Annotated in this window: 37 protein-coding genes and 3 pseudogenes; 23 read left to right on the top strand and 17 right to left on the bottom strand. The window is 62.3% G+C overall.

Going from position 1 to position 43,622, the window contains the following annotated elements:
* From FJW08_RS32600 to FJW08_RS30475, 5 genes are all read left to right on the top strand, one after another.
* Positions 1–2,368 (top strand): Ig-like domain-containing protein (locus FJW08_RS32600; RefSeq protein WP_246682665.1); only part of this gene is annotated, 2,368 nt, incomplete at its 5' end.
* A 206-nt stretch (positions 2,369–2,574) separates the two neighbouring features.
* A complete protein-coding gene (locus tag FJW08_RS30490) occupies positions 2,575–4,251 on the top strand; it encodes a type I secretion system permease/ATPase (RefSeq protein ID WP_246682664.1) in 1,677 nt (558 codons plus the stop codon).
* Between the two features lie 19 nt (positions 4,252–4,270).
* Positions 4,271–5,608, top strand: coding sequence for an HlyD family type I secretion periplasmic adaptor subunit (locus FJW08_RS30485; RefSeq protein ID WP_140813525.1), 1,338 nt, complete (start codon positions 4,271–4,273; stop codon positions 5,606–5,608).
* Between the two features lie 1,351 nt (positions 5,609–6,959).
* Positions 6,960–7,082: a hypothetical protein gene (locus FJW08_RS33325; protein WP_281408472.1), complete on the top strand. Its 123-nt coding sequence runs from the start codon at positions 6,960–6,962 to the stop codon at positions 7,080–7,082.
* A gap of 196 nt (positions 7,083–7,278) precedes the next feature.
* Positions 7,279–8,460: an abortive infection family protein gene (locus tag FJW08_RS30475; RefSeq protein WP_140813524.1), complete on the top strand. Its 1,182-nt coding sequence runs from the start codon at positions 7,279–7,281 to the stop codon at positions 8,458–8,460.
* A gap of 491 nt (positions 8,461–8,951) precedes the next feature.
* Here the strand turns inward: FJW08_RS30475 and FJW08_RS30470 are convergent, their stop codons facing one another.
* Both FJW08_RS30470 and FJW08_RS33425 read right to left on the bottom strand, forming a co-directional pair.
* On the bottom strand, positions 8,952–9,599 hold the full coding sequence (locus FJW08_RS30470) for a uracil-DNA glycosylase family protein (protein ID WP_181183094.1): 648 nt from the start codon (positions 9,597–9,599) through the stop codon (positions 8,952–8,954).
* Positions 9,600–9,682: 83 nt separating this feature from the next.
* A pseudogene (locus tag FJW08_RS33425) lies at positions 9,683–9,832 on the bottom strand (recombinase family protein); the annotation flags it as partial.
* Positions 9,833–10,033: 201 nt separating this feature from the next.
* On the opposite strand from FJW08_RS33425, the gene FJW08_RS30460 reads away from it, so the two are divergent.
* Entirely contained in the window at positions 10,034–11,827 is a 1,794-nt protein-coding gene (locus FJW08_RS30460; protein ID WP_140813522.1) for an AAA family ATPase, read from the top strand.
* A gap of 240 nt (positions 11,828–12,067) precedes the next feature.
* Here the strand turns inward: FJW08_RS30460 and FJW08_RS30455 are convergent, their stop codons facing one another.
* The 3 genes from FJW08_RS30455 to FJW08_RS30445 all read right to left on the bottom strand — a co-directional run bounded on the left by FJW08_RS30455 (position 12,068) and on the right by FJW08_RS30445 (position 13,485).
* Positions 12,068–12,400, bottom strand: a complete 333-nt coding sequence (locus tag FJW08_RS30455; protein ID WP_140813521.1) for a hypothetical protein — start codon at positions 12,398–12,400, stop codon at positions 12,068–12,070.
* Between the two features lie 430 nt (positions 12,401–12,830).
* Positions 12,831–13,157 carry a conjugal transfer protein TraD gene (locus FJW08_RS30450; RefSeq protein ID WP_140813520.1) on the bottom strand — a complete coding sequence of 109 codons (327 nt, stop codon included), beginning with the start codon at positions 13,155–13,157 and terminating at the stop codon, positions 12,831–12,833.
* Between the two features lies 1 nt (position 13,158).
* Entirely contained in the window at positions 13,159–13,485 is a 327-nt protein-coding gene (locus FJW08_RS30445) for a conjugal transfer protein TraD (protein ID WP_140813519.1), read from the bottom strand.
* A 172-nt stretch (positions 13,486–13,657) separates the two neighbouring features.
* Between FJW08_RS30445 and traA the strand changes: the two are divergent.
* Together traA and FJW08_RS30435 are read left to right on the top strand one after the other, a co-directional pair.
* Positions 13,658–16,653: pseudogene (gene traA, locus FJW08_RS30440) on the top strand (Ti-type conjugative transfer relaxase TraA).
* 128 nt (positions 16,654–16,781) lie between these two features.
* The gene (locus FJW08_RS30435; protein WP_140813518.1) at positions 16,782–16,994 is read left to right on the top strand and encodes an AlpA family phage regulatory protein; all 213 of its coding nucleotides are present in this window, start codon (positions 16,782–16,784) and stop codon (positions 16,992–16,994) included.
* Between the two features lie 241 nt (positions 16,995–17,235).
* On the opposite strand, the gene FJW08_RS30430 is transcribed toward FJW08_RS30435, so the two are convergent.
* Positions 17,236–17,922 (bottom strand): hypothetical protein, encoded by a 687-nt coding sequence (locus FJW08_RS30430; RefSeq protein WP_140813517.1) that lies wholly within the window; start codon positions 17,920–17,922, stop codon positions 17,236–17,238.
* A gap of 181 nt (positions 17,923–18,103) precedes the next feature.
* On the opposite strand from FJW08_RS30430, the gene FJW08_RS30425 reads away from it, so the two are divergent.
* The gene (locus tag FJW08_RS30425; protein WP_140813527.1) at positions 18,104–18,310 is read left to right on the top strand and encodes a helix-turn-helix transcriptional regulator; all 207 of its coding nucleotides are present in this window, start codon (positions 18,104–18,106) and stop codon (positions 18,308–18,310) included.
* A gap of 110 nt (positions 18,311–18,420) precedes the next feature.
* On the opposite strand, the gene FJW08_RS30420 is transcribed toward FJW08_RS30425, so the two are convergent.
* A complete protein-coding gene (locus FJW08_RS30420; protein ID WP_140813516.1) occupies positions 18,421–19,707 on the bottom strand; it encodes a tyrosine-type recombinase/integrase in 1,287 nt (428 codons plus the stop codon).
* 533 nt (positions 19,708–20,240) lie between these two features.
* Here FJW08_RS30420 and kdpF point away from each other — a divergent pair.
* Genes kdpF through FJW08_RS30385 form a run of 7 tightly spaced genes read left to right on the top strand, consistent with a single transcriptional unit; the run spans position 20,241 to position 28,421 of the window.
* Complete coding sequence (gene kdpF / locus FJW08_RS30415) at positions 20,241–20,330, top strand: K(+)-transporting ATPase subunit F (RefSeq protein WP_032919213.1); 90 nt, start codon at positions 20,241–20,243, stop codon at positions 20,328–20,330.
* Between the two features lie 20 nt (positions 20,331–20,350).
* Positions 20,351–22,054: a potassium-transporting ATPase subunit KdpA gene (gene kdpA / locus FJW08_RS30410; protein ID WP_140813515.1), complete on the top strand. Its 1,704-nt coding sequence runs from the start codon at positions 20,351–20,353 to the stop codon at positions 22,052–22,054.
* A 7-nt stretch (positions 22,055–22,061) separates the two neighbouring features.
* Positions 22,062–22,277: a hypothetical protein gene (locus tag FJW08_RS30405; RefSeq protein WP_140813514.1), complete on the top strand. Its 216-nt coding sequence runs from the start codon at positions 22,062–22,064 to the stop codon at positions 22,275–22,277.
* A complete protein-coding gene (kdpB, locus tag FJW08_RS30400; protein WP_140813513.1) occupies positions 22,274–24,367 on the top strand; it encodes a potassium-transporting ATPase subunit KdpB in 2,094 nt (697 codons plus the stop codon). The genes FJW08_RS30405 and kdpB overlap by 4 nt, the downstream gene beginning before the upstream one ends.
* Positions 24,368–24,378: 11 nt before the next feature.
* A complete protein-coding gene (gene kdpC / locus FJW08_RS30395) occupies positions 24,379–24,942 on the top strand; it encodes a potassium-transporting ATPase subunit KdpC (protein ID WP_140813512.1) in 564 nt (187 codons plus the stop codon).
* A gap of 57 nt (positions 24,943–24,999) precedes the next feature.
* Positions 25,000–27,735, top strand: a complete 2,736-nt coding sequence (locus tag FJW08_RS30390; RefSeq protein ID WP_140813511.1) for a sensor histidine kinase KdpD — start codon at positions 25,000–25,002, stop codon at positions 27,733–27,735.
* Complete coding sequence (locus tag FJW08_RS30385) at positions 27,732–28,421, top strand: response regulator transcription factor (RefSeq protein WP_140813510.1); 690 nt, start codon at positions 27,732–27,734, stop codon at positions 28,419–28,421. The genes FJW08_RS30390 and FJW08_RS30385 overlap by 4 nt, the downstream gene beginning before the upstream one ends.
* 26 nt (positions 28,422–28,447) lie before the next feature.
* On the opposite strand, the gene FJW08_RS30380 is transcribed toward FJW08_RS30385, so the two are convergent.
* The 7 genes and pseudogenes from FJW08_RS30380 to FJW08_RS30350 form a co-directional block, all read right to left on the bottom strand.
* Entirely contained in the window at positions 28,448–29,884 is a 1,437-nt protein-coding gene (locus tag FJW08_RS30380; RefSeq protein WP_140813509.1) for an MFS transporter, read from the bottom strand.
* A 324-nt stretch (positions 29,885–30,208) separates the two neighbouring features.
* Positions 30,209–30,685 carry a DUF992 domain-containing protein gene (locus FJW08_RS30375; RefSeq protein WP_140756154.1) on the bottom strand — a complete coding sequence of 159 codons (477 nt, stop codon included), beginning with the start codon at positions 30,683–30,685 and terminating at the stop codon, positions 30,209–30,211.
* 213 nt (positions 30,686–30,898) lie between these two features.
* Positions 30,899–31,741 carry a tetratricopeptide repeat protein gene (locus FJW08_RS30370; protein WP_140756152.1) on the bottom strand — a complete coding sequence of 281 codons (843 nt, stop codon included), beginning with the start codon at positions 31,739–31,741 and terminating at the stop codon, positions 30,899–30,901.
* 141 nt (positions 31,742–31,882) lie between these two features.
* Entirely contained in the window at positions 31,883–32,149 is a 267-nt protein-coding gene (rpsU, locus tag FJW08_RS30365) for a 30S ribosomal protein S21 (RefSeq protein ID WP_010911429.1), read from the bottom strand.
* A gap of 176 nt (positions 32,150–32,325) precedes the next feature.
* Positions 32,326–32,712: an SET domain-containing protein-lysine N-methyltransferase gene (locus FJW08_RS30360; RefSeq protein ID WP_140813508.1), complete on the bottom strand. Its 387-nt coding sequence runs from the start codon at positions 32,710–32,712 to the stop codon at positions 32,326–32,328.
* Positions 32,713–32,840: 128 nt separating this feature from the next.
* Positions 32,841–32,966: pseudogene (locus FJW08_RS30355) on the bottom strand (SDR family oxidoreductase); the annotation flags it as partial.
* 36 nt (positions 32,967–33,002) lie between these two features.
* Positions 33,003–33,374 carry a YrdB family protein gene (locus FJW08_RS30350; protein ID WP_224597182.1) on the bottom strand — a complete coding sequence of 124 codons (372 nt, stop codon included), beginning with the start codon at positions 33,372–33,374 and terminating at the stop codon, positions 33,003–33,005.
* Between the two features lie 201 nt (positions 33,375–33,575).
* Here FJW08_RS30350 and FJW08_RS30345 point away from each other — a divergent pair, with 201 nt between their 5' ends.
* The 7 genes from FJW08_RS30345 to FJW08_RS30315 all read left to right on the top strand — a co-directional run bounded on the left by FJW08_RS30345 (position 33,576) and on the right by FJW08_RS30315 (position 41,023).
* Entirely contained in the window at positions 33,576–34,829 is a 1,254-nt protein-coding gene (locus FJW08_RS30345) for a sarcosine oxidase subunit beta (RefSeq protein WP_140813507.1), read from the top strand.
* 130 nt (positions 34,830–34,959) lie between these two features.
* Positions 34,960–35,271 carry a sarcosine oxidase subunit delta gene (locus FJW08_RS30340; RefSeq protein WP_140711976.1) on the top strand — a complete coding sequence of 104 codons (312 nt, stop codon included), beginning with the start codon at positions 34,960–34,962 and terminating at the stop codon, positions 35,269–35,271.
* A complete protein-coding gene (locus FJW08_RS30335; RefSeq protein WP_140813506.1) occupies positions 35,268–38,261 on the top strand; it encodes a sarcosine oxidase subunit alpha in 2,994 nt (997 codons plus the stop codon). Before FJW08_RS30340 ends, FJW08_RS30335 begins: the two co-directional genes overlap by 4 nt.
* A complete protein-coding gene (locus FJW08_RS30330) occupies positions 38,254–38,835 on the top strand; it encodes a sarcosine oxidase subunit gamma (RefSeq protein ID WP_140813505.1) in 582 nt (193 codons plus the stop codon). Before FJW08_RS30335 ends, FJW08_RS30330 begins: the two co-directional genes overlap by 8 nt.
* A 58-nt stretch (positions 38,836–38,893) precedes the next feature.
* Positions 38,894–39,118: a hypothetical protein gene (locus tag FJW08_RS30325; RefSeq protein ID WP_140813504.1), complete on the top strand. Its 225-nt coding sequence runs from the start codon at positions 38,894–38,896 to the stop codon at positions 39,116–39,118.
* Positions 39,119–39,188: 70 nt separating this feature from the next.
* Positions 39,189–39,974, top strand: a complete 786-nt coding sequence (locus FJW08_RS30320; protein WP_140756138.1) for a ThuA domain-containing protein — start codon at positions 39,189–39,191, stop codon at positions 39,972–39,974.
* Positions 39,974–41,023, top strand: coding sequence for a Gfo/Idh/MocA family oxidoreductase (locus FJW08_RS30315; RefSeq protein ID WP_140756136.1), 1,050 nt, complete (start codon positions 39,974–39,976; stop codon positions 41,021–41,023). The genes FJW08_RS30320 and FJW08_RS30315 overlap by 1 nt, the downstream gene beginning before the upstream one ends.
* Before the next feature lie 49 nt (positions 41,024–41,072).
* Here FJW08_RS30315 and FJW08_RS30310 read toward each other — a convergent pair whose 3' ends face one another.
* The 3 genes from FJW08_RS30310 to FJW08_RS30295 form a co-directional block, all read right to left on the bottom strand.
* Positions 41,073–41,321, bottom strand: coding sequence for a DUF680 domain-containing protein (locus tag FJW08_RS30310; protein ID WP_140813503.1), 249 nt, complete (start codon positions 41,319–41,321; stop codon positions 41,073–41,075).
* A gap of 289 nt (positions 41,322–41,610) precedes the next feature.
* Positions 41,611–42,255 carry a TetR/AcrR family transcriptional regulator gene (locus FJW08_RS30305; protein ID WP_140756132.1) on the bottom strand — a complete coding sequence of 215 codons (645 nt, stop codon included), beginning with the start codon at positions 42,253–42,255 and terminating at the stop codon, positions 41,611–41,613.
* A 264-nt stretch (positions 42,256–42,519) separates the two neighbouring features.
* Entirely contained in the window at positions 42,520–43,554 is a 1,035-nt protein-coding gene (locus tag FJW08_RS30295; protein WP_140813502.1) for a phosphotransferase, read from the bottom strand.
* Positions 43,555–43,622: the final 68 nt, after the last annotated feature.

Below are 43,622 nucleotides of genomic sequence, written 5' to 3'. Positions count from 1 at the left end.
CCTCGATCTGGCGGCCGCCGACGATACCGGCTCGAGCAGCACCGACAACATCACCAAGAACACCTCGGCGCTGACCATCAGCGGCTCGGGCGAGAACGGCGCGACCGTCACGCTGTTCGACGACGCCAACAACAACGGCGTAGTCGACGCAGGCGAGAGCCTCGGGACCGCGACGGTGAGCGGCGGGGCATTCAGCCTCGACGTCTCTCTTGCGCAAGGCACGCATAATGTGCGGGCGATCCAGACCGATATCGCGGGCAACGCCGGCGCGGCCTCGACCTCGCATGCGCTCGACATCACCGTCGACACCACCGCTCCGGCGGCGCCGACAGGCCTCGATCTGGCGGCCGCCGACGATACCGGCTCGAGCAGCACCGACAACATCACCAAGAACACCTCGGCGCTGACCATCAGCGGCTCGGGCGAGAATGGCGCGACCGTCACGCTGTTCGACGACGCCAACAACAACGGCGTAGTCGACGCAGGCGAGAGCCTCGGGACCGCGACGGTGAGCGGCGGGGCATTCAGCCTCGACGTCTCTCTTGCGCAAGGCACGCATAATGTGCGGGCGATCCAGACCGATGTCGCGGGCAACGCCGGCGCGGCCTCGACCTCGCATGCGCTCGACATCACCGTCGACACGAACGCGCCGACCGTGAGCAGCGTGACGTTTACTAAGAGTGGAAATGATAGGACGGTCACAGTCGTGTTCAGCGAGGCCATTGTGAACTTCGACAGCAGCGACGTGGCCGTATCGAGCGGTACCGTAGGAACGGTGACAGGTTCAGGCACCACCTGGATTGTGTCTATCAGCAATGTAGGCAATCCAGCCAACTTCCAAGTTGTGTCGAGCGGCACCGGCGCGTCGTCGTGGACGGATATCGCGGGCAATGCCGGCGTGGGCTCAGGAATAACGAACATCCACCCAGCCGGCGTCGCCGGTGAGCCCATCAACCTGGCTCTGACGGATCCTTCGGCGGATTCGAACGATTTGATCACGGTCACGGTTACCGGCGTTCCGACGGGCTGGACCCTGAACGCTGGAACGGACAACGGCGACGGTACCTGGACCGTACAAACAAGGGATGTACATTCCCTGGCGGTCACTTCGCCAACCGGCTTTGTGGGTGCGGTCGTGCTGAACATCGCCGAGGCCTGGACGGGAGCGGATGGCAACACGGGGGCCAAGCTGGTCGCCGACAATGTCGAGGCCTATGCGCCCGGTTCGCCGATCTTCGCCTGGTCCGGTGACGACACCCTGACCGGCTCCCACGGCAACGACCTCTTCGTCTTCTCGCAGCCGATCGGCAACGACACCGTGCACAGCTTCGACAAGGTCGCGGACAAGATCGACCTGATTGGCTATTCCGGCTTCCAGAGCTTTGCCGACGTGCAGGCCCACATGACCGACGACGGCAGCGGCAATGCGGTAATTGCCCTTGCCGACGGACAGTCGATCACGCTCGATGGCGTCCACTCCTCCGCGCTCAGCGCCGGCAATTTCGTCTTCGACCAGACGCCGGTGGTCAATAACGCCGGCACTATGTCGATCGGCGACGGCGCCATGCTGCCGCTGAGCGGCACGATCAACAACACCGGCCTCATCTCGCTCGACTCCGCGGGCAGCGACACGCTACTGCAGATCATCCAGCACGGCATCACCCTGCAGGGCGGCGGGCAGGTCGTGCTGTCCGATAGCGACTGGAACGTTATCTCCGGCACGAGCGCGGACGTCACCCTGACCAACGTTGACAACATCATCTCCGGCGCCGGCCAACTGGGCGGCGGCCTGTTGTCCCTGAACAACCAGGGGACGATCGTCGCCACCGGCACCCACGCCCTGGTCATCAACGCTGGCGCCAACACCACCGTCAACTCGGGGACGCTGGAGGCGACGGGCTCTGGAGGCCTGACCATCACCGGGACGCTCGCCAATTCCGGATTGCTCTGGGCCAATGGCGGCAACATCACGATCAACGGCCAGGTCACCGGGACGGGGGACGCCACGATCGGCAATTTGTCGAAGCTGGAGTTCGGCGCAGCCTCGTCGACGGATGTGACCTTCGCGCAGAATGCGGCCGGCACGCTGCAGCTGGACGATTCGTTCGACTTCAGCGGCAGGATCGGCGGGATGACCAACGACGACAAGATCGACCTCGGCGATATCCTGTTCGGCGCGGGAACATCGGCTGCCTATCAGGTAGATTCGACCGGCACTGGAGGAACGTTGACCGTGACCGATGGCACTCACAATGCCACGCTCCACCTCCTGGGCATCTTCGATGAACACAGCTTCACGCTTGTCGACGACGGGGCCGGTAGGACGGTAGTTCAATATGGTCTGACGGCGAGTGGTCTCGGGGCGTGAACGTTGAGGGTGAGCCGCAGGCACCACGCGGCTCAACTTCTGGATCGGCCGGTCGCCGATTCAGCTTACCAATTAAGGTTTACGGCAGGTAAAGGAACCGACTGCGTGGCCGTTTGAAGGATCTGGAGTAACATCGGTTCCGGGCGTGCAACAGGACAGAGGGGCGGTTCTCCGCTGGGTCATTGACTTTCAACAGCAAAAGTAAAGTGGTCGAGGACGCGCTGCTGGCGTGTCGCCATTATTTCCTGGTCGCGGCAGCGTTCAGTCTAGCGATCAACCTGCTCTATCTCGCCTCGCCGCTCTATATGCTGCAGATCTATGACCGGGTGGTCACCAGCGGTAGCGAAACGACGCTGCTGATGCTTACGATAATGCTGCTGGCGGCCTTCCTTGCGCTAGCCGGCCTCGATTTGGTGCGCGCCAGGATCCTGACCCGCGCTAGCGCACGCCTCGACCGGCTGCTTTCGGCGAAGGTCGTCGCCAACTCGCTCGAAGCATCCTTGCCGGGCGCCTCGCAGAGCCAGCCGATCCGCGACTTCGACACGTTCCGGCAGGTCGTTACCGGGAGTGGCATCCACGCGCTGCTCGACCTGCCTTGGTCGCCGATCTACATCGCCATCATCTTCCTGCTGCACCCGTGGCTGGGGTTCTTCGCGCTCGGCTCATCGCTGCTGCTCGTTGCAATGGCGGTGGGCAACGAATATCTGGTACGCGGGCCGCTGAAGCAGGCCAACGACCTGGCAACGGCCAACTACGCCTTCACCGAGATGAGCCTCAGGAACGCGGAGGTCGTCCGCGCCATGGGCATGCTCGACGGTCTTATCCGCCGTTGGGAACGCGATCGAAACCTGGCGCTTCGGCGTCAGGCGGACGCCAGCGACCGCGCCGCGCTCATGTCCGGGCTGATCAGGTTTCTTCGGCTGACCATGCAGTCGCTCATCCTCGGCCTTGGCGCCTATCTGGTCATCGAACGGCAAACGAGCGCCGGCTCCATCTTCGCGGCAAGCCTTCTGCTGGGCCGCGGCTTGCAGCCCGTCGAGCAGATCGTCGGCGCGTGGCGCAGCCTTGTCCTGGCGCGCAGCGCGCTGGCGAGGGTTCGCAAGCTGGTCGATAGCGATGCGAGCAACGACCGTTCGTTCAATCTGCCGAAGCCAACAGGCAAGATCTCGGTCGAGCAGGTCAGCTATGCGATTCCCAGTCTGCAGAAGGTTCTGCTGCGGGACATCTCGTTCCGGCTAGAGGCCGGCGAGGCACTAGGCATAATCGGCCCCTCCGGCGCGGGCAAATCCACGCTCGCCCGCCACCTGGCCGGGGTCATGCAGCCTAGCCGCGGAACCGTCAGACTGGACGGCGCCGACATGACACAGTGGGGTCGAGACGCGCTCGGCGACCATATCGGTTACCTGCCGCAGGACATCGAGCTCTTCTCCGACACCGTCGCTGCAAACATCGGCCGCTTCAAGACCAATGTCGACCAGGAGGTTATCGAGGCCGCCCGCCTGGCCGGCGTGCACGACATGATCATCCGCCTGCCGCAGGGTTATGAGACACAGATCGGCGATGGCGGCGCGGTACTGTCGGGCGGCTACCGGCAGCGGATCGCGCTTGCGCGTGCAGTCTTCGGTATGCCGAAACTGATCATTCTCGACGAGCCGAGTTCTAATCTGGACGCCGACGGCGACCGAGCGCTGAGCGATTGCGCGATCGAGCTCAAGCGCCGCGGCAGCACGGTAATCATCGTGTCGCACCGGCCCTCGACGATCGCGAATGTCGACAAGATCCTACTGTTACGCGACGGTGCGGTCGAAGCCTTCGGCATGCGAAACGAGATCGTGGCGCTGCTCAACCAGCGCGCGGCTCCGACCGTGGTGGCAACGCAATGAGCCGGGTCAGGAGAGATCGTTGAGCGACGGTGCCTTCATCTATCGCAGCCTGCCCGACGAGACCGGCCCCATCGCCTCGGATTCGATTAAGGCGCCCACTCTCGTCGGCCTTTTGATCATCGTTGCCTTCTTCGGCATTTTCGGCGGCTGGGCCGCCATGGCGCCGCTGAACGGCGCGGTGCTCGCGGACGCGGTCGTGAAGGTCGAAGGGAACCGCAAGAGCGTGCAGCATTTCGATGGCGGCACGGTGAAGGAGATACACGTCAAGGACGGCGACATCGTCAAGACCGGCGACATATTGCTGGTGCTGGACGACACGAAGAACCGATCCGAATTCAATCTCTATTCCCAGCAATATGCTTTGTTGCGCGCGACCGATGCCCGCATCCGCGCAGAGCTGGACGGCAAGGAGGCGGTCGCTTTTCCGAAGGACATCACCGTCGAGCATCAGGCGTATCTGCAGGACGCGATGGCCAGCCAGATAGCCGATCTCGAAAGCCAGCGCGCCTCGATGGCAGGCGCTCGGCAGATTCTGCAGAAGCGGATCGCAGAACTCGATGAGCAGATCGACGGCAAGCAAGCACGTGTGGAATCCTTCCGGGCGCAGCTGAAGTCCATCACCGACGAGAAGGTGGGCCTGGACAAGCTGCTGAAGGCCGGATTGACCACGCGCACGCGCATCCTTGAGCTCGACCGCACCGCTTCCGACCTGCAAGGCCTGATAGACCAGAGTCTCGGCGAGATCGCGGGGAACCGCCAGAACAAGGCCGAGCTCGAAAGCCAGATCGCACAGCTTACCAACGAACGCCGTGCCAAGCTCTCGGCAATGCTGATCGATACGCAATCGCAGTTAGCGGACCTTGTGCCCAAGATGTTTGCGAGTCAGGCCGCCGTGGATCGGGCCGTGGTCCGCTCGCCCTATGACGGCCAGGTGATGAACCTAAGCGTCTTTTCCACCGGCGCAATCGTTGCCCCCGGGCAGACGATCCTAGACATTGTGCCTACGCGGAACTCGCTAGTCGTCCAGGCGCAGGTGCGCGTCGAGGACATATCGAGCCTGCGATCTGACATGATGGCGGAAGTGCGCTTTACATCATACAAGCAGCGTTCCATTCCTATCATTCACGGACGCGTAACCCGCATTTCGGCAGATCGCGTCACCGACAGCAAGACCGGATTCCCCTACTACGTGGCCGATGTCGCGGTCGACCCGGCCGAATTAGCCGCAGCGCCGCAGATCACGCTGTATCCGGGGATGCCGGCCTCGGTGATGATTGTCACCGAGGAGCGCACGGCGCTCGACTATATCCTGAGCCCGCTTCTTGCGTCGGTGCATTCCTCCTTCCGCCAGAAGTAAATTGTGGTACGCTAAGTCTTTCCATGCGCTCCTCATAGCCGGTGATGCCCTAGCCGGTGCGCTTGTCGGCTGCCGCACGAGTTGGAAGCCTGTTATGTCATCGATCATGGCAAATCGGCTGGAGGCGAGGTTGGCGCCACTCGTGGCCAACGCGACGCAATCGCGGCAGAAACGGCTTCAGCACCGCAAACAGCACATGGGGATCTGTCGCCGCACACAACTGTCACGTCCATCTCTAGGCCCAGCCCGCAGAGAATTCCATCGTTCGTCCTCTGAGTTGCACTACCGGAGCAGCTTTGCCGCCGAGGCGGCGGCGAATGCCAGTTGGCCCGCGGTCGACGCACGAAACATCGTCACCGACGATCGAGTGCGGTCTGGCTGGCTTGCCTTATCTCTGCTGGCGTCAGTCAGCTGGGCGGGCGGTAATCCAGAATCATTGTCGCGCCGCCCAAAGCTCAGCATGGTGATGGTCTGCCGTGGTCAAGGCCGAAATGAATGTGCCGTACTCCGGACTGCACGCACAAGCGCCGTCTGTTTGTGCGCCAAAGCGACACGGCGGCAACTTGCAACGAGCCGAAGGGACGTCAAGAAGGTCCTAAAAGATGCTGAACTGGATTATGCCTTTAGAGGTAGCCATGCCCGATCAGCCATTCACGGATGATACGGCGCATCGCTTCAGTGCGCATTGGCAAGTCGCCTTGGTCGCGCCGAAAATTGTCCAGAGCGACACCAATCTCTCGGGGAAGTCGCATCGTTATCTGGTCGGTGTCAGAATGAGGTCGACCGACTTTCGAATTTCTGACTTTCTCAATTTTTGACATTCTGCGACAATAGCCACAAAGGATAGCTCTGTCGAGCGATTCACCTGGTGAGGGGAAAAAGCACGCCTTTGACTGCCAGCCCTAGCTCCGCAATTATTAGCCATCGCTAAACTGCGCCGGACGACGAAGGAAGAAACGCTGTCGATCTTCGATGATCTCCAGGAGATTTGGGACATGTATGTCGCGTTGTATCGATCGGGAGATGCTGCCGGCTGCGCTGCTATCTTTACCGACGACGCAGAAGTGCATTCACCTTACGGGTCGCCAGCACGCGGTCGGTTGAAGTGATCGAAGCAGGGCAGCTCGGAAAACCTTGCCTGGACACTGGCCGCCTACTCGGAAGGGATGCAGTCGGCAACGGCACCTCACTGAGTGTTTTCGAACTCAACCTGGCGGAGGCTGGTTGATCCGGATGGGCAGTCTCAATAGCACTGACGCTCGGGGGGGAACCCGGCTAGCTGCCCTCGGCGGCCGGACGTCCGTCCTCGTGGTCGGCGAGCGCTTGCGTGAGTTGCTCGACCCAACGTGTCATGAAGTTCGTGGACACCGTTTCCCGCGAGTTCGATCAGGTCATCCACTATCCCGGCTACCTTCTGGTCAAGCTGCAGGATAGCTCGGATGACGTGGCTCGCAACGGCGGATCGCAACTGTGAGCGGACGGGAAGGTGGAGCAGCTGAAGTGATGAGTCGCGTCATTTTAGCGACTTCGATTCTTGATCGCTCTCGCGCCTTGGCCCGCCCAGCTTACCGTTTAGGCGTGACGTGGACGAGAGCAACGCCGGACCGTTCCGCGGGCGAGATCCCGCGCAGTTCTAATGCCGCGCGGAGCACCACTTTCCGGCTCGCCAAATGAGCCCTCCCCGCCCCTCGACAGAACAGCTGCAAAGGTTGCGGACCCTCATTGCAGACTCGATCGCAGGTCACAAAGCGTATGACGTGCCGGGCGTGTGCAAACGGCTAGGCCTGGGTGATGGCACGACCGATGAGGCGTTCAATAGCAAGTTCAAATACGCCTCGAAGCGCCTCGCCGAGGTGCCGGCCACCGACCTTTTGTCAGTGGGACGCCAGTTACTCGAGGAAATCAACAGCTACGAGCTCAGTGAAGCGATTGCAGCGATCGACGAACTTGGCAGTCCACCCATCACAGAGCTCACTCGAAAGCGCATCGCCTTTATTTTCGGAAGCGGCTCCCTCGCATCCGAGATGGACGATCTCGCGCTCGTCAGCCGCATCTGGCCGGTAAAGGATATGAAACCGGTGTTCGAGGATCACAGCCGCGATCTGTGGGCATCGCCTCACACCCTGGCAGACGACATAGCCGAATGTCGGGTCAAAAATCGCAGCTGGAAAATACCTGACTTTCTGGCCACATTGGGCTTCTTTTCTTGCTCGCGCTCAGTTGTGAGCAAATTCCTGAATGAGATCGTACATCCGCTCGCTCAATCCGCAGCGCGGCAGAAGGAACTGGTGGCCGAGCTCAACACCCATCTGCGTCACGACGGTTATCATCTTGCCGATGCAGGGCGGATGTCGGGTAGTCCCATCTACGAGCTGCGGCCGCTACCAGCGGGTGTGCCCGCCGATGAGAGTATCTCGGCGGTGCTGGCCGCCTTCAATCCCGGCGACATAAGCAGCCGATGGCAAATGGCGATCGATCGCCGCTCATCCGACCCGGCCGGCGCGATCACTCTGGCGCGGACCTTGCTTGAGGACGTCTGCAAATGGGTCCTCCACAAGGCTGGTGAGACCTACGACGAAGAAGCCGAGCTGCCCACACTGTATCGCCGCTTATCCAAGCGCCTAAAGCTGGCCCCCGACGACTACTCGGAGGAGGTGTTCAGGAAGATACTCGGCAGCTGCCAGAACATCGTCGAGTCACTCGGAGCGCTCCGCAACAAGCTCAGCGACGCTCATAGCCCTGGGCCGAGGCGTGCCAAGCCACTGCCCCGGCATGCGGAACTGGCAGTAAACCTAGCGGGCACTATGGCCACCTTCCTAGTCGCCACCTGGGAAGCGAGAAAGAAGGATTAGCGTTTGCTCTCACGCCTGCCCAGGTTGCCGTTGGCGCAACGCCGGGGCTACGCTGTTCGGGTTTCGCTCTCTCCGCCATATCATCAAAAAATCAATAACTTATAGTGAATTCCAGAACTTACCCGCCAAAAAGCCCAGGATGCTATTGATTTTGACAGCATGCGACGGCAGGAGACATCCGGCCGGGGTGCCATTCCCATCGTAAAACGATATCTTGGACCCATCGAAATCACAATTCTGGCAAAAGCGGTGAGCGACTGCTCGCGGCGTTGGGGAGCGAGAGGAAGCGCCGATAGGGCCTCTTCTATGTCCGATGGGGACGTTTGAGTGATGTCGAAGGGACCGGAGGGCAGATTGCACGCCCACCCTAGACACCTCTCCATTGCCGCTACCGGACAGGAATCAAGCGCGATCCTTCAGGTCCGGACGGTACATTCTACTCCCGGACCCTCAAAGCCACTGAAATGCCCTGACGGGACACGATAGAGAGCCTATCGGAGAAACTCCGCCGCACGCTCCCAATACTCCCCGGCATTGGCAATACGTTTGCCCCATGCGCCGGTGTGAGGAACCACCACGACATTTGTCTTGCCAATCAATAAGGGCTCGTCCTCCTGAAGCGCGTCCCTCAACCTCACGCGAGGGCGGCGCGTAAGGTGAGTTCGAATGGCATTGTAGGTCGACACACCTAAGCAGACCGCTATTCGTGGTCGAATGATTTCAATTTGCGGGACGGCGTAACGACAGGCGCAGTACCGAAGGTGGTTGGATGGAATTCGGGCCGTCATATTTCCGGGCTTCGCGAACACGAAAAGATCGGTTGCGTAGGTATCTCCGAAGTTCATCCCGAAATGCTGCGCCAGTCGTGCCTGAAGGTTGATATTGGAGGGCAGCCAAGGGATTTGCCCGAGAGCTACCTGTTCATCGACTACTGGCCTGCCGAGGTTGTCCGCAGAGTTCCAGTCCTGACCGATTATCATTACCGGGCTGTTGACCCGGTGTGCCGATATCGTCCAAGGCACCACATGGTCGTGCTGATCATAAATGCCGCCGTGGAATTCCGAAAAACCTCTGTGCGGCGGTAGGCTATCTAGCCGCCGAGCTCTCGCCAGTTCCGCAATGCGTCGCCGCTTGGACATCCTTCCTCTCCCACCGTCGCGGAACATAATGCTTCCTCGCTATATTCCCCAAGTGGCAAGCGTCCTCTCGGCAGCGGCAGGGTCTTCCTTGGCAAGCGTGGGCTGACGCCGGAGAGCTCGTGGGCTGCCACCACCTCGTCTATGGTAAACCCAGCAGCCTCCGCTTGGGTCCTTTGGTGCCCGATCGTCTGGTCAACGATCGAGACGCGGGCATAGAGAATGACCTTGGACATGGGCTTCCTCGGTGTCCGTTAGCATGATGTACGCTGATTAGACTGTCCGTTGGGAGAGGCCAACCCTAACGGACACCCATTCGGACGGCACCGCCGCTGTGCGCGGGGCTATTGGAATATCTCCGGTTTAGTCTGGGCCGCACCGAGAGCGACATTCCCAGAGCAGGGGATGAGCCCTCCAGCAAGTCTCGCGAAGACGAGTTGATCGAAGACACCTTGGCAGATGGATATGTGGCAATTGTGCTCGAGCGAGAGGCTGTGCGCGAGCGTTGGGAACGCAAGCTCGCAACCAGGAACTACATATCGATTGTAGACCAACACAACAGCGAAACGCGCCTGACGCTCGATGCGGCTCGGGAGCGTTTCAGAGCCAGAGCATTTCGCCAGAAGGGGCTCTCGTCGCTAACAGCAGATCAAGCAACAGCTTTTGACCAAATCACCGGTATCGCGGCGGCGGAAGAACTCGCGAAAAGGCGGGAGATTGATCGGGCCATTGTCAACGCAAGACGAGCGGTAACGACAGCACTTCAACAGCTCGTCTCCCATTGGCAAGCGAGGCTGGAATTGAAGCAGGCGCGAGATCGCGTTGCGGACCTCAACGAGCGGCTAACAGCGGTCAATGGCTTGTTAGCCCAAGGGGGCATGTCTGCTGAAAATCTAGCTGTGATCGAGAAAACACGGGTGTACGCGCGCGCGAACGCATATTTGGAAACCGCATCCGACCTCATCGCATTTGACCAGACGCAGTTTGAGAACGACACACACCTTGCCAAGATTGAACTCCCCGAAAATCTGCCCACCGAAGAGTTTGAGCACTTGCGGCTCTTTCAGAAGGAGGTCGAGGACGCTCGGGGCCGTATTCGAGCTGCAATTGCCGACGTTCAAAAGACCCTCAGTGAGCTTGATGAGAAACACCAGGCCGCGTTGGCCCAGCAGGAGCTTGCGAATGCAACCTTCGCGGGCGTGATGCTCGACGCACATGACGCCGAGCGCGGGCGTCAATCGCTGATAGACGACAGTTCCCGCTTAGCGAAAGACTTGAGCAGTGCGGAGCAAATTGCTGCGAAAGCCATTGCCAGAGAACAGGAGACCAGCGTCCACGGCCCTACCTTTGTTCGAGCCAAGCAAGAGCTTGACGAGTTGCTCGTCACTCGCCGCGAAGTTTTGCAGCGGGCAGCGGAACAGGTGGCCGGAAAGTCGAGCGGCCTGCTGAAAGCTCGCCTTGGCCGCGATTGGAGACCCGAGCAATATGTCACGGCGCTTCAACGACTGACAGAGGGAAGTCACATTACGGATGCCGGACAGAAGTGCTCAACTTGGGTCGCCGCCGCGATAGCCGCAGACCCGGCAGCTTGGGACCAGATCGTCGCTGAGTTTATGGCTATCTATCAACTGAAGATTGCCGCTGGCAGCCCGGTCGAAGCCGGTTCCGAACTCACTTCCAGGATCAGCACGCTCCTTTTTGGTGACGTTACGATCACAGAACGGCAGGCCAGCAAGGTCTACTCGAACCTGAACGACAGCACGCTCGGGCAGATCGTCTCAGCTATCCCTCTGGATCGGATAGTGATGACGTACGTCGACGAGAGCGGCAAGGAAATGCCGTTCGGCCGTGCTTCTCCGGGACAGCAGGCTTCGGCGCTGCTTGAATTGCTGCTGAGACAGTCGGCAGGCACTTTGATCATAGACCAGCCGGAAGACGACTTGGACAACCGGGTAATTATGAAGATTGTAAGCCTGATCCGTACATCGAAAGCCCACAGGCAACTCGTTTTCACGACACACAACCCAAACATTGTGGTCAATGGGGACGCGGACAAAGTGATTGCGCTTCGCACACGAGAAGCCGGACCAGGTGGTGTCGTGGAGGGTCCGACGGTCAGCTTGACGGTGGATGGTGCGATTGAGACTTCTGCTATTCGAGACTACATCACCAACCTGATTGAGGGTGGAAAGGCGGCCTTCGATTTGCGAGGTCGAAAATACGGGTATTGATCGACCTGCACTTGTCCCAATCCGCGTCTCGCGGTGCACATTCGCACCACGAGAGGTCCCGTCACGATCGACGATGTGCGGGACAAGGTGTGCTGCCAGCAATGCGTGTTGCTCCGACATCCTCTGAAATGAGGAACTCGCGCCACGGAGGGACCGATGACGCGGGCCGGCCGATGTTTTGCCCCACCAGCCTGCGATGGAGCGAAGCAGCGGCACCAGACGACCCGCGCCACCACCTCACTAAAAATGGAATGTGTCGGCCGATGGCATAGGGCTTCGCTCGTACGACTTCATTGTTTCAAAGAGATTCTTGCACACAATAAAAAAAGGGTCGTCAATTCTGACACTGGCGTGAACGTTAGACACAGTCTCAAGTTCATTGGCGTGATCTAGGATTTCAGCAATTACCTTGGATCCATCCCATCTTTCACGCATTTCTTGAAATTTGTCAAAACGTTCCATTGCATTCTTCCGGCGATATTCGAAGGCAGCGCGGGCAAACGTTGCCACGGCAATAATTAGAGTTATGACTTCCACCACTCCCTTAACGGCTGCCCAATCTGCATCGGTCATTTGAAATTCCTCCTCTTGGAAATTCCATCTCTTGGGAACGTTATGCTCCGCGTCCAGTCACGGCAAGGAGGCGATGCACATAACAAGGTTCTATCAGAGGTCGGCAGCGCTATCCGGCAGCTGACGCCGGCAGAAGCGAAGCGGTTCTTCGGCTTCGACAGCAAGCCACCGTGCCTATCTATGCCCTCACTGCTATTTTGCAGCTAATCACGACTGGCAAGGTGAGTGGCCACATCTTGCACAGTTCAAAACCAAGACGCCCGGGGCCACGTCGCTTTACTGCTTCGTGTGCGAACGGACCACCGAGGTGGAGCGAGCGGTCTTGTACGGACGAGGCATGCCCAGGAGATGCGATCGCCGAGGGGATATGTCTCACCTGCACTCAAATGCAATGACGTAACTCAAAACAGCATCGGTCCGGCTCGGGTTTTCAATCAGAAATGGAAGGCTGCATGCTTCCGACGGCCTGTGTTGGTTGTGGCTTTGCACAAGTGCCTCTGGCGGACTCTCCGATTCGCTGGTCCTTTCGCTCTTCAAGCCGTTCCGCATTGAATGCTTGCTTTCCCTTCGCGGCCCATAGATTGCGCGCATGATCGCGTTCATGGCTCTGCAACTTCGCGGCGATCCAGAGTAGCGCTCCGTATATGATGGCGCGATCGTCGTTGGTCAGCTCGACGATGCCTGCCTTGACGACGAGGCCGCCGAGTTCGATCAGGTGTCGGGTGCGCTTGCGGCGCTCAACCTGCCAGGTGCGCATGTCATTGCGGGCCTGAGCCGCTTGCCGGCGATTGTGGGCTGCCCGGTTGCGCTGGAGCGCTGCGCAGGTTGCGCTGAGATGCCGGAGCAGTTCGCCGGGACCTGCTCTCGAAAAACGTCACCCCACGCTTGGCCCATGCCTCACGTTTTGCGGTGTCTTGCGTTTCAGCGATTGCGACCAGAGCACCAGCCAGTTCGTCGGCGCTGAGCTGATCGGCGCCGCTGGCGATCACCAGTTCGCCAAGTTGCTGCACCTTTCGCGTTTTGAGTTCTCGTGCCTTGTCGTCTAGCGCTTTCAGTTCCGCGTCGAAGTCCCGTGGTTTACGCATGACTGTCTCCATTGATTGTCGATGCGGCGATGATAGGGGAGCGTCTGCCGGAAGGCTTCAGGGTTGCCGAGACAGCCGGGGACGGGCTGGTCCATCCGGAGATTTTTTCGAGGGAGGGCGCGCTTATACGTCGTGCCGACGTGGGCTTTGACGTGCAAATGATCTGGTCGCGATGGCGATCTATCATCTTCACGTCAAGGTCATTGGCCGCAAGGCTGGGAGCAGTGCTGTGGCATCCGCCGCCTACCGCTCGGCCTCGCGGCTGCGCGACGAGCGCATTGAACGCAGTCATGATTTTTCGGCCAAGCGCGGTGTCGTTCATTCCGAGGTGATGCTGCCGGAGGATGCCCCGGACGCCTGGAGCGACCGCGAACGGCTGTGGAACGATGTCGAAGCCTTCGAAGTGCGCAAGGATGCCCAGCTTGCCCGCGAGGTGGAGTTTGCCCTGCCGCGTGAACTGAGCCAGGCGCAAGGCATCGAGTTGGCGCGCGACTTCGTTCAGGCGGAGTTTGTCAGCCGGGGCATGGTCGCCGATCTCAATGTGCATTGGGACAGAGCAGAGGATGGCAGTCCCAAACCTCATGCCCACGTCATGCTCACCATGCGGTCCGTGGACGAGAACGGTTTTGGCGCAAAGGTGCGCGACTGGAACCAGACTGAACTGGTCGAGCGCTGGCGCGAGCGATGGGCCGAGCTTGCCAATGAGCGCCTTGCCGAACTCGACGTCGACGCCCGCATCGATCATCGCAGTTTGGAAGCGCAGGGCATTGCCTTGGAGCCGCAAACCCAGATTGGTGCCCCGGCTCAACGCATCGAGAGCGGCGGCCTCGACGCTGCCGACACTGAAGCAGATCGCGCCGAACTTCACCGCGAGATCGCGCGCAACAATGGCGCGCGCATCATTGCCGATCCATCCGTCGCGCTGAATGCCATCACGCATCAGCAATCGACTTTTACGCGCCACGACATCGCGAAGTTCTCGCATCGTCACAGCGACGGAATGGAGCAGTTCAACGCGGTCGTGGCAGCCATCAGCAGCGCGCCCGATCTCGTCGAACTCGGCAAGGACGGACGCGCAGAAGATCGCTTCACCACGCGGCAGATGATCGAGACCGAACAGCGCCTGCACCACTCGGCAGAAAGAATGGCGGACAAGAGCGCCATGCGGTGAGTGATGCACATCGCGAAGCCGCTCTGGCGCGCTCAGCGCAACACGGCCTTGTCCTGTCCGGCGAGCAGTCCGAGGCGCTGGATCACATCATAGGTGGCAGCGGTCTTGGTGTCGTTGTCGGTTTTGCAGGCACGGGCAAGAGTGCGATGCTCGGCGTTGCACGCCAGGCATGGGCAGCAGCGGGCTATGAGGTTAAAGGCGCCGCACTCTCCGGCATTGCCGCAGAGAATGTCGAAGGCGGATCAGGCATTGCCTCGCGCACCATCGCCAGCATGGAACACGGCTGGGGACAGGGCCGCGATTTGCTCACCGCGCGCGATGTCCTGGTGATCGACGAGGCAGGCATGGTCGGCACGCGCCAGTTGGAGCGCGTGCTCTCCCATGCGGCGGACGTCGGCGCAAAAGTCGTTCTTGTTGGCGATCCGCAGCAGTTGCAGGCGATCGAAGCGGGTGCTGCATTCCGTTCGATTCACGAGCGCCACGGCGGCGTCGAAATCGGCCAGGTCCGCCGGCAGCGCGAGGACTGGCAGCGCGACGCCACGCGCGACCTGGCAACCGGCAGGATAGGGGCTGCGATCAGCGCTTATGATGAACAAGGCATGGTGCACGAGGCCGCGACGCGCGACGAGGCGCGCGGCAATCTAGTCGAACGCTGGGAGCGCGACAGGCAGGCAGCGCCGGGTGCAAGCCGGATCATTCTCAGCCACACCAACGATGAGGTGCGCATGCTCAACCAGGCAGCGCGTGAGCGCATGCGTGCGGCCGGCGATCTCGGCGACGAGGTTCACGTGGATGTGGAACGCGGTGCACGGAACTTCGCACGCGGCGATCGTGTCATGTTCCTGCGCAACGAACGTGGGCTCGGCGTCAAGAACGGCACGCTTGGCATCGTGGAGGATGTCAGCGTACAAAGCATGACGGCACGTACCGATGACGGGCGTTCGGTTCGCTTTGACCTGAAAGACTATGCCCACATCGACCACGGATATGCCGCGACAATCCACAAAGCGCAGGGCATGACGGTTGACCGAACCCACGTCCTGGCGACGCCGGGTATGGATGCCCATGGGAGCTACGTTGCCCTGTCGCGGCATCGAGACGGGATGGACCTGCATTACGGCGGCGACGACTTCGCGACACGGGACCGGCTTGTCCGTACGCTGTCACGTGACCGCGCCAAGGACATGGCGTCGGACTACGAGCAGATCGATCCGGCGCACAGCTATGCCGAGCGGCGCGGCATCACCTTTCGCGAGCGTGTCGCAGAGATCGTGCGCAAGGTCGTGCCGGAAAGGCTACGCAACATGTTCGACGGCCGGCGCCCTTCGGCAGATGGCGCGCCCGACTTCGACGCCATGCGCAGGCCGGAAAGAGAGGAAGTGCGCCTCGAACCCGCCGCGCCCGCCAGAGAGATCGCCGAGGACGGGCAAGCGGCGTTGCGGAAAGCCCGAACCGATGCGCTCGTGCGTCATGCCCGCGCCATGGACGCGATATTCAGCGACGAGGGCGCGGGAAACAAGGCCAGCCCGATGCGGTTGCGCGAACTGGCTGACGCCCGAAAAGCCTTCGACGAGGTGCGGCCCCATGGCTGGCGCGATGCCGAGGCGGCTTATGTCAAGAGCCCGGAACTTGTCGCCGAGGCCGCCGGCGGACGGATCAACCGCGCCATCCGCGCCCTCCAGCTTGAAACCGAAATCCGCACCGGGCTGGACAACGATCCGGGCCGCCGCGCAGATCATTTCGTGGAGCGTTGGCACAAACTCGACCGGACCAGCCAGCACCAGTATCAGGCGGGTGACATGTCCGGCTACAAGGCCACGCGATCGGCGATGGGTGACATGGCCAAAAGCCTCGAGCGCGATCCGCAGCTTGAATCCATCCTCGCCAACCGAAAGCACGACCTTGGCATCAGCGTCGATTCTGGTCGGCGCCTTGGTGCGGAACTCGCATTCACCCACGGCATCGACCTCGGGCGGGGCCGGGGCATTGGACTCTAGACAGTCCTATCTGCCGCCGTCTCTATTCCGGGGCACGATGACGCGGAAAACCTGCTTGCGCGCCCGCAAGTGTCTGTCCTCTCTTGGTCAGGAGCAGTCAAAAACAACCAGCAGGAGGCAGTGCGTCCATGCGCGAACCAGACCGTATCATCCGCCTGAAAACCGTCGTCTCCCGGACAGGTCTGTCCCGGTCCACCATCTATCGCAAGATCGCCGACGGCACCTTCCCACGCCAGATCCAGATCAGTATCCACGGTGCAGGCTGGCATGAATCCGACATCAGTCGCTGGATCACCAATCCCGTTTCATGGCGTCTGCAAGACGAGGGCGACAAGTTGTGATGAGGGTGATGCACACTGCGCGGAAAGCTGGCCTTCATCGAGACGCAGCGGTCACGGCGGCAGGATTACTGCCATGTCCGCCAGGAGCGCCGCCGAGGCGAGCGAAAACGGCAAACCGAAACGATGGTCGGCCTCGCGCCCATCAAGATGGCTTGCTCAAGCAGGGCAACTTTGGAGCGAAGCGGCCGTGACGGGCTGCCTCCGATCAGGCTTCCTTCGAGGCAGACTGCTTCCTGACCACCTATAAGGGCTGCCAACCAACGGTTGCCCGATCGATCCGGTGATCGTCGCTAGATCGATATTTATGGTGGCGGGCGAGGTCATCCAGCACCGATCGGATATGCGGCCAGGGGAAATCGTCCGGATGTTCCCAGTGCTCACCGTCACGCAGAATGACCGTGAGCTTGGCCAAAATGCCTTCGATGGACGTGGCCGCTGTCTGCGGTAGATCATCCAGAAGTGCGCTTTCGGCTGTTTCCGATTGTCGGATCAGTTCGTCTGTTCTCGAATAGCCGATCTCATCATCAGCAGCGTCCCAGCGCGCCTGGTGTGCCGCGAAATCCGCAAGCGCCCTGCGCCATTCGACTTCATTTTCAGGAGAGTAGGCATCGTTCAGGCTCTCGATGGAATGGAGCGCCACGTCCGTACCGTCGGCAAGCCGAACCTTGGCGTAGGGAAAGCCGACCGTCCTGGCGAGGTGCGTCTCCAACCGTTGCTGTTCGCGGCACAGCGCCAATGTCTCATCGCGGATCTTTTGCCAGTTCTCACACAGACGAAGAGCAGGATCAGCTGCGCTGCTGCCGTCCGACAGTTCGGCGGCCCGCGACTTTACCTGGAAGGGCCATGCCACGGCGGCCGTGGCCGTGCCCGCCAGCAAGCGCCGCCGGGTGACGAAAGACAAACTCATGCTATTGTCGGAATCATCCATGATCTGAGCTCTATGAAAGCTGGGGTTGTGGTTAGGTTGGACAGGTGTGACCGCACCTGTCCAACCGCTCAAGATGCTTGTCGGCATCAGCGGTAGTAGCAGTGTTACTATCTATGGCCAGCAAATGCAACACTTAGTAACAGGGTTACTACGAATGGCAATAACTTCGGCCCAGTGTCGGATGGCGCGGGCAGCTCTTCATCTAGGCATTCGGGAGCTTGCTGCCCTCGCCAAGGTCTCTCCCAACACTATCGCGCGATTGGAGCGCGGCGAGGTTCTGTTCGACAACACCCTGCAGGCGGTACAAAGCGCCCTGGAGAACGCTGGCATCGAATTTATTCCAGAGAATGGTGGTGGACCCGGCGTGCGCTTAGCCAGCCGAAATTAGAAGGTGGCGTCACGCACGCCCATCGAACTGAGCGATGTTGCTGAACAGCTTAGCGTTCCGTTTTGCTCGCGAACTTATCGCCTTCGGCCAGCGTCGCCGAGGCTCATGTCTTAGAGCTTTGGTCCGTTCCCGCCCCGCAAAAACGCAGCCCAATCGCTCATCATGGCGCGGCGCTTCTCAATCATGGTTTCGCGCCGGTATGCGGCCTCAACGTCGCTGTTGATGGCGTGGGCAAGCGCAAATTCCCGCATGTCTCGGGGATAGTCGGACAACTCCCCTGCCCAATCAGAAAACGTTGACCGCAGTCCATGGGGCACAGCTGGACGCTTCGAGTTCTTGTCGAGCCAGCCCGTTCGGCCCGCCTCGATCTCGCTTTCGTGCATCCGCCTCATGGTAGCGCTCAACGTCATGTCGGATAGCATGCCGCCCCGGATCGCCGGAAACACATATTCTGTGTCGGCGGCCGCGGCCTCTCTCATCGCAGTTAGGATTGTCATTGCCGCATCGGATAGCGCCACAACGTGCGGCCGCCTCATTTTCATTCGCGATGCCGGCACCGTCCACAATTTGGCGTGCCAATCGATTTCAGGCCATTCCATGCCGCGCACTTCGCCTGATCGCGCAGCGGTCAATGTCGCGAATTCCAATGCCCGGGCACCCGTGCCTTCGCGTTTGCACAATGCTGCGAACCACGTGGGCGCGTCTTTTAACTGAACGGCGGGCTGATTATCGACTGTCGCAACCTTGCTTGGCTTGGACAACATGGCATTGAGATTGCCCTTCCACTGTGCCGGATTGTCGCCCTCGCGGTGTCCGTGTGCCTTTGCCCAATCGAGCACGCGTTCGCAACGTTGCCGCAAACGCGTGGCCGTCTCCGTCTTGGTCGTCCAGATCGGCTTAAGGATTTCGACCATGTGATGTTTGGTGACTTCGGAAACTGCAAGATTGCCGATGACGGGCATTGCATACGTGTCCAGCGTGGATTGCCATTGCTTCCGATGCTTCTCGTTCCTGAATTCCGCCAGCGTGTCGACAAGGAATCTGTCAACGGCATCGCGGAATGTGAGATGGCGCTTTGCGGCCTCGATCGCGGCTTTGCGACGGTCGCGCTTCTCATGAAGCGGATTTATGCCGCTGCGGATTTTGTCTTTGGTCGCTCTCGCCCGCTCGCGGGCTTCGCCCAATGATACGTCATGCCCGCCAAGACCCATTTCGCAACGCCGGCCATTGATGTTTGTTGTGCGCAATAGCCATGATCGGCCGCCGCCCGGCGTGATTTGGAGCATGAGCCCGGCAACACCGCCAACGGCAAACACAGCGTTGCCCGGTGTGGTCGATCCGGGGTGTTTCAAGTTCTTGACGGCTAGTGCTGAAAGTTCCTTCGCGATCTTCGGCATTCTCAATCCCATCATCTTACCCGCCAAAAATAATGGCATCGGATGATGCGAGTTGCAACGGCGCGAGACAGCCATTTCAGATTAAAGCATTGATATTAAATTATGATTTTCATTGATTGAGACGACATGAGACAGCAATATGGCTGTCGCTCTCTCCGCCATAAATCCTCGGAATGCCATTGGATGCGACTGGGTGCAACGGCATCCTATAGCGCGTCACTGCGTCTAGGGTGGCCCGCCGCCCACCCCGAAAACCTTTATAAAATTCCTATTTCTTTCCCATCCGCCCCGTCTCGAACCTTTATGGCGATCGGGTCCATATAACACGCCACAGAAGCTTTGAATGCCGTCGCCATCGAGGCGACGAGCAAGCGCGAACGGTTTTTGGCCTCTTCCATCGTGGCCGAAAGACAAAGTAGAAGCAAGGAAGGCAATCATGGACGTCATTGTTGTCGGGATCGGGGTTTTGTTCTTCGCTCTATCCCTCGTCTACGTCAAAGCCTGCGACAGAATCTGAGCGGAAGGATCGAATCATGCTTTTCGATTACATCCTCGGTGGAGGCGTAACCTTGTTCTTGCTTGCTTACCTCACCTACGCCCTCATTCGTCCAGAACGCTTCTGAAGGCGCGGAAAGCCACAGCCATGACACTGAACGGGTGGATACAGATCGTCCTCTATTGCGGGATCCTCGCTTTGCTGGTGAAGCCGCTTGGCTTCTACATGCACCGCGTCTTCAAAGGCGATCGCACGCCGCTTTCGCCAGTCTTCCGCCCGCTCGAGCGGGGGCTCTACCGCATTTGCGGAACCAGCGAGCGCGAGGAACAGCATTGGACCACCTATGCGGTGGCCCTGCTGCTGTTCAACCTGGCGGGCTTCCTGGTGCTCTATGTCCTGCAGCGTCTGCAAGGCAGCCTGCCCTACAATCCGGCCGGCATGAGCGCGGTCGACCCGGCGCTCGCCTTCAACACCGCCGCCAGCTTCATGACCAACACCAACTGGCAGAACTACGGCGGCGAAAGCACGATGTCCTACCTCGTGCAGATGGCCGGCCTGACGGTCCAGAATTTCGTTTCGGCCGCCACCGGCATCGCCATTGCGATTGCGCTGATCCGCGGATTTGCCCGCTCCTCCGGAAGATCGATCGGTAATTTCTGGGTCGATATGACGCGCGCCACGCTCTATCTGCTTTTGCCGCTCTGCGTCGTGCTCACCCTTGTCTATGTCTGGCTCGGTATACCGCAGACGCTCGGGCCTTACGTCGATGCCGTCACGCTCGAGGGCGCCAGGCAGACGATCGCGCTCGGCCCGGTCGCCTCGCAGGTCGCCATCAAGATGCTCGGCACCAATGGCGGCGGGTTCTTCAACGCCAACGCGGCACATCCCTTCGAAAACCCCGATGCCATCTCCAACCTGATCCAGATGCTGTCGATCTTCGCCGTCGGTGCTGCCTTGACCAACGTCTTCGGCCGCATGGTCGGTAACCAACGCCAGGGCTGGGCAATCCTGGCCGCCATGGGCGTGCTGTTCATCGCCGGCGTCGCCGTCTGCTACTGGGCGGAAGCCGCGGGCAATCCGCTGGTCCATGCACTCGGCATCGACGGCGGCAACATGGAAGGCAAGGAGACCCGTTTCGGCATCGCGCTCTCGGCTTTGTTCGCGGTCATCACCACGGCGGCCTCCTGCGGCGCTGTCAACGCCATGCATGACTCGTTCACCGCCCTCGGCGGCATGATCCCGCTCATCAACATGCAGCTTGGCGAGGTCATCGTCGGCGGCGTCGGCGCGGGTTTCTACGGCATGCTGATGTTCATCCTGATCGCCGTCTTCGTCGCCGGCCTGATGGTCGGCCGCACGCCTGAATATCTCGGCAAGAAGATCGAGGCCAAGGAGGTCAAGATGGCGATGCTGGCCATCCTGTGCCTGCCGCTGGCGATGCTGGTCTTCACGGCCATCGCGGTGGTGCTGCCGAGCGCGGTGGCCTCGATCGCCAATGGCGGGCCGCACGGCTTCTCCGAAATCCTCTATGCCTACACCTCGGCGGCGGCCAACAACGGGTCCGCCTTCGGCGGCCTCGGCGGCAACACGCCCTGGTACAACATCACGCTCGGCATCGGTATGCTGATGGGCCGTTTCCTGGTCATCATCCCAGCGCTCGCCATCGCCGGCGCGCTGGCGGCGAAGAAGACCGTGCCCGCCTCGGCCGGCACCTTCCCGACCGACGGCCCGCTGTTCGTCGGGCTGCTGGTCGGCGTCATCGTCATCGTCGGCGGCCTGACCTTCTTCCCGGGGCTCGCCGTCGGACCTGTTGTCGAGCACCTGGCGATGATCCATGGACAGACATTCTGAGGCGGACATGTCCTGGTTCAACAACAAGCGCCGCAATGTCAGGCATCGGGCCGATCCGGAGAAGGAGGGAATGCCGCCTCCTTTCCCGACCCTGTCGACATTTCTTGGGCTTGCCGCCGCCATGATCGCGCTCTGGCTGCTGGCCTACGGACTTCCTCATCTTTTTCCGGCATCCGACCAATCGGTGCCGCGCATCAACATTGAAGCCGGAGCTTCAAAATGAGCCACTCAAAATCGGCCAACATCATGGATGCCGGCATCCTGTGGCCCGCCATTGGCGGTGCCTTCCGCAAACTCGATCCGCGCACGCTGGCCCGCAACCCGGTGATGTTCGTCGTCGCCGTCGTCTCGGCACTGACATCGGTGCTGTTCGTCAAGGACCTCGTCACCGGAGGCGGCGATCCGCGCTTCACGCTGCAGATCATCATCTGGCTGTGGTTCACCGTGCTGTTTGCCAATTTCGCCGAAGCCGTCGCCGAAGGTCGCGGCAAGGCACAGGCGGATTCGCTGCGCAAGGCGCGCACCGAAACCCAGGCCAAGCTTTTGGCCGGCGAGGATCGGACGAAATTCAAGCTGGTGCCGGGCACCGGTTTGAAGGTCGGCGACATCGTTCTCGTCGAGGCCGGCGACATCATCCCGTCCGACGGCGAGGTGGTGGAAGGCGTCGCCTCGGTCAACGAGGCGGCGATCACGGGCGAGTCCGCGCCGGTCATCCGCGAATCCGGCGGCGACCGCTCGGCGGTCACCGGCGGCACGCAGGTGCTCTCCGACTGGATCCGCGTGCGCATCACCGCCGCCGCCGGCCATACTTTCCTCGACCGCATGATCTCGCTGGTCGAGGGCGCCGAGCGCCAGAAGACGCCGAACGAGATAGCGCTCAACATCCTGCTCGTCGCCATGACGCTGATCTTCGTTCTGGCCACCGCGACCATCCCGAGCTTCGCCTCCTACTCGGGCGGCTACATCTCGGTGACCGTGCTCGTCGCGCTGTTCGTGACGCTGATCCCGACCACGATCGGCGCGCTGCTGTCGGCCATCGGCATTGCCGGCATGGACCGCCTGGTGCGCTTCAACGTGCTGGCCATGTCGGGCCGGGCCGTGGAGGCCGCCGGCGACGTCGACACGCTGCTGCTCGACAAGACCGGCACGATCACGCTCGGCAACCGCCAGGCGACCGAATTCCGCCCGGTCAAGGGCGTCAGCGAGCAGGAACTGGCCGACGCAGCACAGCTTGCCTCGCTCGCCGACGAGACGCCGGAAGGCCGCTCGATCGTGGTGCTGGCCAAGGAGAAATATGCCATCCGTGCCCGCGACATGGCAACGTTGCACGCCACGTTCGTGCCCTTCACGGCGCAGACCCGCATGAGCGGCGTCGACATGGACGGCTCCTCGGTACGCAAGGGCGCGGTCGATTCGATCCTGACCTATGTCAGCCAGCCGACATCGGCCACGCATGGCACACGGCCCGGAAGCGATACCGTGCGCGACCTGCAGACGATCGCCGACGAGGTCGCCAAATCGGGCGGTACGCCGCTGGCGGTCGAGAGGGACGGGCGACTGCTCGGCGTCGTCCACCTCAAGGACATCGTGAAGGGCGGCATCCGCGAGCGCTTCGCCGAGCTGCGCAGCATGGGCATCCGCACGGTGATGATCACCGGCGACAATCCGATGACGGCGGCAGCCATCGCGGCGGAAGCCGGCGTCGACGACTTCCTCGCCCAGGCAACGCCCGAGGACAAGCTGAAGCTGATCCGCGACGAGCAGGCCAAGGGCAAGCTGGTCGCCATGTGCGGCGACGGCACAAACGATGCGCCCGCCCTTGCGCAGGCCGATGTCGGCGTCGCCATGAACACCGGCACGGTCGCCGCCCGCGAGGCCGGCAACATGGTCGATCTCGACAGCGATCCGACCAAGCTGATCGAGATTGTCGAGATCGGCAAGGCGCTGTTGATGACGCGCGGTTCGCTGACGACCTTCTCGATCGCCAATGACGTCGCCAAGTACTTCGCCATCATCCCGGCCATGTTCGCCGTCTTCTACGTCGCGCCCGGCCAGACGACCGGCCCGCTGCAGGCGCTCAACATCATGCACCTTGCGACACCGCAGAGCGCCATCCTGTCGGCCATCATCTTCAACGCGCTGATCATCATCGCGCTGATCCCGCTGTCGCTGCGCGGCGTGAAGTACCGGGCGATCGGCGCCGGCGCGCTGCTCAGCCGCAACCTTCTCGTCTACGGCCTCGGCGGCATCGTCGTGCCGTTCGTCGGCATCAAGACAATCGACATGGCCGTCACGGCCCTCGGCCTTGCATAAGGATCATTCCGATGCTCAAGCAAATCAGACCCGCGATCATCATGATCGTCTTCTTCACCGTGCTGACCGGGCTCATCTATCCCTTGGGGATGACCGGCATCGCCCAGGCGCTGTTCCCGCGCCAGGCCAATGGCAGCCTGATCGAGAAGGACGGTAAGGTGATCGGTTCCGAACTGATCGGCCAGGCCTTCGCCAGCGACAAGTATTTTCACGGACGACCTTCCGCCGCGGGCAATGGCTATGATGCCGGCGCCTCGGGTGGTTCCAATCTCGGCCCGACCAATCCGAAGCTGATCGAGCGCATCAAGGGCGATGCCGAGAAGCTGAAGGCGGAAAATCCGAATGCGCCGGTGCCGATGGACCTGGTGACCACATCCGGTAGCGGCCTTGATCCGCAGATCAGCCCCGAGGCCGCTTATTTCCAGGTTCCGCGCGTGGCCAAGGCCAGGGGCATCGACGAAGCCAAGCTCAAGGCGCTCGTCGACAGCCAGGTCGAGGACCGGGAATTGGGCATGCTCGGCGAGCCGGCGATCAATGTGCTGGCTCTCAACCTGGCGCTGGATGCCGCGAAATAGGTGATGGCCGGCGCCGGGGATCGACATGGTTCCCGGCGCCATTCATGATCGAATCCGATGCCGAACGACAGAAGCAACGTCGAAAACAGACCATCCCCCGACGCGCTGCTCGAGCATGCGGGGCGGGAAGGGCGCGGCCGTCTGCGCATATTCCTCGGCGCGGCACCTGGTGTCGGCAAGACTTACGAGATGCTGATGTCGGGCCGTGCCAGGCTGGCCGACGGTGTCGACGTGGTAATCGGCGTGGTCGAGACGCATGGCCGCAAGGAAACCCAGGCCCTGGTGGAAGGCTATGAAGTCATTGCCCGCCGCAAGGTCGATTACAAAGGGCGTGTCCTCGACGAGATGGATATCGACGCCATCCTTGCCCGGCACCCGGCGCTGGTCCTGGTCGACGAACTCGCCCACACCAACGCGCCCGGCAGCCGCCACCCCAAGCGCTATCTCGACGTCCAGGAAATCCTGGCGCGGGGCATCGACGTCTATACGACGCTCAACATCCAGCACGTCGAAAGCCTGAACGACGTCGTCGCCCAGATCACGCGGGTCAGGGTGCGCGAGACGGTGCCCGATTCCATCATCGACCAAGCCGATGACGTCGAAATCATCGATCTGACGCCCGACGACCTGATCAAGCGGCTGGAGGAGGGGAAGGTCTATTTCCCCAACACGGCGCAGCGTGCCGTCGAGAACTATTTTTCGCCGGGCAATCTGACGGCGTTGCGGGAACTGGCGCTGCGCCGTACCGCCCAGCGCGTCGACGAGCAGTTGCTCAACCACATGCAGTCCCACGCCATCCAGGGTCCGTGGGCTGCCGGGGAACGGGTTCTCGTCTGCGTCGATGCGCGTCCGGGCGGTGCAGCCCGCATTCGCTATGCACGCAGGCTGGCCGACAGGCTTCGTGCGCCGTGGACGGCGCTTCATGTCGACACGCCTCGCTCGGCCGGCATGTCCGAGGACGACAAGGACAGGCTCGCCACACTCCTGCGCCTAGCCGAACAGCTCGGCGCCGAGGTGACGACCATTCCAGGGCAGAACCTGGCACAGGATATCGTGCGCCACGCGACGGCGAACAATTTCACCCACATCGTGGTCGGCAGGCCGACCCGTTCGCGCTGGCGGGAACTGATCGAGGGGTCGCTCACCTACGATCTGATCCGCAATGCCGGCGACATCAGCGTCCATGTCATCTCCGGAACGGAGCGGGACACCGAGACGCCTTCCAGGAGAGTGAGCGCGGCCGCCGAGCAGAGGCAGTTCCAGCCCAAGCCGTATTTGCTGGCTACCGTTTACGTTGCCGGATCATTGGCCGTCAGCTCCGCCCTCGACCAGTTTCTCGACGTTCGCAACCTGGCGATCGTCTTCCTGCTCTCCGTGCTGACATCGGCGGTGGCCGGGGGTCTCTGGCCGGCGCTCTACGCCTGTTTCCTGAGCACACTTGCCTTCAACTATTTCTTCCTCGAGCCGCGCTACACGCTGACGATCCGGGATCCGGAGAGCATCGTTGCGATTGCCGTCTTCTTCGCCGTTGCCGTCATCGCCAGCAACCTGACGGCGCGCGTGCAGCGTCAGGCCGCCGCCGCCCGCTCGCGGGCGCGGGCAACCGAGGACATCTATCTGTTCTCCAAGAAGCTCGCCGGCGCCGGCACGCTCGATGACGTGCTCTGGGCCACCGCCTTCCAGATCGCCTCGATGCTGAAGCTGCGCGTGGTGCTGCTTCTGCCGGAAGATGGCACCATCACCGTCAAGGCAGGCTATCCGCCCGACGATACGCTGGCAGAAGCCGACATCGCCGCTGCCCGCTGGGCCTGGGAGCACAACCGCGCCGCAGGACGCGGCGCGGACACGCTGCCTGGCGCCAAGCGCCTCTATCTCCCCTTGCGTACGGGGCGCACGGCGATCGGCGTCGTCGGCCTCGACAATGACAAGCAGGGCCCGCTTTTGACGCCCGAGCAGCAGCGGCTGCTCGACGCGCTGGCCGACCAGGCGGCGGTGGCGATCGAACGCGTCCAGCTCGTCGCCGATGTCGACCGCGCCAAGCTCGCCGCCGAAGCCGACCGGCTGCGCTCGGCGCTGCTAACTTCGATTTCACATGACCTGAAAACGCCGCTCTCGGCCATCATGGGCGCGGCCGGCACACTCAAGGAATTCGCGCCCGACCTGCCCGAGCAGGACAGGGTGGAGCTTCTGTCGACTGTGATCGACGAATCGGAACGGCTGAACCGCTTCATCGCCAACCTGCTCGACATGACCAAGATCGAATCCGGGGCGATGGAGCCCAACTACGCCCTCCACTATCTCGGAGATATCGTCGGCACGGCACTCGACCGCGCCCGCAAGATCACCAGCGAACACGAGATCGAGGTCGATATTCCGCCCGACCTGCCGATGTTGCGGCTCGATCCCGTGCTGTTCGAGCAGGTCCTGTTCAACCTTCTCGACAATGCCTCGAAATATTCTCCGCCTGGCTCGACGATTCGTGTCCAGGGATGGACCGACAATGGCTCCGTCGTCGTGCAGATCATGGATGAGGGACCGGGCATTCCGGCGCAGGATCTGGAACGCGTGTTCGACACCTTCTACCGGGTGCGCAAGGGCGATCAGGTGCGCGCCGGCACCGGGCTCGGCCTGTCGATCTGCCGTGGCTTCGTCGAGGCGATGGGCGGCACAATCGCGGCCGCCAACCGGACCGACCGCCCCGGTGCCGCCTTCACCATCAGGATGCCGGTGCCGGCGCAAGCGCGCGGTGTCGACAACCGCGCCGACGAGCCCGGGGTGGACCAGCCGCGATGACCAATTCGAATGTCAGGATACTGGTTGTCGATGACGAGCCGCCGATCCGCAAGCTGCTTCGGGTCGGCCTCGCCAGCCAGGGCTACACGGTCAGCGAGGCGCCGAACGCCAAGGTGGCTATCGAGCTGATGGAACAGGAAAAGCCGGATCTGGTGTTGCTCGATCTCGGCCTGCCCGGGATGGGGGGCCATGAGCTCCTGCGCCAATGGCGTGACGACGGCGTCGACATTCCCGTCGTCATCCTCTCCAGCCGCACCGACGAGGCCGGTATCGTCAGCGCGCTCGAACTCGGCGCCGACGACTATGTCACCAAGCCGTTCGGCATGAACGAACTGGTGGCGCGCATCCGCGTGGCGCTGCGCCACAAGTTCCAGCAACAGGGCGAAAAGCCGGTTTTCCAGAGCGGCGACCTCAGCGTCGATCTGGTCAAGCGCATCGTCAGGGTCGAGGACAGGGAGGTGAAGCTGTCACCGAAGGAATACGACATACTGCGCATCCTGGTGCAGCACGCCGGCAAGGTGCTGACCCACCACTTCATCCTGAAGCAGATCTGGGACGATTCGACCGACGTGCAGTATCTCAGGGTCTATGTGCGGCAACTCAGGCAGAAGATCGAAAAAACCCCCGACCAGCCGCGCTACATCACCACCGAAACCGGCGTCGGATACCGCCTGCGTGTCGAGTGAAATAACCCGCCCGATACAACCCCGCGTCAGCCGATGACTGCGAGCGGACGATTTGCCGCCGCCGAGGTCCGCAATGCGGCGAGGCAGCCGAGAATGCCGAGCGGCACGAAGGCGAGGAACAGCCAGCTCGCGACACCAGCGGCCGCGTCATGGTTCAAGCCTTGCGAAAAACCGCTGGCATTGGCGACGATGCCGGCAAGGGCGGCGCCCACGGCATAACCGATGCGCTGCATGGTCGGCACCGCGGCCGAGGCGATGGTCTGCTCGTCGTCCGGCGCGGAGGCGACGATGACGCGGGTCAGGAACGGCCAGGCAATGCCGAAACCGCCGCCCTGCAGCAGGGCGCAGACCAGGATCAGCGGGATAGAGCCCAGCGGTATGGTGTAGGCGAAGCCGGCGATGCCCGCCGCGATCATCAGGGCGCCGCAGACGATGATCATGCGTTCACGCCGCGGCGGCGCGTTGGCGACAAGGATCGACAGGATCGACCAGGCGATCGATTCGGCGGCGATGATATAGCCGGTGGTCAGCAGCGGAATGTCGTGCAGGCTGGTCAGCAGCAGCGGCCCGTAGACGCCGAAGGAGCAGGTCGCGATCGAAAAGGCGGCGACCATGGTCATGCCGGCGCCGACCGGCGTGCGCCATGAGAACAGCCGCGCCGGGAACAGCCGGGAGCGCGGCTTCAGCGCATCGATGTAGAAGAACAGCGCGAGACCCGCCAGACCGAGGATGATCAGCAGCGAGGAACGCAGCAGGGCGATGTCGACGCCCGCCGAGGCGATCAGCACCACGGCAATGGCAAGGCAGCCAAGCGCCATGAACGGGAAGGGCGGCGCCTTGCCGGCGCTCGTGCCGGGTCTTGTCGCTTCCGGTGTGTCGAGTACGAGGAAACTTGCCAGCGCCATGGCGGCGCCGCCGAGGGTGAAGACGCCGAAGGCCCAGCGCCAGGACAGCAATTCGGTCATGATTGCGCCGAGTAGCGGGCCGCTGAAGGCGGCGACGCCCCAGATCGCCGACATGATGCCGAAAAGCTGCGGCCAGATGGCACGCGAGAACAGCCGTTCGACCGAGACGAAGGCCAGCGACACCAGCGCGCCGCCGCCAAGCCCCTCGATCAGACGGCCGGCCAGGAACAATTGCATCGAAGGCGAGGCGGCGCAGATCAGCGCCCCGGCCGCGTAGAACAGGGCCGCGACCACCATGTTGGTGCGCAGCGCCACATAGCTCACCAGCCGTCCGGCCGCGGCACCGGCGACGATGGCGCCAAGTTCGTAGGTCGCCAGCGACCAGCCGACGAGCTGGACGCCGGCCAGTTCGCCGACCATGGCCGGCATGACGGTCGCCACCATCGTCTCGTTGGTGGCGTGCAGCAGGATGCCGAGGCTGATGAAGCAGAAGCGCGCCAGGTCGCCGCTCGCCCACAATGCGCGCCAATCAACCCTGTTTGTGCTGATTTCAGTCATGTCCATCCCCTGCTTTTGCATATCGCGATGCAGCCGCACGGCGCCAGGAGCCAGCGCAAGGCTTCTGGCAGGACCATGCGCGCGGCGTCGAGACGCGGCCTTGCTCGAGGCGGGTTTGTAGAACCTCAACCTCGGTTTAGCTCAAGGGATTTTTTCAAGATATGTTTGAGCCAGCGTCGACCTGGATGGACTGCTTGCCGGCAGCTTGCCGTGATGGCAGCGGCTATGGCTGTCCTCGTCCCCCCAAAAATCAAACGGCGCGGAACCATCCTGTCCGGTTCCGCGCCGCAGAGTGAAGGGCCTGGAGCCGAGGCTCCAAACCACTTATTTGAGCGAGTGGATCAGCTCCAGCGAAGTCACCGCCACCGCGAGATTGACGCCGGTCTGCGCCTGGACGCTGAGCGGCTCCAGCATGAAGGCGCTGTCGAAGCCACCGACCAGCAGGTTGGCGCCGCCGCCGGTCACGACGCTCGCCTCGGCGTTGACGCCGTAGTAGCTGCCGGCAAGGTCGCCCGCGTCACGGTCGCGGGTCGCGGCAAAAACCGCCCAGATGAGCTGGCCCTGATGCGTCTTGCCGACATCGACGCCGAGCTTGGAGATGACGCCGGTATAAATTTCCGACGGCCCGTGATGATGGGGCCGGAAGACGCAGGACACGCCCTTGTTGGACGTCACGATATAGCCCGTGCCGCCATCGATGGTGCAGTCGAGCGTGCCGAGTTGCAGCCTGCCGGCGCTGGCCGGGGCGGCGGCGAAAACGGTCGTTGCAAGGGCAGCGGCGCAGGCGAGTTTCTTGATCATGGGGAGGGTCCTTTCGCAAATCGCTTCGTGATAACGGCTTGAATGGTCAGACCGTTCCGCCGAAAACTTGGCGCGAACAAGGCGAGGGTTAACGGCTTGTCGTGGGGGTTAACACAGGGTTGCCGGATTGGCGGCGATCTTCAGCGCCGCGTGTCCTTTCGGACACGCACACGATGCAGTGGGGCGCTTGGCGCGGGCCTGACGAAGCCGATGTCAGCTGACGCGGGCGAGGCCGTCCTTGGCCGGCTGGTAGCTGGGGTTGAGGCGCACGGCCTCGCGATAGGCCTTCGCCGCCTTTGCCTTGTCGCCGCGCCGTTCGTAGATCAGCGCCTGGTTGGCCCAGGCCTCGGCGTTCTGCCCATCGAGCTTGATCGCCATGTTGAAGTCGGAGAAGGCATTGTCCTCGTCGCCCGTCGCCAGATAGGAGAGGCCACGGCCATTGTAAGGTTCGGCGGCGTCAGGGGCCAGCGAGATAGCGGTCGAGAAATCCTCGATGGCGAATTTGTGCTGGCCCTGGCTCTGATAGATCAGGCCGCGATTGTGGTAGGCGCGGGCGTCCGTGGTATCGAGCTGGATCGCTTTCTGGAAGTCGTTGAAGGCATCCTGGGTGCGGCCGGCCTTGCGGTAGAGATTGCCGCGGCCGATATAGGCGGCGTCATAATTGCCGTTGATCTGGATCGAGCGGTTATAGTCGGCGAGTGCGGCTTCCTGGTTCCCGAGGAAGCGCTGGATGAGGGCCCGATTCGAATAAGCCTGGTAGAAATTCGGGTTGAGCTGGATGGCCTGGTTGAAATCCTTGAGCGCCTGCTGGTACTGGCCGCCGCGGCCATAGGCCGAACCGCGCACATTGTAGCCTTCGGGATCCTGGGGATTGCGCTGGATGACCGCCGACAGCGAGGAGATGTTCTCGCTCGACCCTTGCGCCTTGTCGATGTTGTTGAACTCGCCGGCCGGGCCCGATGTCTGGCAGCCCGCAAGCACCAGTCCGGAAAGCAGGGCCGCTGTCAGGGCGAAACCACGCAATGCGGTCCCGCGCTCCACGCTTGTTGCGTTCATGTCTGCCCTGTCCTCACTTGCGCCGTCGTTCAGGTCCGGTTCCCCCCTCCGGGCCGGGTCACAATCAAAATAAAAGGGTGGCGGCGATTCCGCATCGCGCCACCCTGGTATCCTTCGAAAAGGACGAAATATTGGCAATAATCAGCGCGGCGGACGCGCTGCACCGGCGGCACCGCCAGCAGCGACCGGACGCGGGGTCATCGGCAGCAGGCCTTCGCGCTGTGCGCGCTTGCGGGCCAGCTTGCGGGCGCGGCGAACGGCTTCGGCCTTTTCACGGGCGCGCTTCTCGGAAGGCTTCTCGTAGTGGCCGCGCATCTTCATTTCGCGGAAAATGCCTTCGCGCTGCATCTTCTTCTTCAGCGCGCGAAGCGCCTGATCAACGTTATTGTCGCGGACGAGTACCTGCACGGGCAATCCTGTCTTTCGGGTTTGATATCAACAGGCAAGCAGCCATAGCCACAAGCCTCCGCGGCGCTCGACACCACGAATTGTGGCGGCTGATAGCAGAATCAAGCCTCGCTGTCCACAGTCGAAATGACGGACGACAGCCAAATTGCCACGGTTGGCTAGAGATAGGGTGCCCGTTACGCCGTGGCCAGGTGCAGCCGCTCGAAATCCTCGAAGAACTCACCGTAATCGCAGGTGATCTCCTCGCCGACCGCGATATCCCGGGTCGCGGTCGCGCCGCCATATTGCGAAAAATCGGTGTTCGGGGTCGCCGAATGGTTCATGAAGCGGCCATTGTCGACCTCGTAAACCATGAACCCGGGCTTGTCCGGGCTCGGATAGGCATAACGGTCGAGCAATTCCTTCAGCGGCTGCGGCGCCGCCTCGTATCTGTCCATCGGGATCAGCCGATCGAAATCCGGATCCAGGCGCCAGATCGAGGCGCCCTTGCGGATGGGCTCGGCGGCGAACATGCCAACGCCTTCGATTGCGCTCTGGGCGACATAGGTTCGGATCAGCATCATGGTTCTTGGACCCGTCTTGGCAAGAAGACCCGTTTCGACAGGAAACGGAATCGCCAAATCGCGCCGAAAAAGCAAGACCGGCGGCCTGCGTCACAACGACGAACAGGCCTGTTCCCCGTAAAAGTCCTTCACGTCCGGTTGATCGACACGCCGCCATCGGCAAACAACGCGGTTCCCGTGGTGAAGCTCGAGGCGTCGGAGGCAAGGTAAAGCGCGGAGCGGGCGATCTCTTGCGGCTGCGCCATGCGCCTCAGGAGCAGCCACCCGATACCTTCAGAGGTTCGCACCAACTATTGCCGCAGCAGCCATGCCAGACGGTCTAGCGAGAACGCGTAGGTGATGACGATCAGCACGGCCATGATGATGCCCATAGCGGTATGGCCTGCCACATGGAAACCCGCGGCACCGCCGAACAGGACGACGAATTCCAGCGCCAGCCTGACAGCGCCAGGCACCGGCACCGGAGCCCGGCCTGACCGGCTCGGATCATTGAGGACCGCGAAGGTACCCCATGCCGCGGCTGAGGCGAGCGGCAACGCGATGGCGAGGACCCAACGCCACGCTCCGTCCGAGAGGCTCCAGCCTGCCATGCCGAGGCCAAGCAAGGCGGCAAGCTCCAGCAGGAAGCGCAATGTAAGATTCCACCAGGCGTTGCCCACCATCGTCCTCCGAATCCCCGACGCCGAGGAGTGTGACTGAAGGCAATCATCGGGGCCAGACCGGATACCTCTTTTTCAGCGCGGCGCAAAACGGCAAGCGCCGTCGCAAACAGCGCAAGGATGGCAGCGCTGTTTCGCTAGTGATACACCTCGCGCGCCGGGGCTTGATGATGAACGCCCGGCTGCCATTTGCGAGGCTGGACCGTGAAGAAATACTCTGTATTCGCCATCGCCCGCGAGGCCATGCGCGGCCACAAGGGCTGGGAGGAACAATGGTCCTCGCCAGAGCCGAAGAAGGAATACGACGTCATCATCGTCGGCGCCGGCGGCCATGGGTTGGCCACCGCCTATTATCTGGCCACGGTGCACGGCATCACCAATGTCGCGGTGCTGGAAAAGGGCTGGCTGGGCGGCGGCAACACCGGCCGCAACACCACCATCATCCGTTCCAACTATCTCTATGACGAGAGCGCCGGCATCTACGACCACGCTTTGAAACTGTGGGACGGGCTGAGCCAGGAACTCAACTACAACGTCATGTATTCGGCGCGCGGCGTCATGATGCTGGCGCACAATGTGCACGACATCCAGGTGCTGAAGCGCCATGTCCACGCCAACCGGCTGAACGGCATCGACAATGAATGGCTGTCGCCGGAGCAGGCCAAGGAATTCTGTCCGCCGCTCAACATCTCGAAAGACGCGCGCTATCCGGTCGTCGGAGCCGCCTTGCAGCGCCGCGGCGGCACGGCGCGCCATGACGCGGTCGCCTGGGGTTATGCGCGCGGCGCTTCGGCGCGCGGCGTGCACATCATCCAGAACTGCGAGGTCACCGGCGTCAAGCGGGCCGCCAACGGCGCGGTGACTGGCGTCGACACGACGCGCGGCTTCATCGGCGCCAAGAAGGTCGGCGTCGTCGCCGCCGGCCATTCGTCCGTCATCATGAACATGGCAGGCGTGCGCATGCCGCTGGAGAGCTATCCGTTGCAGGCGCTGGTGTCGGAGCCGGTCAAGCCGGTCGTGCCCTGCGTGGTGATGTCGAACACGGTGCACGCCTATATCTCGCAGTCCGACAAGGGCGAACTGGTGATCGGCGCCGGCACCGACCAGTATGTTTCCTATTCGCAGACAGGCGGGCTTCACATCTTGCAGCATACGCTGGACGCCATCTGCGAAATGTTCCCGATCTTCACGCGCATGAAGATGCTGCGTTCGTGGGGCGGCATCGTCGACGTGACGCCCGATCGCTCGCCGATCCTGGCCAAGACGCCGGTGCCCGGCCTCTACGTCAATTGCGGCTGGGGCACGGGCGGCTTCAAGGCCACGCCTGGCTCGGGCCATGTCTTTGCCCACACCATCGCCAAGGACGATCCGCATCCGATCAACGCGCCCTTCACCATCGAACGCTTCCGCACCGGCCGCCTCATCGACGAGGCTGCTGCGGCGGCGGTGGCGCACTGATGATGACCGAGATGGCAGTGGCGATGCCGCTGATGCTGGCGGGGACTCCATTCATGACCATGGGCCAGAAGCTTTGCGATCAACCGGCCGGCGCGCGCGTCGGCCACGGCGAATTGTAGGAACAAACAGAATGCTTCTCATCCGCTGCCCCTATTGCGAGGAAGAGCGCCCGGAACTCGAATTCCGCAATGCCGGCGAGGCGCACATAGCGCGCTCGGCCAACATGGCCGGCGAGAGCGACGACGATTTCGAGAAGTTCTTCTTCATCCGCTCCAATCCCAAGGGCATCATCTATGAGCGCTGGCGGCACATGCATGGCTGCGCGCGCTTCTTCAACGCGGTGCGCGACACAGTCACCGACAAGTTCGTGATGACCTACAAGGCCGGCGAGCCGAAACCTTCCAAGCTGCCCAAAAACTCCAACGAAGGGCTTGCCAAATGAGCGGCGCATTGCGCATTCCCGGTGCCGGACGCCTCAGGCAGGCCAAGACCGCCCGCTTCAGCTTCGATGGCCAGTCCTATGTCGGCATCGAGGGCGACACGCTGGCCTCGGCGCTTCTGGCCAACGGCGTGCATCTGGTCGGCCGTTCGTTCAAGTACCACCGCCCGCGCGGCATCCTGTCGGCCGGCGCGGAAGAGCCCAACGCCCTGGTCCAGATCGTGCGTGATGACGCGCGCAAGACGCCCAACGTGCGCGCCACCGTGCAGGAGCTCTATGACGGGCTCGCCGCCAATTCGCAGAACCGCTGGCCGTCGCTGTCCTTCGACGTCGGCGCGGTCAACGATTTGGCATCGCCGCTGTTCTCGGCCGGTTTCTACTACAAGACCTTCATGTGGCCGAAGGCGGCCTGGAAGAGCCTCTACGAGCCCAAGATCCGCGAAGCCGCCGGTCTTGGCGTCTCCCCCGACAGGCCGGATCCAGACCATTATTCCTCGCGCTACGCCCATTGCGACGTTCTGGTGCTGGGAGGCGGTGCGGCCGGCATCGCAGCAGCACTTGCCGCTGCGGAGACCGGCGTGCGCGTCATCCTCGCGGACGAGCAGGCGGAGTTCGGCGGCAGCCTGCGCTTCGAGTCTGGTGCGAAGATCGATGGCCAGGGCGGCTTTGCCTGGGCGCAAGCGGCGATTGCCAGGCTGAGTGCGATGGACAATGTCCGCGTGCTGCCGCGCACCACGGCGTTCGGCTATTACGCGCAGAATTTCGTAGGTCTGGTCGAGCGCGTCAGCGATCACCTGAAGGCCCCCGGTCACGACCTGCCGCGCGAGCGGCTCTGGCAGGTGCGTGCCAAGCGCGTGGTGCTGGCCTCCGGCGCCATCGAGCGCCACATGGTGTTCGCCAACAACGACCGGCCAGGCGTCATGCTGGCGGGCGCGGCGCGCACCTTCCTCAATCACTATGGTGTCGCGGTCGGAAAAAATGTCGGTGTCTACACGGCCAATGACTCGGCCTACGGCGCCGCGATCGACCTGAAGAAGGCCGGCGTCAACGTGGCGGCGATCGTCGATCTGCGCGACAATCCGACCGGGACGGTGATCGATGAGGCCAGGGCGCTCGGTATCGAGATCAATTTTGGTCGTGCTGTGATCCGCGCCGGCGGCAAGCTACGCGTGTCGTCGATGACGGTGCAGCCGAAGAATGGCGGCGGCGAACGCACCATGGCGGTCGATGCAATCCTGATGTCGGCCGGCTGGACGCCGTCGGTGCATCTGTTCTCGCAGTCGCGCGGCAAGGTCGCCTTCAACGACGAGACCAAGCGCTTCGTGCCGGGCACCTATGCGCAGGACTGCGTCTCGGTCGGCGCCTGCAACGGCACTGACGGCCTGTCGGCAACGGTTGACGAAGCCTATGCGGCGGGCGCCAAGGCGGCCAAGGATGCTGGCGCGAAAGCCGCCAAAGGTGTGAAGCCGAAGGTGGACGCCTCGGAGAGCTGGTCGCGCGGCATGCTGGGTGCGGCACCCGGCGCCGGGCCGGACACGACGGTGAAAGCCTTCGTCGATTTCCAGAACGACGTCACCGCCAAGGATATCCGCCAGGCGGTGCATGAAGGCATGCGCTCGATCGAGCATGTCAAGCGCTTCACCACCAACGGCATGGCGACCGACCAGGGCAAGACGTCCAACATGCACGGGCTGGCGATTGCCGCCGAGACGCTGGGCAAGCCGATCCCCGAGGTCGGCCTGACCACGTTCCGCGCGCCGTACACGCCGGTCACCTTCGGCGCGATCGTCAGCCACGCGCGTGGGCCGCTGTTCGACCCGACCCGCAAGACGGCAATCCATCCCTGGGCCGAGGCGCAAGGCGCGGTGTTCGAGGATGTCGGCCAATGGAAGCGCGCCTGGTATTTCCCGAAAGCCGGCGAGGACATGCATGCGGCGGTCGACCGCGAATGCGTCGCCGTCCGCAACCAGGCCGGCCTGTTCGATGCCTCGACGCTGGGCAAGATCGAAGTGGTCGGGCCGGATGCTGCCAAATTCATGGAACTGCTCTACACCAATCCGTGGGAGAAGCTGGAGCCAGGTCGCTGCCGCTATGGCATCATGCTGCGCGAGGACGGCTTCATCTATGATGACGGTGTCGTCGGCAGGCTGGCGCCGGACCGTTTCCATGTCACCACGACGACGGGCGGCGCGCCGCGCGTCATGAACCACATGGAGGATTACCTCCAGACCGAGTTCCCGCATCTCAATGTCTGGCTGACCTCGATCACCGAGCAGTGGGCGGTCATTGCCGTGCAGGGTCCGAAGTCCCGAGACATCATCGTGCCGCTGGTCGAAGGGATCGACATGTCTGATGAAGCGCTGCCGCATATGTCGGTGCGCGAAGGCAAGATCTGTGGCGTGCCGACACGGCTGTTCCGCATGTCGTTCACCGGCGAGCGCGGTTTCGAGGTCAATGTGCCGGCCGACCATGGCCAGGCGGTCTGGGAAGCGCTGTGGGCCGAGGGCCAGAAGCATGGCGCCACCGCGTACGGCACCGAGGCGATGCACGTGCTGCGTGCCGAGAAGGGCTATATCATCGTCGGCCAGGATACGGACGGCACGGTGACGCCCAACGATGCCGGTCTCGACTGGGCGGTCGGTAAGAAGAAGGCCGACTTCGTCGGCATTCGCGGCCTGATGCGGCCCGATCTGGTGGCCAAGGGCCGCAAGCAACTGGTCGGCCTCAAAACCAAGGACCCCAAGGTGGTGCTGGAAGAAGGTGCGCAGATCGTCGAGGACCCGAAGCAGGCGATCCCGATGAAGATGATCGGCCACGTCACCTCGAGCTATTGGTCGCAAAACTGCGGCCGTTCCATCGCGCTGGCGCTGGTCGCCGGCGGGCGTGACCGGATGGGCGATACGCTCTACGTGCCGATGCCGAACGGGGTGATCGAAGTGGAGGTTACCGGCATGGTGTTCTTCGACGAGACGGGAGGGCGCCTCAATGGCTAAGGATGCTGCAAAGACGGCCGCGACGGCTTCGCCCTCGGCAGAGCGGCGTCCGGCACTGGCCGGGCGCACCGTCTCCGCAACGGGTGTCAAGGTCGAGGTGCTGCCGCCGGCCGAGCGCGTCTCGCTGCGCGCGCCGGAAGCTTCGGTCGCCGCACTGTCGAAGGCGCTCGGCCTGACCTTGCCGAAGAAGCCGAAAACATCAATGTCGAAGGGCGGGCGTACGGCGCTGTGGCTTGGGCCGGACGAATGGCTTGTCATCGACGAGGCCGGCAAGGACCCACTCGCCGATTGCGCAAAGGTTTCAGCCTTGCACTCGTCGGTCGGTATCTCGCATCGCAACATCGCGATTTCAGTCACCGGTCCGGCGGCGGAAGCCGCGATCAATTCGGGCTGCCCGCAGGATCTGTCGCTCGAAGCCTTCCCGGTGGGCGCCGCTTCGCGCACCATCCTGGGCAAGGCCGAGATCGTGCTGTTGCGCACGGCCGACGAAGGCTTCCGGGTCGAGTGCTGGCGTTCCTTCTCGGACTATGTCTTTACTTTCCTGTCCGAAGGAGCCCGCGACGCCGCTGGCTGACCCCGGAACGTTTGCCGCCCGCGTCCGTTGTGCGGCGACAGGTCGAGGAGAATTGCCGATGCCGTCGAAGTCCGCGCCGAAGTCGCCGAAAACCGCGGCAGTCCGTTCGCTAGAACTTGAGCGGCGCCACGAAGCCGACGCCGAAGAAGAACTCGAGGAAGGCCTCGAGGATACGTTCCCGGCCAGCGATCCCGTGTCGATTACGGGGTCGTCCATTTCCGGCGCGCCGGCCAAAGCCGGCAAGGCCAAGACAGTTCCTGGCCGCAAGACCCGCAAGCCCTGAAATTTTTGGCTGAAGGCGTCTTCCCAATGCTTCGGTGGATGCGGTATTCAAAGCGCTTTGGAGAGGAAAAATGCCAATAGAAGCCGTTGTCTGGGGCGAGAACGTCCATGAACAGACCAATGCCGCCGTGCGCGACCTCTATCCGCTGGGCATGCACGGCACCATTGCCGCCGCGCTCAACCAGGACAAGCGCATTGAGGCGACCACCGCCACCTTGCAGGAACCCGAACACGGCCTGAGCGAGACGCGCCTGGCGGCAACCGACGTGCTTCTATGGTGGGGCCATGCCGCCCATGGCGAGGTCAAGGACGAGATCGTCGAGCGCGTGCAGAAGCGGGTCTGGGAAGGCATGGGGCTGATCGTGCTTCATTCCGGCCATTACTCGAAAATATTCAAGCGGCTTATGGGCACGCCTTGTTCGCTGAAATGGCGCGAGGCGGGCGAGCGCGAGCGGGTCTGGGCGATCAACCGCGGCCACCCGATCGCCCAAGGCATCGGCGAATGCCTGGAGATCGGCGAGACGGAAATGTATGGCGAGCCGTTCGCGGTGCCGGAGCCGCTGGAGACGGTGTTTATCTCCTGGTACGAGGGCGGCGAGGTGTTCCGATCGGGGCTGACCTACCAGCGCGGCGCGGGAAAAATCTTCTACTTCTCGCCCGGCCACGAGACCTATCCGATCTATCACAATGAAGGCGTTCAGCAGGTGCTGCGCAACGCCGTGCATTGGGCACACAACCCGGCCCCGGCCTGGGCCGGCATCACCAATGCGCCGAATGTACCGACGGACAAGGCCAAGGAGAAGATTGTCCAGAAAGGCCTGCGCCTGCATGCCGACGGTGATAAGGGGTTGAGCTGATGCATCGCTTGCTTTTGCTCGGCACCGGCTGGATCGCGGCGCATCATATCGAGGAGTTCGGTCAGGTTCCGGGCTGCAGCATCGTCGCCTGCGTCGATTCTCTGCCGGGCCGCGCGGCGGCGTTCGCCGCCGCCAACAAGATAGGCAATTTCTTCGAAAGCCTCGAAGCGGCGATCGCCTGGGGTGAGTTCGATGCCGCCATCAACGCGACGCCGGACGGCGTCCACAAGGCGACGACGCTCTCCCTGCTTGCCGCCGGGAAACATGTGTTCTGCGAGAAGCCGCTGGCGCCCAACCATGCCGATGCGCTTGCGATGAGCGAAGCCGCCGAGGCGGCCGGGCTCGTCAACATGGTCAACCTGACCTATCGCAACTCACCCGTGATCCACGAGGCCCGACGCATGGTGCAGGCCGGCGAGATCGGCGAGCTGCGCCATGTCGAGGCGGGCTACAGGCAAAGCTGGCTGGTCAGCAAGTTTTGGGGCGACTGGCGGATCGACGACAAATGGCTGTGGCGCCTGTCGAGCCGACACGGTTCGACAGGTGTTCTGGGTGATGTCGGCATCCACATCCTGGATTTCGCCAGCTATGGCGCGGCCCAGGATATCGTCGGTCTGCATGCCGACCTGGTGACGTTTCCGAAAGCGGAGGGCGATCGCATCGGCGACTATGTGCTCGACGCCAATGACAGCGTGGCGATGACGGCGCGGCTCAAATCCGGGGCGCTGGCCACGATCATGGCCAGCCGCTACACGACAGGTCACGGCAACGATTTGTCGCTGGCCTTGCATGGCACCAAGGGCGCGATCAAGGTCGAGACCGACGGCAAGGTTTCGCACCTGTCCGCCTGCCTTGGCGAGGATGTCGACCACCAGCGCTGGCGGACGCTGATGCCGCCCGAAGTCAAGCGCAACGCCCGGCGTTTTGCCGATGCGCTCGATACCGGACAGAACGGCGATCCGTCGTTCCGGCGGGCCGCAGACATGCAGAAGCTGATCGACGCGGCCTTCGAAAGTTCAGCGACCAAGCTGCCGGTCTCGGTCGCCTGAAATCACCATCTGGCCGGTTGAGCCGGCCAGAACCGACTTTCCGAAAATCTCAGTAGGCGCTCGGCATGATCCACGGGTTCACCGTGATTCCGAGCCGCGGACCCTTGCCGTCGGTCGTGGCTTGCGTGGAAGCCTTCTTATCGACCGAGCCGGTCGAAGCGCAATCGAGCTTCACATTGGTCCTGATGTCGACGCAGGTCGCTGCAGTCGGGTGCTTGACCGGGTGAGCGGAGCCGGCGGCAAAAGCCGAGCCCGAAAGTGCCAGCACGGCGGCGAGGGTGAGAAGTGTCTTTTTCATGGTCGGTCTCCGTTTTCGACGGTGAATTTGTTTCCGTACATGTACGTTGTTTCGTACAAATACGTCCGACGATCGGGGAGTTCAAGAGAGAATCGTACGCGTACGGTAAACTTTTGTTAACCAAGAAATTCGCCTACAGCGTGTCGCGGCGAATAAGATTCGCCCGACCTGCTGTAAGCTTCTGATTTTATGCATGTCGTTATCCCGGAACCGAGGACACTTCCGGGCGACATGCATTAGACTTGGCTGCGAGGGCGGTGAGGAAACGGGAAGACGAAAGGGCTGGCGCTCAGCAGTTGACCGGTGTCTCGGTCAACGGCGGCACATCTTGCGTGCTGAGCGTGGCAAGGGTGAAATCGCACATGCGTTTGACGAAAGCCTGCGGGTCGCCGAACGGATAAAAGGGGAAGGTGATCAACAGCGAGATCGTGCCATGGCCGACCGCCCACAGCATGGTGGCAATGGCGCGCGGATCGCCATGCAATTTGCCGGCGGCGACACAGGCCTCGACCCTGCTGATCAGCGCCTTCATCGCCGGGTTGCCTTCCTCCATGTCCTCGTAACTCCTGCCTTCCGGCAGCTTGGTCTTTTCGGTCATGAAGACGGTGCGGTATTCGTTGGGATTGCCGAGCCCGAAGGCGGCATATTCGGTCATGACCGCCTGCAAGGCCTCGATCGGATCGTCCGATGGGTGCTCCTCGATGCGCCGGGCAAGCGTTTCGAACGCGTCCTCGGCCAGCGCGAACAGGATGTCCTGCTTGTCGGCGAAGTAGGAATAGACCGACATCGGCGCATAGCCGACCCGCTTGGCCAGCTTGCGGATGGTCAGGCCTTCATAGCCTTCTTCCTGGACGAGCTTGTGCGCGGCCGCGACAAGCTCCGAGCGCAGTTCGGCCTTTTGTTTCTCGCGGCGTTTCTGGACGCTCAGCGGCAAGTCAGTTGCCCTTGTCTGGTTGGTGCCTGGCTAAATTATATACGCTGTACGGAAACGAACAAGGGTGCCGCCGGTTCCCATGCGGCAGGCGTCAGATGGTACGGACGCCGCCATCGACGGCCAGCGCCATCCCGTCGATATCAGACAGAACTAGCCGCGCGCGCCTTCGGCGGCAAAGCCTTTTGCGGCTCCCCGGCCAAGCCCGCCGGCCGCACCCGAGATCAGCACCGTTGCGCCGTCGAAGCGACCCATCCGTCTCCCCCTTTACGTCTGCTCGTCGATCATTTTGGCGGCGAGGTGCGAGAGCAATTTGACCGCCTCGCCATAGGTTTTGGCCTTCTCCGGGTTGGAAGCGTTGCCGTCGAGCGCCCGCTTGTAGACACCCTGGCAGATTGCCGCCAACCGGAAGAAGGAGAAGGCGAGGAAGAACGTCCAGTTGTCGATGCCGGCGAGCCCACGCCGCTGGCAATAGGCGGTGACATAATCTTCTTCGCCGGGCAGGCCAAGTGCCGAGCGATCGACGCCGCCCAGGCCGCGAAAGCCGGAATCATGCGGCAGGCGCCATTGCATGCACTGATAGGCGATGTCGGCGAAGGAGTGGCCAAGCGTCGACAATTCCCAGTCGAGCACCGCCAGCACCTTTGGCTGGTCCGGCGCGAAGATCAGGTTGTCCAGCCGGTAGTCGCCATGCACCAGCGACACGCTGATATCATCGGCCGGCATATGGGGTTCCAGCCAGGCAATCAGTTGATCCATTTCGGCAATGGTGCCGGTCTCGGAGGCACGGTACTGGCTGGTCCAGCGTGCCAGCTGCCGTTCGAAGTAATTGCCGGGGCGGCCGAAATCGCCGAGACCCACGGCCTCGACATCGACATCGTGCAGGGCGGCGAGCGTCGCGTTCATGGCGTCGTAGATCGCGGCGCGCTCACCGTTGTCGCGGGCGTCAGGCAGCGCCGGATCCCAGAAGATGCGGCCATCGAGGAAATCCATGACGTAGAACATGCGGCCGATCGGTGAATCCTCGGCCGACAGATGCAGCATTTCGGGAACAGGCACGGCGGTGCCCGAAAGCGCCTTCATCACGCGGAATTCGCGGTCGACCTGGTGCGCCGATTTCAAGAGTTGGCCTGGCGGCTTGGCGCGCAGCACGTAACGGCCGCTTGCCGCCGTCAGGAGATAGGTCGGGTTGGATTGGCCGGATTTGAATTTTTCGATTGCCGTGAGCCCGGAAAAGCCCGGGATGTGCGCCTCGAGGTAAGGCGCAAGCGCCGCCTGGTCGAGCGCGTTCAGGTCGCTCATCAGGCAACCTCACGATTGCGTTGAATCAGTTTAGGAGCTGATTGGGCGTTGGTCCCGCGCCACCGTGA

The sequence above is a fragment of the Mesorhizobium sp. B3-2-1 genome, assembly GCF_006439515.1.
Taxonomy (GTDB): domain Bacteria; phylum Pseudomonadota; class Alphaproteobacteria; order Rhizobiales; family Rhizobiaceae; genus Mesorhizobium.
Note: the sequence above shows the minus strand (reverse complement) of the source record. Positions and strands in the feature narration are given on the sequence as shown.

Excerpts from the sequence above, each read along its gene's own strand:
- FJW08_RS33325 (WP_281408472.1), top strand. The coding sequence starts at position 6,960 with ATGAAGTTCGTGGACACCGTTTCCCGCGAGTTCGATCAGGTCATCCAC.
- FJW08_RS30475 (WP_140813524.1), top strand. The coding sequence starts at position 7,279 with ATGAGCCCTCCCCGCCCCTCGACAGAACAGCTGCAAAGGTTGCGGACC.
- FJW08_RS30470 (WP_181183094.1), bottom strand. The coding sequence starts at position 9,599 with ATGTCCAAGCGGCGACGCATTGCGGAACTGGCGAGAGCTCGGCGGCTA.
- FJW08_RS30455 (WP_140813521.1), bottom strand. The coding sequence starts at position 12,400 with ATGACCGATGCAGATTGGGCAGCCGTTAAGGGAGTGGTGGAAGTCATA.
- FJW08_RS30450 (WP_140813520.1), bottom strand. The coding sequence starts at position 13,157 with ATGCGCACCTGGCAGGTTGAGCGCCGCAAGCGCACCCGACACCTGATC.
- FJW08_RS30445 (WP_140813519.1), bottom strand. The coding sequence starts at position 13,485 with ATGCGTAAACCACGGGACTTCGACGCGGAACTGAAAGCGCTAGACGAC.
- FJW08_RS30435 (WP_140813518.1), top strand. The coding sequence starts at position 16,782 with ATGCGCGAACCAGACCGTATCATCCGCCTGAAAACCGTCGTCTCCCGG.
- FJW08_RS30430 (WP_140813517.1), bottom strand. The coding sequence starts at position 17,922 with ATGGATGATTCCGACAATAGCATGAGTTTGTCTTTCGTCACCCGGCGG.
- FJW08_RS30425 (WP_140813527.1), top strand. The coding sequence starts at position 18,104 with ATGGCGCGGGCAGCTCTTCATCTAGGCATTCGGGAGCTTGCTGCCCTC.
- FJW08_RS30420 (WP_140813516.1), bottom strand. The coding sequence starts at position 19,707 with ATGCCGAAGATCGCGAAGGAACTTTCAGCACTAGCCGTCAAGAACTTG.
- kdpF (WP_032919213.1), top strand. The coding sequence starts at position 20,241 with ATGCTTTTCGATTACATCCTCGGTGGAGGCGTAACCTTGTTCTTGCTT.
- kdpA (WP_140813515.1), top strand. The coding sequence starts at position 20,351 with ATGACACTGAACGGGTGGATACAGATCGTCCTCTATTGCGGGATCCTC.
- FJW08_RS30405 (WP_140813514.1), top strand. The coding sequence starts at position 22,062 with ATGTCCTGGTTCAACAACAAGCGCCGCAATGTCAGGCATCGGGCCGAT.
- kdpB (WP_140813513.1), top strand. The coding sequence starts at position 22,274 with ATGAGCCACTCAAAATCGGCCAACATCATGGATGCCGGCATCCTGTGG.
- kdpC (WP_140813512.1), top strand. The coding sequence starts at position 24,379 with ATGCTCAAGCAAATCAGACCCGCGATCATCATGATCGTCTTCTTCACC.
- FJW08_RS30390 (WP_140813511.1), top strand. The coding sequence starts at position 25,000 with ATGCCGAACGACAGAAGCAACGTCGAAAACAGACCATCCCCCGACGCG.
- FJW08_RS30385 (WP_140813510.1), top strand. The coding sequence starts at position 27,732 with ATGACCAATTCGAATGTCAGGATACTGGTTGTCGATGACGAGCCGCCG.
- FJW08_RS30380 (WP_140813509.1), bottom strand. The coding sequence starts at position 29,884 with ATGACTGAAATCAGCACAAACAGGGTTGATTGGCGCGCATTGTGGGCG.
- FJW08_RS30375 (WP_140756154.1), bottom strand. The coding sequence starts at position 30,685 with ATGATCAAGAAACTCGCCTGCGCCGCTGCCCTTGCAACGACCGTTTTC.
- FJW08_RS30370 (WP_140756152.1), bottom strand. The coding sequence starts at position 31,741 with ATGAACGCAACAAGCGTGGAGCGCGGGACCGCATTGCGTGGTTTCGCC.
- FJW08_RS30360 (WP_140813508.1), bottom strand. The coding sequence starts at position 32,712 with ATGATGCTGATCCGAACCTATGTCGCCCAGAGCGCAATCGAAGGCGTT.
- FJW08_RS30350 (WP_224597182.1), bottom strand. The coding sequence starts at position 33,374 with ATGGTGGGCAACGCCTGGTGGAATCTTACATTGCGCTTCCTGCTGGAG.
- FJW08_RS30340 (WP_140711976.1), top strand. The coding sequence starts at position 34,960 with ATGCTTCTCATCCGCTGCCCCTATTGCGAGGAAGAGCGCCCGGAACTC.
- FJW08_RS30335 (WP_140813506.1), top strand. The coding sequence starts at position 35,268 with ATGAGCGGCGCATTGCGCATTCCCGGTGCCGGACGCCTCAGGCAGGCC.
- FJW08_RS30330 (WP_140813505.1), top strand. The coding sequence starts at position 38,254 with ATGGCTAAGGATGCTGCAAAGACGGCCGCGACGGCTTCGCCCTCGGCA.
- FJW08_RS30325 (WP_140813504.1), top strand. The coding sequence starts at position 38,894 with ATGCCGTCGAAGTCCGCGCCGAAGTCGCCGAAAACCGCGGCAGTCCGT.
- FJW08_RS30320 (WP_140756138.1), top strand. The coding sequence starts at position 39,189 with ATGCCAATAGAAGCCGTTGTCTGGGGCGAGAACGTCCATGAACAGACC.
- FJW08_RS30315 (WP_140756136.1), top strand. The coding sequence starts at position 39,974 with ATGCATCGCTTGCTTTTGCTCGGCACCGGCTGGATCGCGGCGCATCAT.
- FJW08_RS30310 (WP_140813503.1), bottom strand. The coding sequence starts at position 41,321 with ATGAAAAAGACACTTCTCACCCTCGCCGCCGTGCTGGCACTTTCGGGC.
- FJW08_RS30295 (WP_140813502.1), bottom strand. The coding sequence starts at position 43,554 with ATGAGCGACCTGAACGCGCTCGACCAGGCGGCGCTTGCGCCTTACCTC.